General features: G+C 68.3%; 32 protein-coding genes and 2 pseudogenes (1 of these 34 only partly in view). 9 read left to right on the top strand and 25 right to left on the bottom strand.

The genetic code is table 11. From position 1 onward, the window contains the following. Positions 1-110: 110 nt before the first annotated feature. Complete coding sequence (locus tag ACZ7IB_RS34180; RefSeq protein ID WP_266357128.1) at positions 111-2,231, bottom strand: DNA gyrase/topoisomerase IV subunit B; 2,121 nt, start codon at positions 2,229-2,231, stop codon at positions 111-113. Positions 2,232-2,665: 434 nt separating this feature from the next. On the opposite strand from ACZ7IB_RS34180, the gene ACZ7IB_RS34175 reads away from it, so the two are divergent. Then, positions 2,666-2,899, top strand: a complete 234-nt coding sequence (locus ACZ7IB_RS34175) for a DUF7455 domain-containing protein (protein ID WP_470917915.1) — start codon at positions 2,666-2,668, stop codon at positions 2,897-2,899. 101 nt (positions 2,900-3,000) lie between these two features. Here the strand turns inward: ACZ7IB_RS34175 and ACZ7IB_RS34170 are convergent, their stop codons facing one another. The 6 genes from ACZ7IB_RS34170 to ACZ7IB_RS34145 all read right to left on the bottom strand — a co-directional run bounded on the left by ACZ7IB_RS34170 (position 3,001) and on the right by ACZ7IB_RS34145 (position 11,197). Beyond that, positions 3,001-3,831: a S1 family peptidase gene (locus tag ACZ7IB_RS34170; RefSeq protein ID WP_470917913.1), complete on the bottom strand. Its 831-nt coding sequence runs from the start codon at positions 3,829-3,831 to the stop codon at positions 3,001-3,003. Between the two features lie 130 nt (positions 3,832-3,961). Continuing rightward, positions 3,962-5,509, bottom strand: a complete 1,548-nt coding sequence (locus ACZ7IB_RS34165) for an RNA polymerase sigma factor (RefSeq protein ID WP_114249338.1) — start codon at positions 5,507-5,509, stop codon at positions 3,962-3,964. 324 nt (positions 5,510-5,833) lie between these two features. After that, entirely contained in the window at positions 5,834-6,721 is an 888-nt protein-coding gene (locus tag ACZ7IB_RS34160) for a FadR/GntR family transcriptional regulator (protein ID WP_470917911.1), read from the bottom strand. Between the two features lie 160 nt (positions 6,722-6,881). Then, positions 6,882-8,645, bottom strand: a complete 1,764-nt coding sequence (locus ACZ7IB_RS34155) for an ATP-binding cassette domain-containing protein (protein ID WP_470917909.1) — start codon at positions 8,643-8,645, stop codon at positions 6,882-6,884. Positions 8,646-8,757: 112 nt separating this feature from the next. Beyond that, positions 8,758-9,522: an NUDIX hydrolase gene (locus ACZ7IB_RS34150; protein ID WP_266357133.1), complete on the bottom strand. Its 765-nt coding sequence runs from the start codon at positions 9,520-9,522 to the stop codon at positions 8,758-8,760. Between the two features lie 376 nt (positions 9,523-9,898). Next, on the bottom strand, positions 9,899-11,197 hold the full coding sequence (locus ACZ7IB_RS34145) for a DUF4192 domain-containing protein (protein WP_470917907.1): 1,299 nt from the start codon (positions 11,195-11,197) through the stop codon (positions 9,899-9,901). A 110-nt stretch (positions 11,198-11,307) separates the two neighbouring features. On the opposite strand from ACZ7IB_RS34145, the gene ACZ7IB_RS34140 reads away from it, so the two are divergent. Beyond that, on the top strand, positions 11,308-13,479 hold the full coding sequence (locus tag ACZ7IB_RS34140) for a RecQ family ATP-dependent DNA helicase (RefSeq protein ID WP_470917906.1): 2,172 nt from the start codon (positions 11,308-11,310) through the stop codon (positions 13,477-13,479). A gap of 217 nt (positions 13,480-13,696) precedes the next feature. Further along, positions 13,697-14,335, top strand: a complete 639-nt coding sequence (locus ACZ7IB_RS34135; protein ID WP_470917905.1) for a hypothetical protein — start codon at positions 13,697-13,699, stop codon at positions 14,333-14,335. Positions 14,336-14,401: 66 nt separating this feature from the next. On the opposite strand, the gene ACZ7IB_RS34130 is transcribed toward ACZ7IB_RS34135, so the two are convergent. The 6 genes and pseudogenes from ACZ7IB_RS34130 to ACZ7IB_RS34105 all read right to left on the bottom strand — a co-directional run bounded on the left by ACZ7IB_RS34130 (position 14,402) and on the right by ACZ7IB_RS34105 (position 21,362). Next, positions 14,402-15,022, bottom strand: coding sequence for a hypothetical protein (locus ACZ7IB_RS34130; protein WP_470917903.1), 621 nt, complete (start codon positions 15,020-15,022; stop codon positions 14,402-14,404). Between the two features lie 60 nt (positions 15,023-15,082). Then, positions 15,083-15,793 (bottom strand): ribonuclease HII, encoded by a 711-nt coding sequence (locus ACZ7IB_RS34125; RefSeq protein WP_470917901.1) that lies wholly within the window; start codon positions 15,791-15,793, stop codon positions 15,083-15,085. Between the two features lie 395 nt (positions 15,794-16,188). After that, positions 16,189-17,918: pseudogene (locus tag ACZ7IB_RS34120) on the bottom strand (DUF4153 domain-containing protein). Positions 17,919-18,151: 233 nt separating this feature from the next. After that, entirely contained in the window at positions 18,152-19,054 is a 903-nt protein-coding gene (locus ACZ7IB_RS34115) for an ADP-ribosylglycohydrolase family protein (protein WP_470917899.1), read from the bottom strand. A 12-nt stretch (positions 19,055-19,066) separates the two neighbouring features. Further along, the gene (locus tag ACZ7IB_RS34110; protein WP_470917897.1) at positions 19,067-19,726 is read right to left on the bottom strand and encodes a histidine phosphatase family protein; all 660 of its coding nucleotides are present in this window, start codon (positions 19,724-19,726) and stop codon (positions 19,067-19,069) included. A gap of 25 nt (positions 19,727-19,751) precedes the next feature. Continuing rightward, entirely contained in the window at positions 19,752-21,362 is a 1,611-nt protein-coding gene (locus ACZ7IB_RS34105) for an ABC-F family ATP-binding cassette domain-containing protein (protein WP_470917896.1), read from the bottom strand. Positions 21,363-21,528: 166 nt separating this feature from the next. Between ACZ7IB_RS34105 and ACZ7IB_RS34100 the strand changes: the two genes are divergently transcribed. Beyond that, on the top strand, positions 21,529-22,221 hold the full coding sequence (locus tag ACZ7IB_RS34100) for a TetR/AcrR family transcriptional regulator (protein ID WP_470917894.1): 693 nt from the start codon (positions 21,529-21,531) through the stop codon (positions 22,219-22,221). A 58-nt stretch (positions 22,222-22,279) separates the two neighbouring features. Here ACZ7IB_RS34100 and ACZ7IB_RS34095 read toward each other — a convergent pair whose 3' ends face one another. Further along, positions 22,280-22,885 carry a YdbC family protein gene (locus tag ACZ7IB_RS34095; RefSeq protein WP_093898915.1) on the bottom strand — a complete coding sequence of 202 codons (606 nt, stop codon included), beginning with the start codon at positions 22,883-22,885 and terminating at the stop codon, positions 22,280-22,282. Between the two features lie 89 nt (positions 22,886-22,974). Between ACZ7IB_RS34095 and ACZ7IB_RS34090 the strand changes: the two genes are divergently transcribed. Both ACZ7IB_RS34090 and ACZ7IB_RS34085 read left to right on the top strand, forming a co-directional pair. Continuing rightward, on the top strand, positions 22,975-23,931 hold the full coding sequence (locus ACZ7IB_RS34090) for a DUF1152 domain-containing protein (RefSeq protein WP_470917892.1): 957 nt from the start codon (positions 22,975-22,977) through the stop codon (positions 23,929-23,931). Positions 23,932-24,064: 133 nt separating this feature from the next. Beyond that, a complete protein-coding gene (locus ACZ7IB_RS34085; RefSeq protein ID WP_470917890.1) occupies positions 24,065-24,601 on the top strand; it encodes a TerD family protein in 537 nt (178 codons plus the stop codon). A gap of 173 nt (positions 24,602-24,774) precedes the next feature. Here the strand turns inward: ACZ7IB_RS34085 and ACZ7IB_RS34080 are convergent, their stop codons facing one another. Continuing rightward, entirely contained in the window at positions 24,775-27,678 is a 2,904-nt protein-coding gene (locus ACZ7IB_RS34080; protein WP_470917888.1) for a vitamin B12-dependent ribonucleotide reductase, read from the bottom strand. A 162-nt stretch (positions 27,679-27,840) separates the two neighbouring features. Then, positions 27,841-28,353, bottom strand: a complete 513-nt coding sequence (nrdR, locus tag ACZ7IB_RS34075; protein WP_470917886.1) for a transcriptional regulator NrdR — start codon at positions 28,351-28,353, stop codon at positions 27,841-27,843. Positions 28,354-28,887: 534 nt separating this feature from the next. Here nrdR and lexA point away from each other — a divergent pair. After that, the gene (gene lexA / locus ACZ7IB_RS34070; RefSeq protein ID WP_093898912.1) at positions 28,888-29,682 is read left to right on the top strand and encodes a transcriptional repressor LexA; all 795 of its coding nucleotides are present in this window, start codon (positions 28,888-28,890) and stop codon (positions 29,680-29,682) included. An 83-nt stretch (positions 29,683-29,765) separates the two neighbouring features. On the opposite strand, the gene ACZ7IB_RS34065 is transcribed toward lexA, so the two are convergent. From ACZ7IB_RS34065 to ACZ7IB_RS34045, 5 genes are read right to left on the bottom strand one after another with little or no spacing between them, the layout of a single operon-like run. Then, positions 29,766-31,736, bottom strand: coding sequence for an ATP-dependent DNA helicase (locus tag ACZ7IB_RS34065; protein ID WP_405684042.1), 1,971 nt, complete (start codon positions 31,734-31,736; stop codon positions 29,766-29,768). A 50-nt stretch (positions 31,737-31,786) separates the two neighbouring features. Then, complete coding sequence (locus ACZ7IB_RS34060; RefSeq protein ID WP_470917884.1) at positions 31,787-33,691, bottom strand: IucA/IucC family protein; 1,905 nt, start codon at positions 33,689-33,691, stop codon at positions 31,787-31,789. A gap of 60 nt (positions 33,692-33,751) precedes the next feature. Next, entirely contained in the window at positions 33,752-34,558 is an 807-nt protein-coding gene (locus ACZ7IB_RS34055; protein WP_470917883.1) for a GNAT family N-acetyltransferase, read from the bottom strand. A gap of 44 nt (positions 34,559-34,602) precedes the next feature. Next, complete coding sequence (locus ACZ7IB_RS34050; protein ID WP_470917882.1) at positions 34,603-36,492, bottom strand: IucA/IucC family protein; 1,890 nt, start codon at positions 36,490-36,492, stop codon at positions 34,603-34,605. A 29-nt stretch (positions 36,493-36,521) separates the two neighbouring features. Beyond that, positions 36,522-37,901 carry a diaminobutyrate--2-oxoglutarate transaminase family protein gene (locus ACZ7IB_RS34045; protein WP_470917880.1) on the bottom strand — a complete coding sequence of 460 codons (1,380 nt, stop codon included), beginning with the start codon at positions 37,899-37,901 and terminating at the stop codon, positions 36,522-36,524. Between the two features lie 328 nt (positions 37,902-38,229). Between ACZ7IB_RS34045 and ACZ7IB_RS34040 the strand changes: the two genes are divergently transcribed. Both ACZ7IB_RS34040 and ACZ7IB_RS34035 read left to right on the top strand, forming a co-directional pair. Next, on the top strand, positions 38,230-39,450 hold the full coding sequence (locus tag ACZ7IB_RS34040; RefSeq protein ID WP_470917878.1) for a trypsin-like serine peptidase: 1,221 nt from the start codon (positions 38,230-38,232) through the stop codon (positions 39,448-39,450). A 256-nt stretch (positions 39,451-39,706) separates the two neighbouring features. Then, positions 39,707-40,711: pseudogene (locus ACZ7IB_RS34035) on the top strand (trypsin-like serine peptidase). Between the two features lie 79 nt (positions 40,712-40,790). Here ACZ7IB_RS34035 and hflX read toward each other — a convergent pair. From hflX to dapF, 4 genes are all read right to left on the bottom strand, one after another. Then, on the bottom strand, positions 40,791-42,311 hold the full coding sequence (hflX, locus tag ACZ7IB_RS34030; RefSeq protein ID WP_470917876.1) for a GTPase HflX: 1,521 nt from the start codon (positions 42,309-42,311) through the stop codon (positions 40,791-40,793). Between the two features lie 141 nt (positions 42,312-42,452). Then, positions 42,453-43,907, bottom strand: a complete 1,455-nt coding sequence (locus ACZ7IB_RS34025) for a M1 family metallopeptidase (protein ID WP_470917874.1) — start codon at positions 43,905-43,907, stop codon at positions 42,453-42,455. Between the two features lie 96 nt (positions 43,908-44,003). Next, positions 44,004-46,160, bottom strand: a complete 2,157-nt coding sequence (locus tag ACZ7IB_RS34020) for a RelA/SpoT family protein (RefSeq protein WP_470917872.1) — start codon at positions 46,158-46,160, stop codon at positions 44,004-44,006. 140 nt (positions 46,161-46,300) lie between these two features. Further along, a protein-coding gene (dapF, locus tag ACZ7IB_RS34015; RefSeq protein ID WP_470917870.1) for a diaminopimelate epimerase crosses the window boundary here: on the bottom strand, positions 46,301-46,892 show its 3' portion. The gene runs 281 nt beyond the window's last position; 592 of the gene's 873 nt are visible here — the last part of the coding sequence; the start codon falls outside the window, past its right edge; its stop codon occupies positions 46,301-46,303.

Here is a 46,892-nt window from a genome sequence, read left to right as displayed (position 1 = left end):
AGAGCTTCCACCTCCTCAAGAGGAGAACACACCGTTGTATTAGGAGCTGCCGGTGGTCGTCTCCTTTGTGCCTCATCCCTCCCCCCACCCCCCCGCCCCCCCCCCGACACTCAGGCGTCGATGCGTGAGCGGTCCAAGGTGGCGGCCGAGCTGGTGATGAACTCCTTGCGCGGCGCCACCTCATTGCCCATCAGCAGATCGAAAACCTGCTCGGACGATTCCAGGTCGCCGATGTTGATCCGCCGCAGTGTGCGGTACCGGGGGTCCATCGTGGTCTCCGCCAGCTGGTCGGCGTCCATCTCGCCCAGACCCTTGTAGCGCTGGATCGAGTCCTTGTACCGGATGTTCTTCCGCTGCAGTTCCAGCAGCCGCTGACGCAGCTCGCCGTCGGAGTACGTGTAGATGTACTTGTCCTGGCCCTTCTTGGGCTGGACAAGCTCGATCCGGTGCAGCGGGGGCACGGCGGCGAAGACCCGACCTGCCTCGACCATGGGCCGCATGTAGCGCTGGAACAGCGTCAGCAGCAAGATACGGATGTGCGCGCCGTCGACATCGGCGTCCACCAGCAGGACGATTTTCCCGTAGCGAGCGGCGTCGATATCGAAGGTTCGCCCCGACCCGGCTCCTATGACCTGGATGATCGCACCGCACTCGGCGTTCTTCAGCATGTCCGAGACTGACGCCTTCTGGACATTGAGGATCTTGCCCCGGATCGGCAGCAGTGCCTGGAACTCGCTGTTCCGGGCGAGCTTGGCCGTACCGAGCGCGGAGTCGCCCTCGACGATGAAGAGCTCGCTGCGGTCCACGTCGTCGCTGCGGCAGTCGGCGAGCTTCGCCGGCAGCGAGGAAGACTCCAGCGCTGTCTTGCGGCGCTGTGCGTCCTTGTGCTGACGGGCCGCGATGCGGGTGCGCGCGGCCGCCACGGCCTTGTCCAGGACCGCCCTCGCCTGGGCCTTGGCATCGCGCTTCGTCGAGGTCAGGAACGCCTTGAGTTCCTTGGCCACGACGTTGGCGACGATCCGGTTGGCCGCCGAGGTGCCGAGCACCTCCTTGGTCTGGCCCTCGAACTGCGGCTCCGCCAGTCTCACGGTGACGACCGCGGTGAGACCCTCCAGTGCGTCGTCCTTGACGATGTCGTCCTCGGCGACGCGGAGCAGCTTGGCGGAGCGCAGCGCCTCGTTGACCGTCTTGGTCACGGAGCGTTCAAATCCGGTCACATGGGTGCCGCCCTTGGGGGTGGCGATGATGTTGACGAAGGACTTGAGGTTGGTGTCGTATCCGGTGCCCCAGCGCAGGGCGATGTCGACGGCGAGTTCGCGGGTGACCTCGGTCGCCGTCATGTGTCCGCGCTCGTCCAGGACCGGCACGGTCTCCTTGAAAGTGCCCTGACCGGTCAGGCGCAGGACGTCGCAGACCGCCTTGTCCTGGGCGAGGTACTCGCAGAATTCACTGATACCGCCGTCGAAGCGGAAGGTCTCCTCGGTCTTGCCCTCACCGTCGAGAGCGCGCTCGTCACGGACGACGATCGTGAGGCCGGGGACGAGGAAGGCCGTCTGCCGTGCCCGCTGGTGGAGCGTCTCCAGGTTGAGTTTGGCGTCCTTGAGGAAGATCTGCCGGTCCGCCCAATAACGCACCCTGGTGCCGGTGCGCGCCTTCGGCACCCGCTTGCCCTTGAGCAGGCCGTTGGCCGGGTCGAACGGGCTGTCAGGTCCCTGCTCGGTGAAGATCCCCGGGACTCCGCGCCGGAAGCTGATCGAGTGGGTCGCGCTGTTGCGGTCGACCTCGACGTCCAGCCGGGCGGAGAGCGCGTTGACCACGGAGGCGCCGACGCCGTGCAGACCGCCCGACGCGGCGTACGAGCCGCCGCCGAACTTTCCACCGGCGTGCAGCTTGGTCATCACAACTTCGACGCCGGACAGGCCCGTCTTGGGCTCGACGTCGACGGGGATACCGCGCCCGTTGTCCCGAACCTCCACGGAATTGTCGTCGTGGAGGATGACCTCGATGTGATCGCAGTAGCCGCCAAGAGCCTCGTCGACCGAGTTGTCGATGATCTCCCAGAGGCAGTGCATGAGACCGCGGCTGTCGGTGGACCCGATGTACATACCGGGACGCTTGCGAACCGCTTCGAGCCCCTCGAGTACGAGCAGGTGCCGCGCGGTGTAGTTGGAACCGTCTCGGTCTGCTCCGGTCAGCAGCGCAGTGGACGGCACGGACGTATCGGCGGTCACGCGGTTCGCTCCTCGCTGAATTTCATTTGGGGCCCAGTCGGTGACGGGCTCGGCTTCGGTCGCCGCTGAGAGGGTACCGAGGCCTGGTAGAGCGGTTGTAACGCCACCCTCCGAGAACCCTCACACTAGTCCAGCCTCGCATACACGTTCGATCCCTCGTAGGAGTGACGTGAACATCACGTTCCCTTCCAGGCATGAACCATTTAGGCTCCGGGCACGTCCTCATGAACAAACCGGCAAGCCAGCCGGGAGGATCCACCAAGACAAGCAACGCGAAACCGTAGCGCTACGCAATACGGCACATTCGCCGCCAACCGGCAACAGACAGCCATCTTGAGAAGAAGTTTCGAAGAAAAGCCACGAGCGGGAACGTTTTCGGCCTGGTTGGATGTTGACCCTGGTACGACAGCTCGTCGAGCTAGAGAAGAGGCGACGTGACTACTGTTCTGACCCCCGCGAGCCCGCTGACCGCAGCAGACCGCTGTGACCGTTGCGGCGCCCAGGCATATCTGCGCGTCGTCCTGATCAGCGGCGGTGAACTGCTCTTCTGCGCCCACCACGGTCGCAAGTTCGAGCCGGAACTCAAGAAGATCGCCGCGGAAATACAGGATGAGACGGACCGGCTGACGGCCGTGCAGGCCCAAGCCGTCGAAGAGGAACAACACTGACACCTCGCATCCACGACGAGCCAGGGTCGGGTCCCAGACCTGACGGCGGGCGGCTTCCCGAATGGGGAAGCCGCCCGTTCTCGTACCCGCAGTGATGTCGTTCAGCCACCGCCCGGCATCCAGCCGATCGCAGCGGAGATCCGCGTGTACACGCCAGGGCTCCCGACCCGGGCGCAGCCGTTCCCCCAGGACACCAGCCCGATGAGCCGCCCACGGGCCACCAGCGGCCCGCCGCTGTCGCCCTGGCATGCGTCGTGCCCACCCAGCAGTTCGCCCGCGCAGAGCATCGCTGAGGCGTCGTACGTACCGTCTCCGCCGCCCGGGTAGGCCTGCCGGCACAGGGTGTCCGGCAGGACGCTCACTTCGGCGGAGCGGAGTGACGACGCATAGTCGCTGTTGCCGGTCGTGTCACCCCACCCGTAGACGACGGCGCCGGTACCCGGCTCGTATGCCGCGTCACCGGATTCAGCCATCGGGATCACGCTCTTGGCGGGCAGCTCGTCGGCCAGGGTGAGCACCGCCAGGTCCCCCGCGTTCGTGGTGGGGTCGAACCCCGGATTGCTCCACACCGCCTGTACCGGTGTCTCCTGCCCTCCAGTCCCGCGCAGGGCGTCGCGGCCGGAGATGACCCGCATATCGCGCACCTCGCCGACATCGACGCCGAGCGCCTCCCGGCTCAGGCAGTGCGCAGCGGTCAGTACCTTCTTCGGCGCCACCACGACACCGCCGCAGAACTGCCCGGCGCGCGTCTCTCCGAACCGGTCGCGGCTGGACAGTGCCACAACCCAGGGGCTGTCCTTGACGTGCGCGGGCTGGCCACCGATGACGATGCTGTCCGAAACAGCCGCAGCGGGGGATCCGAGCGCTGTCGCAGCCGTAGCGGCAACAAGGGCGAACACCCCGGCCATGGCGCGAAAAACCGTACGGGACATGCGCACTCCTGACTCTGTGGTGAACCATTCCCACCCAGAGTCATCCGACCCGTCGCCGACCGCACCCGCAGATAGGCCGAAGGCCCGGCTCCCACGGGATCCGGGCCCTCGGTCTGTGTGCTTCTGCGACCTAGTCGAGGTAGTCGCGCAGCACCTGCGAACGCGACGGATGGCGCAGCTTCGACATGGTCTTCGACTCGATCTGACGGATGCGCTCGCGCGTCACGCCGTAGACCTTGCCGATCTCGTCCAACGTCTTCGGCTGTCCGTCGGTGAGACCGAAGCGCATCGAGACCACGCCCGCCTCACGCTCGGAGAGCGTGTCGAGCACCGAGTGCAGCTGCTCCTGGAGGAGCGTGAAGCTGACCGCGTCGGCCGGGACGACCGCCTCGGAGTCCTCAATCAGGTCACCGAATTCACTGTCCCCGTCCTCACCCAGCGGGGTGTGGAGGGAGATCGGCTCACGACCGTACTTCTGGACCTCGATGACCTTCTCGGGGGTCATGTCGAGTTCCTTGGCCAGCTCCTCCGGAGTGGGCTCGCGGCCCAGGTCCTGGAGCATCTGACGCTGCACACGGGCGAGCTTGTTGATGACCTCGACCATGTGCACCGGGATGCGGATGGTGCGGGCCTGGTCGGCCATGGCGCGGGTGATCGCCTGACGGATCCACCAGGTGGCGTACGTCGAGAACTTGTAGCCCTTGGTGTAGTCGAACTTCTCGACCGCGCGGATCAGACCGAGGTTGCCCTCCTGGATGAGGTCCAGGAAGAGCATGCCGCGGCCGGTATAGCGCTTGGCCAGCGAAACCACGAGACGGAGGTTGGCCTCCAGCAGGTGGTTCTTGGCGCGGCGGCCATCCTCGGCGATGATCTCCAGTTCGCGCTTGAGCTTCGGCGCGAGTTTGTCGGAGTTCGCCAGCTTGTCCTCGGCGAACAGACCGGCCTCGATGCGCTTGGCGAGCTCGACCTCCTGCTCGGCGTTGAGGAGGGGAACCTTGCCGATCTGCTTCAGGTAGTCCTTGACCGGGTCAGCGGTGGCGCCGGCGACGGCGACCTGCTGCGCAGGTGCGTCGTCCTCGTCGTCGTCGGAGAGGACGAAGCCCTTGTTCTCGCCCTCGCCCTCCTCTTCCTCGCCCTTGCCGGCCTTTACTTCTTCGGCCGCCTCGTCGCCGTCGAGGAGCTCGTCATCCTGCTTTCCGGACTTCTTCGTTGCTGTCTTCTTGGCCGCCGTCTTCTTCACGGCGGTCTTCTTGGCAGCCGTCTTCTTGGCTGCCGCCTTCTTCGCAGGGCCGGCCGCGGCAGCGTCGTCAGCCACCACGTCCACGGTCTCTGCCGACGGGGCGGCAGTGGCCGCGACGGTCCTGGTCACGGTCGTCTTGGCCGCGACAGTCTTGGTGGCGGTGCGCTTGACCGGGCTCTTTGCTGCGACGCTCTTGCGGGCACGCTTTGACGGCTCCGCGGCACTGACCATCAGCGTCACACCCTCTTCCTCGAGGATCTGGTTGAGGCTGCGCAGAACATTCTTCCACTGGGTTGGCGGAATCTGGTCAGCCTCGAAGGCCCGACGCACGTCATCGCCGGCGATCTGCCCATCAGCCTTTCCCCGCTCGATGAGCGCCATCACAGACTCGGACTCGGCGATCTCCGGCGGGAGCGTACGGGATGTGCTGGCCGACACGAACAACCTCTCGGAACGATGGAAACGGCTTCCGGCCCGGCCCTGGAGAGGGCTGGAGCCGACGACCGTCGGGCTGGGAATGTACCGACGGCGCGGGTTTGGCCTCAGAACTGCACAGCGCACTGAATGGCTGCTGTATTCCTTCCGCGGCGGTCACCTCTTAAGTCATCGCACTGTTTCGAGGAGTGTTACGCCCAATCCGCGTGGCCCGAGTCACACCTCATTTGCGACGAACGTGACCAGAGGTACCATCCCCCCACAATTGCGCCGCCGGACCGCTGGGGCCCGGCGACACGTGGTTCGTACACCCTGGCCGTGTTGCGCTCAGTGCTCGCGGGGCGCGGGCACCACCCGCTCCACCTCGGGGTGGACGACGAGCAGTTGACGCATGGCAGCTTCGGCGCCCGCCGAGTCGCCGGATGCGAGGGCATCGACGATCCGGGCATGGTGGCCGAGGGATGTCTCGCCGGGGCGGTCACAGCCCGTGACTGGACCGCCCGAGACCTGCAGGGCCGCCGAGACGATGCCGGAGAGGTGCTCAAGCATGCGATTGCCCGCCGCCTGGATGAGCAGGGAGTGGAACTCCGCGTCGGCCCGGGAGCAGGTGATCCCGTCGCCCTGCCCGAGCGCGTGCCCCATGATCTCGACCATGTCACCGAGGCGCTGCTGAATGTCCTCACGGCCGTGACCTGCGGCGAGACGGGCAGCGAGCGGCTCGATCGTCCACCGGAGCTCCCCCAGCTCACGACGCTGATCCTCGCGCTGAGGGCCGAAGGCACGCCATTCGATGATGTCAGGGTCCAGCAGATTCCAGTCACTGACGGGGCGGACCCGGGTACCCACATTGGGCCGGGCGCTGACCAGGCCTTTGGCCTCAAGAACGCGCAGCGATTCACGTACGACGGTGCGGGAGACCTCGAAACGCTGACCGATCTCTTCCGGCACAAGGGGGCGGTCGGCGCCCAGATCACCGGAGACGATCATCTGGCCCAGCTGCTGAACGAGTTGGCCGTGGAGGCCACGGCCACGGCTGGCTGAGCCTCGCCGGCTCGCCCGGCCGAGCTCGGCATCGGGGCCGTCCCAGGAGCGAAGAGCGGCACGCTCGCCGGTCGGCGCCTCCGCATACGGGTAGCGGTCGAGTTCACCCGGGCCGGCGAGGCCGGAGTCGGCGGAGCGGGCGGCGGTCATCATGGTGTGCGCAAGGGTACTCACGCATCCTTTGTCGGCGCGGCCCAGCCGACCCTTGAGGTCTTTGGTGAAAAGCACACGAAAGGGTGATCGGCACCCACCCCCCAATTGACGCCTTATTGGTTGAAATCGGGCACCTTCAAGGAAGTTGTGAGGCTCGGAGAGATCCGCCACCGCCCTGCGATCACCAACGGACCCTGCCGCGAAGGCTGGTGAACAGATACGCACAGATCAGGACCGACAACGACAACGACAACGCAGCCCCCACCGGGTGTGCCACCACGCGCACGACAACTGCCACCCATCGATCCGTCTCCTGCGGCCAGCGCGGCCACACCAGCTCGCGGAGTCTGGCTGGAAGCCCGACGACCGGACGAGAGGCCGACCCCGTCAGCAAGCCCTGGACAATCGGCACGACGAGCACAGGGACGGCAAGTACCGCAGCGATACCGGCCGTCGTCACCCTGAAGACTCCGGCGGCCAGGAGGCCCGCCCAGGCGCAACCCACGGTCAGCCCCGCCCAACTCGCACTCAGATATACCGAATTCGAAGGGCCCTTGATCTCGTTGCCGTACACAAGGTGAAGGGCTTCGGCGGAGGCCAGCACGACAGTCAGAGCGAGCACCAGGGCGACGCCCGCTGACACCACGAGCTTGGCAAGAAGCAACCCCAGGCGGCGGGGAACGGCGCCTCGGCCCGCCGCCAACGCGGGGTAGCGGAACTCGTCGCCGAACGAGAGGGCACCGAGCAGTCCGGCCCCGACTGCTGCGGGCGGCAATGGCAGCAGCGACGGCCAGGCCGCCAACACCTTCGGCAGCTGAGCATGGCCGGAGCGGGCGAGTAGGACGGAAAGCCCGACCGAGGCGACCAGAACAGCACCCACGATCAAGGTTGTTGTCCTGACCCCGAAGAGGCGGCGCAGTTCGTATCGCAGCGGGTGGAGCGGGCCACGGGGCGGGCGGCGTCGGATCGGCGGCGGCAGTTCCGGGCCGGCTGCCCTCGCGGCCGGTCGTGGTTCGACTTGCCCTTCGCCTTCGCCGACAGCGGGGTCTGCGGCATCTGCAGGTTCTGTGGGACCGGTGTCGCCGACCTCGTCGGCGAGCCGGTGCACCGGAAGCCCGTGCCGGAATGCCGCGTCGCCGATCTCCGCACAGGTGGAGCCGTACACGGAGAGGAGGCTGCTCGCTTCGGTGACCACCTCGACCGAGCGCCTGGCCGCTCGGGCCTCGCGGCTGACGACGGCGGCAAGGCGGGCTGCGTGTGGGCTACGGACCGCGACCCGGGGCCGGAGTCGGGTCCGGGAGAAGTCCCTGATGCTCTGGTCGGCGACGAGACGTCCGCCGTCGATGGTGACCACATGGTCGGCTGCTCGCGCGGCCTCCTTGGGATCGGTCGTGGTGTACAGAACGGTCCCGCCCTGGGCGGCATGGGCCTGCAGCAGCCCGTGCAACCAGCACTCCTCACTCGGAGAGAGACCTTCGACGGGGTCGTCGAGGATGAGCGTGTGCGGGTCGCCGAGCAGCGCCGAAGCGAGGGCGAGCAGGCGGTCCATGCCGAGCGAGAGAGTACCGATGCGCTGGTCCCGGAGTCCGGCAAGACCGACGGTCTCGAGCAGTTCGTCGGCCCGGGACGCCGGTACGCCTGCGGCGGCGCAGAGCATGCGGAGTTGGCCGCGGGCGGTACGGGCGGGGTGACCCGGCACGTCCCCGAGGAGTACGCCCACCTCACGCGCGGGGTGCGGGATGCGGTGCAGCGGCCTGCCCCGGAAGTAGGTGACCCCCCGCCCCGAGTCGAGTTCGAGCATCAGGCGGAGGGCTGTGGTCTTGCCCGAGCCGGGGGCGCCCAGAAGTGCGGTGACGCGGCCGGGCTGAGCTTCGAAGGTGAGATCGTCCACGGCGGCCGGAAGGCCACGGCGGCGGGCGCTGGTGAGTCCGATGGCCTGGAGCATCGCTTCTCTCGCGGAAGGTGAGACCGCTCGGCGGCGGGGAGCGTACCGCAGCAAGATAACGCGACATATCCGACTTTTCGCGCAGCATCGACCTTGCGGGCGTTCCGCAAGGTCAGACTTCTGGCCTCAGCATCGGCGGGTTGAGCACCGTGGCCGCACCGGCCCGGAAGAGCTGGGCAGGGCGGCCGCCCTGCCGAGTGGTCGTCCCGCCTGCAGGCACCAGGAAGCCGGGCGTGCCTGTCACCTTGCGGTGAAAGTTCCGCGGGTCGAGAACCACGCCCCACACCGCCTCGTACACCCTCCGAAGCTCACCGACCGTGAAAGCCGGCGGGCAGAAAGCGGTGGCCAGGGAGGAGTACTCGATCTTGGAACGCGCCCGTTCGACGCCGTCGGCAAGGATCTGCGCGTGATCGAAAGCCAGTGGGGCCTGGTTTTCGCCCTCATGGCCGAAGCCACCCTCCGGTCCGAGCAGATCCTCGACAGGCGCCCAACGCGCACTGTTCGCATCGCCACCCGCCCGGGGGGCCGGAAGATCAGGGGCCAGAGCGAGGTGAGCAACGCTGACAACCCTCATCCGGGGGTCACGCCCGGGGTCGCCGTAGGTGGCGAGCTGTTCGAGATGGGCGCCGTTGCCGACCGCCGGGGCTGCGGGATCCTGGGCGCACAGGCCGGTCTCCTCGACGAGCTCACGCGCTGCTGCGGCTCCGAGATCCTCATCGGCTTTGACGAACCCGCCGGGCAGTGCCCATCGGCCCTGGAACGGCGGCTCACCGCGGCGTACCACCAGCGCGCAGAGCGCATGACGGCGCACCGTGAGCACGACCAGGTCGACGGTGACAGCGAAGGGCGGGAAGGTCGACGGGTCGTAGGGCGGCATGCGGTGATCATAGTCGTCTGCCTGACGATAAACACTCCCTTCGCCGTGCTCTTCGTCCGTCATGACGCCAGATTCCTCGCTGTGGCACCGGCCCGCTCACCGGCCGGGAATCTCCAGGGCGCCGGCCATGGACGCCCTGGAGATCACCGAATCCGCGCACCATGGCGCCTCCTGCCGGCCGCCCCCGCAGCTTGGGGGTCCAACCGGGGCCGGCCTTTGAGTCGGCACCGACTTCACCACAGTGGGCCGTGTACACCCTCAAGCCGGTGTCGTACGGAGCACCGGCCGCCCCCGCAGCCTCGGGCGACGGCCGTCGACGACGACCGCCCGGGCGCTGCCGGCCCCCGTCAGGGGTCGGAGCGACAAGGCACGAGGGTCATCGACCGCTCCTGGACCCGCGACGGCTGGGGGAGACTTGCCCTGGCCGGCGTCGGGTGGTCGCCGTTTCGGGGCGGGCGGAGCCGGATGGGGTCTTCCTGCGCCGTGGGGCGGTCGGGCGTGCCGTGCGGGACCGCGTGCTCCGGTCCGTACGGTGGCCGCGACGGCCCGTCCGAGCACTGCGCTCCCCCCGTAGACAGCGACGCAGCGTCTCCGGATCAAGGCCTTGGTTGCACGCCTCATGGAGAAGTTGAGCAAAGGTGTACCCGGGATCCACCCGCAGGGCGAGACCCAGCGCGACCCGTGCGCCCGGTTCATCGCCCGTCGACCAGGAGACCCACCCGGCCAGGGTCAGCGGCGCCGCGGCGTGCTCCTCGTACGGTGCAACGCAGCGACGGGACAGCGCCCGCCAGAGTCGCAACGCGGAATCGGCTTCAGGCCCTTCCATCCATTCGGCGGCCTTGTCACGGGTTTCCCGGTCCTGCAGACCGAAGATCACCGAAGCGGCCTCCTCATGGCTGATCAGCCGGTCGTCATTGATGTCCGACGCGGAGGGCACCGTAACCGGCGCCTCCCTGAGGCGTTTCATGAGCCTTCGGGCAAGCCCCAAGGTCTCTCGGGCCACGTCCTTGCGTCCCACCTCGTCGAGGATCTTCGGCACCAGTTCGACCCCGGCCGAGTCGAGTGCCCGTTGCTGTTCTGCAGCCACCGTCGTGCTCAGGGGTGCAAGCCTGGCCTCCATCTCCCGAAGCGTTCCGCGCACCTGAATGCCCGCGTATGCGGCGGCAGCCGCCATCACCGAGGTGCCGGGCAGAGCCAGCTGGTTTCCTTCGACCGGACAGCAACGCTCGTCCGGGCAGCAGTACGACCAGTACCGGCCGGCAGAGATACAGAGCGCTTCGAGTACGGGTACGTCGAACGCACCGCAGGCCGTACGCAGACGCTGGGCAAGGGGCTTCAGCCGCTCCATGATCTGACTGCCGCTCTCACCTTCGGCAGGATCCTGGCAGAGGAAGATGACGATCGCGTCAGGGCGCTCCCCGCGCCGCTCGCTCCCCTTGATCAGGCACTCGGCAAGCTGCTCGGCGACGGGTGGCCATTCTTGAGGTGACTGCGGGATGCCGAGCCTGAGCCGCCCGCCGAAACGGCCCCGGCCGCCGTGCAGGGCGACCATGACCACGCTGTCGTTCGGGTGGAACCCCATGAGATACGGGAGGGCATCGGCGAGTTCGGCAGGCCCCCGCAGAGTGATCTGCTGCTCATCGGCCGGACCGGTGGATTCGTGGTGCTGGTTCATGGCATGACCGTCCCGCGGGCGGCCAAATTCCGCGACCCCTGTGGATAACTTTATCCACAGGGCCGCGGGGCCGTTCGCGGTTTGTCGTAGCCATCGGGTTGCATGGGGGCATGACCAACGCAGACCGCGCAGAGCTCAGGGCTTCAGCCGATTCCGTACTTGCCCGACTCGTCGGGGACACCTCAGGCGCTGCACGACTGCGGGAGGACCAGTGGCGGGCCATCGAGGCTCTCGTCGCCGACAAGCGCAGAGCCCTGGTCGTCCAGCGAACCGGCTGGGGCAAGTCCGCCGTGTACTTCGTCGCGACGTCGCTGCTCCGCGCGCAGGGTGGTGGACCGACCGTGATCGTGTCGCCGCTGCTGGCGTTGATGCGTAACCAGGTCGCGGCAGCGGCTCGGGCCGGAATCAGCGCCCGCACGATCAATTCGTCCAACACCGAGGAGTGGGACACCGTTCAGGCCGAGGTGGCGGCCGGGGAGGTGGACGTGCTGCTGGTCAGCCCCGAGCGGCTCAACAATCCCGATTTCCGGGATCAGGTCCTGCCCCGGCTTGCCGCCGCGACCGGGCTGCTCGTGGTCGACGAGGCGCACTGCATTTCCGACTGGGGCCATGACTTCCGGCCCGACTACCGACGTCTGCGGACCATGTTGGCCGACCTGCCTGCCGGTGTACCCGTGCTGGCGACCACCGCCACCGCGAACGCACGGGTGACCGCGGATGTCGCTGAGCAACTGGGGACCGGCGCGGGTACGGATGCGCTCGTACTGCGTGGCCCGCTGGATCGGGAGAGCCTCAGCCTCAGCGTCCTTCAACTGCCCAATGCCGCGCATCGGCTGGCCTGGCTGGGCGATCATCTCAAGGAACTCCCCGGCTCGGGGATCATCTACACGCTGACGGTCGCGGCCGCCGAGGAGATCACCACATATCTGCGCCAGTGCGGGCACACGGTGGCGTCATACACCGGCCGCACCGAGAATGCCGACCGTCAGCAGGCCGAGGACGACCTCCTTGCCAACCGTGTCAAGGCCCTGGTGGCAACGTCCGCGCTGGGCATGGGATTCGACAAGCCCGACCTGGGTTTCGTCGTTCATCTCGGCTCGCCTTCCTCCCCCATCGCCTACTACCAGCAGGTGGGACGCGCGGGCCGCGGTGTCGAGCATGCGGAGGTGCTGCTGCTCCCGGGCAAGGAGGACGAGGCGATCTGGCAGTACTTCGCATCGGTTGCCTTCCCTCCCGAGGAGCAGGTCCGGCGGACGATCGATGCTCTCGCCCAGGCCGGCCGTCCACTTTCACTGCCGGCTCTGGAGCCGTTGGTCGACCTGAGACGCACCCGGCTGGAGACCATGCTCAAGGTGCTCGATGTCGATGGCGCGGTCAGGCGGGTCAAGGGCGGCTGGATCGCCACGGGTGAGTCTTGGGTGTACGACTCCGAGCGCTACGCCTGGGTGGCCCGCCAACGGGCTTCCGAGCAGCAGGCGATGCGCGATTACGCGACGACGACCGGCTGCCGGATGGAGTTCCTTCGCCGCCAGTTGGACGACGAGCAGGCAACCGTGTGCGGGCGCTGCGACAACTGCGCGGGAGCCCGCTTCGAAGACCACGTGTCCGATGCGGCCCTGGACGGTGCGCGGGGCGAACTCGCCAGGCCCGGCGTGGAGGTGGAGGCCCGCAAGATGTGGCCGACCGGTCTCGCCGCCGTGGGCATCGATCTCAAGGGCCGTATTCCTGCCGGAGAACTGTCGTTCACCGGCCGCGCACTGGGCCGGCTCTCCGACATCGGCTGGGGCAACCGGCTGCGCCCGATGCTGGCGGCGCAGACACCGGATGCCCCCGTGCCGGACGACGTGACCAACGCGGTGGTGAGCGTGCTGGCCGACTGGGCCAAGGGGCCCGGGGGCTGGGCATCCAAGGCCGAGGACGCCGCGCCCCGACCGGTCGGGGTGGTCACCATCGCCTCGCGCAGCAAGCCTCAGCTCATCCAGTCACTCGGCAGCCGCATCGCCGAGGTCGGCCGGATGCCCCTGCTCGGCAGCGTCGCCTACGCACCGACGGCCGCCGGGGTACGGATCTCGCAGACCAACAGCGCACAGCGGGTCCGGGCTCTGCACGAAGCACTGGTTGTAGAGCCCGAGCTGGCCGACACCTTGGCCGCGGCGGGCGGTCCCGTGCTGCTTGTGGACGATCTCTCGGACACCGGCTGGACACTGGCCGTGGCCGCACGGCTGCTGCGTCGGGCCGGGGCGCAGGGAGTGTTTCCGCTGGTCCTTGCCGTTCAGGCGTGACAGGAAGCGTCATCCAGGCAGAGCGTGGGCAGGGATATCAGAGTCATTCCGGCTGATTTCCGTCAGCTGCGCCAATTGCTCGTTGCCGCCTGCCGATACGCCAGCAAGAATTGGACTCGCTCCCCGCACGGCCCTTTCGCGGCCCAGAAGGGCTGTGCCGCGGTGCGCCCTCACCCGACCCTGCCCGCACCGTGGGCGCGTATGCGAAGGGAGGATCGTGACCTTCGGATTCGCTCCGTCCGCAGCCACTTCGATGTCGGCGTCCTCGGCATCTGCCGATTCCGTCAACCGCCTTGCCAGGATGCTCGAACCGGCCGAGTGGGCCGAAGCGGGCATACCGTTGCTGCGCAGCCCCCGCGAGGTTGTCAGCGGCCTGCACGCCCGGCACCGGCCGACCCCGGCGACGGCTGTCGTCGCCGTACTCGACCATGAGGAACGCCTCACGGCCAGTGCCTCGTTCGCCAGCCGCTCCATAGCCGCGGACGGCTGGGAGTTCCGCAACGCGTTGCTGGCGCATCTGCGGCGGGTCATCCCGCACGACCTGCGCCGCCGCACACCTGTCCGTACCGCAATACTGCTCTACTGCCGCGAGGGGGACCAGCGTTGGACGGAGGAGGATGGGGCGTGGATGTGGGGCCTGCGGGACGCCTGCACATTGCACGGCCTTCGGTGCGGCGCGTACATCACGCTGACCCGCGGCGGCTGGCAGGTGCTGGGCGAGGGCCGGGGTGGGCGTCGGCCCAGCTCGACATCACAACCGTCCGCTCTTGCCGACACATCGCTCGACCACGATCCGGTCCCACTGCGCACCGGCGGCGGTGCGGCTCAGGCGCTGCGACGCACCGCGGCACGCTGACCCGTGGTTGGTGACCCGGCCGCCCTGTCGGGCAGCCGGGTCACCACGGCCCTGTGTCCCTACGGATCAGACGTCGGCGCCGAGCACCGCGTTGATCCGCTGCGGGTCCCCGCACACGATCAGCAGGGCACCGGCGCGTTCCCGCGCACCGGACAGTGTGCCGGCAAGGGCGTCACCGCCGTCGCCGTTGACGGCGACGATCGCCACGGGGCGGGGCTTCACCCGCTCCGTGGCTGCGGCACCGGCGAAGAAGACGTCATCGCCGGCTTCGTGCTGCGCCCAGTAGGCGGCCTCGCCGAAGGAGAGTTCGTGCACTGCCCACGGGTGCTGCTCACCAGTGGTGAGCACCAGGATGTCGCCTGGTGCGCGTCCGGAGTCGAGCAGCAGGTCCACCGCCTCGTCGGCAGCGTCGAGTGCGCCGGCAGCTGAGGCGGGGATCAGCTGGATCTGCGGTGCGGAACGATCCTCCGGCCGGGCCGCCTGCGGCTGGCCGGAGGTGGAGTGCGGACGCTGCGCCGGGGGCGCGGGCCTCGCGGGGCCGGGTCCCGGGCGACCGGGGCGCGGCATGGCCGCTGAACGCGGACCGGGTACAGGACGGGGGGTCGACGCGGTGCGGCCTGCGGCCGGAGAGACGCGGGGACCCTGGACGCTCTCGTGAATCTGAGGCTCCTCGGGGATGAGAGGCATGGGTGGTTGTCTATCAAACGCCGACACTCAAGGCATCAGCGGGTGGGTACATGTGCGCGATCAGAAGTCGAAGCCGAGTTGGCCCCCGCTTTCCAGTGCAGCCGCCTCGGCGGAGAAGCGGACCTTCTTGAGGTGCTGCCACCTGGGCAGCGCGTCGAGGTAGGACCACGAGAGGCGGTGGTGGGGTGTGGGTCCCCACTCCTCCAGCGCGGCCCTGTGCACGGGCGACGGGTATCCGGCGTTGGCACCGAAGGCGAAGGCGGCGTACTCGCCGGAATCCGCGCCCAGTTCGGCCATCATCGTGTCCCGTCGGACCTTCGCGATCACCGAAGCAGCCGCGACCGCGATACAGGACTGGTCGCCCTTGATCACTGTGCGGACCTGCCACGGCCGTCCCAGGTAGTCGTGTTTGCCATCGAGTATCACCGCGTCGGGCCTCACCGGCAGGGCTTCGAGGGCGCGCGCAGCGGCGAGGCGCAGTGCAGCCGTCATCCCCAAGTCGTCGATCTCCTGCGCAGAGGCATCACCCAGACCGAACGCAGTGACCCAGCGCTCCAGCAACGGGGCCAGCTCGGCGCGGCGCTTGGGACTGATCAGCTTGGAGTCGGTGAGTCCGGCGGGAGGTCTGCGAAGGCCGGTGACGGCCGCACACACAGTGACCGGACCCGCCCACGCCCCGCGTCCGACCTCGTCGACACCGGCGACGGTCTTGGCACCAGTGGTAGCGCGCAGTGAGCGCTCGACGGTGTGCGTGGGTGGTTCGTACGGCATGGCGCCTGTCAGCGTACGCCGATGGGGACGCCGACAACACCCCGGGGCACCCGACGGCCACCCCGGCCGCACAACGAGCCGCAGAGCGGATTGCGGCATAGTCATGGGCCCCGGGGTTCAGTTTGCTGCGGTACATGCGCCCAAAGAGCTGTGCGTACGAAGGCGGTGCTCACGAAGTGTTGTGCCGACGCCAGGAAAACGCGATTGAGGATCACCAGCTGAGGTGCTCGGCAGTGACTGCATCACATTCGTGAAGCACGGAACGCAGCGCCGAGCCGGGGCTGCGGACCTCCTGCCTGTCGCACAGAGCATTGAGCACGCCGCCGCAGCCCACACACAGCAGGTGCAGGCCGCACCGCTGTCGCTCGGCCTGCACCTGTGCGGGTCAGCCCACGTCAGTACGGGTCGTAGGAGTCGTCTCCGTCACCGCCGCGATCACTGCCTCCGCCGCTCGTACGTGAAGCATTGCATGCCTGCGTCGGATCGTTCGAACCCCGCTTTCTCAGGATGTCCCGGGCCCGCGCCTCGCCCCAGCTCGTGGCGTACCAGGGATCGTCGGAGTCTCGCAGCGACCGTTCCATGTCCATGAGGGCACAGGAGCGGAGCGGCTCGGGCAGTGTGTTCAGGGCGGGTACGGCGTCGGCAGACAGGCCTCGGAGGTAGTCGATGTCGATCGAGTGGTCGTTGCGGTACCGCTGAACATTCTGCTCCGCGATCAGCCCGTCGGGCGAGATCAGTCCGAACGTGAACACGGCGACGGCTGCGCTCGCAGCCACGGCGCGCGGCAGCAGGCGGGCGCCGAACACTCCAGCCGCCATGATCAGGACGAGCACCACGCCCAGCCAGAGTTCCACCGCAGCCACGGATATCCGCAGCCGCGTCAGACCGTATGCATCGACGTACAGGTCCATGCGCCTCAGCGCGGACGCCACGACGATGAGGGTGAGCAGGCAGAGCACGCCGAGCACGCTCCGGACGAGAGTGCGGTCGCTCCCCCGTCCGCGAGGGGACCAGCGCAGGGCGAGTGCGATCACCAACAGCGTAAGGAGTGTGGCCCAGAGAAGCTGCCAGAAACCCTGCCGGGCGTACTGGGAGTAGCTGAGATCGGTCTCCGCCATCACCTTGTCGTATCCGCCGAGCAGCACAGCGACCTGGATGGCGATGAAGACAGCAAACAGCAGATTCAGCACGATGAGCGGCAGGGCCCATTCCAACCGCCCACGTGCCTTCCCCGGACGAATGACGATGCCGTCCCAGCGCACCGGGGCAGCTGCGGTGTACGCGGCGGCGAGCGCACCGATCAGGCCGACGACGAAGAGGAACAACCGCCAAGGGCTGCCGCCCACCGACACATCGGGTATCAGGTTGCCGAGCACATCGGCGAAGGCGGCATCGGCGCTTGCGAACAGTGCCCCGAACACGATGAGCAGGACGACCGCCACCGCAGTGGTGCGGATTACCACGCCCAACCGGCCTCAGGAGCCCGCCATCCGCTCGCGCACGCCTCGCCCGCCCCAGGCCAGACCGTCGGCGACGGAGCTGAACAGGCCCAGTGAGCCGAGAAACACCCCGAGCCAGTTGCGACTGCCGTGCAGGGCGAGTGAGCCCAGTGCGACGGCCGACACAGCGGCGAGGAAGGTGGGCCATCCGGCGTCCCGAAGGGCCGGGATGGCGAGGAGCGCCAAGCCACCGACCGCCCAGACAGCTGTCCATGGGCGGAGGCGGCGACCGGCCGTCTGTGCGGCGAAGAAGGCCGCGAGCGCTGCGGGGACCGCGACGATCAGCAGATTCAGGCCGAGGCCGTCACCCAGCAGCAGGGCGCTCAGTATCGCGGTGGTCAGGACGGAGTAGAGCGTCGCGCTCCGAATGATGGCGGGCCTGGCCGGGCGCAGCCGTGAGAGCGCCGGGGCCGGGGGTGGCCTGGCTGCCAGGGGTTGGGCGAATGCTGTTGCCCGCCCGGTTGCGCGTATGCCGGCAATTTCGGCGGCTCGGGAGCAGCTCCGCGAGGCTCCGGCAGCGGAGCCTTCGACAATGCGGTCGGCTCGGGTGTCCCGGACTGACCCGACGGCTCGGACCGCTCTGGGGCAGCTTCCTGCCGGGGCGTTTCTGACGTGTGATCGGACATGGGACCCCTCCCCCACCGGGGTCTGCACGCACCGCCGCTGGGCAGCGCGGGGGCACCCCGGCGTCTCATTTCGGTGCACACCCGTCAGGATGATCACCGAGGGCGGCGTGGCCGAAAGAGTAGCTTCCCCTTACTGTCTCCAACCGCCTGAGGAAGGGCTGTGGCAGTACCGTGACAGTCGGGTGGCCCGGCTGACGCGGCCGCACGTGGGCGGCGCTGTCGTCGCCTTCGGACTATTGCGGGAGCCAGTCCGGCAGCTCTTCCGTCTGTGCCGACCAGTCGGCAGGCGGTGCGCCCGCCTTGCCCGCTGCGACGATCCCTCCGACGATCGCACAGGTCGTGTCGACGTCGCCGCCCGCTTGGGCCGTCAGCCAGAAAGCCTGCTCGAAATCGCCCAGGCTCCGCGCCGCCGACCAGAGGGCGAACGGAACGGTGTCATGCGCACTGGTACGTCGGCCGTTGCCGAGGACCGCGGCGACTGTCCCGGCATCGCCGTAGTCGAGCATGTCGCGTGCCCGGCGCAGTCCGGCACCGACCGCGCTGCGCGGTACGAGTGCGATCACGCCGTCGAGGAGCTCTGTCGGAGTGGGTGGTCCCGCGGTCGCCGCCGCCAGAGAGGCTGCGGCCGCAACCGCCATCGCGCCCACGACCGCCTCGCGATGCTGGTGCGTGGGGTACGAGGAGATCTCGGCCTGGTGTGTGGCCTGCTCCGGATCGTCCGCGTACCAGGCGCCGAGCGGCGCAATGCGCATCGCCGAGCCGTTGCCCCAGGAGCCCTGGCCCTTGAACAGCGCCGACGCCAGCTCCCTCCAGTCGCCGCCTTCCCGTACCAGCCTGAGCAGCCGGTTCACGGCCGGGCCGTATCCCCGGTCGAAGTCATGATGCTCGGCGAAGGAACGCGCGAGCGCGTCCTGGTCGATTCGCTCGTGACCCACCAGCACGGCCAGCACCGACGAGGCCATCTCGGTGTCGTCCGTCCACTGCCAGGGGCCGGGGGGAAGTTCGCGCTGCTTCAGCAGCGGATAGTTGGCGGGCACAAAGAACTGGGAACCCAGTGCGTCCCCCACGGACAGCCCTCGCAGGCTGGCCAGGGCGCGTTCGAAACGTTGGTCGGAAGCAGAGTCAGCGGTTGTCATCGCCCCTCCACTCTATCCGGTGATGCCGTACGGCTCAGGGGTACGCCAGCGCTCGAACGGCCGGTCAAGGGTGTAGCGCCCGTCCTCTCCGAGTATGAGCGTCCGGGTCTCCCCATTGCCCGGATTGGACAGTGCCTCGAACTCCGCCACCGACCAGTGGAACCAGCGCATGCAGAACAAACGCATGGTCAGTCCGTGCGTGACCAGCAGAACATTCGGCGGGTGATCGGGGGCTTCGAAGCTGCGGTGCAGACTCTCCAGAAAGGCCCCGACCCTGTCGTACACATCGGCCCCGGACTCTCCCTGCGCGAAGCGGTAGAAGAAGTGACCGTACGCATCCCGGTATGCCTTCTGCAGCCTCACGTCGTCCCGGTCCTGCCAGTTCCCCCAGTCCTGCTCCCGCAGCCGCGGCTCCTCCCTCACACGCACCCGCTCAAGGTCCAGCCCGAAGGACCTGAACGTCTCGTGCGTGCGGCGATAGGGCGAGACATACACGCTGACCCGCTCGCCGTCGAACAGCTCGCGCAGCCGCACGCCCGTCTCCCTGGCCTGCCGCAGCCCTGTGGCGGTGAGCCTCAGCGCATGATCCGGCTCACGCTCGTACACCGTGTCATCGGCGTTGCCCTCTGACTCCCCGTGCCGGACGAGGACAATGCGTTGCGGTCGTGCCATGTAGTGACCCTAGATCGACTGCGGCTCATTCGAGCAGTTGTCCGGACTCCATCCGACGGATGTCGCCGGTGAAGCGGCGGCGCAGCAGCCGGTCGTGGGAGACCACCACCAGTGCGCCCTGCCAGAGGGTCAGAGCTTCTTCCAGCTCCTGCACGAGTCCGAGTGCCAGATGATTCGCGGGCTCGTCGAGCAGCAGCAGGTCCGCGGGCCGGGCCAGCAGACGGGCGAGGGCGAGCCGTCTGCGCTGCCCCGCGGAAAGCGATCCGACCGGCACCTGGAGATCCCGGGAGCGGAACAGTCCGTACGAGAGCAGCAGTTCCGCCTGTTCTTCGTCGGTGAGCGCCAGTCCTCGGCCGAATGCCGCGAGCACAGGCTCCGCTGGGCGGTGCATGGGTATTTCCTGCGCGAGATAGCCGATTCCACCCCGCCGGACCACTCGGCCCGCGTCCGGTTCGAGTACGCCCGCCATGACGCGGAGCAGAGTGGATTTCCCTGCTCCATTGCCGCCGTGAATCAGCAGTCTGTCGCCTGCCGCCACGCAGAGCCGGTCGACTGCGAGCCGATCACCGACCCGTATGTCCGTCAGGGACACCAGCTCCCCTTCGGTCGCGCCGGCCGTGGGCCGAGCGGTGAAGCGCAACGGGTCCGGCGGCCTGGGGACAGGCTCCTCCCTCAGACGCACCAGACGCTTGCGAGCGTTGCGGATCCGCCCGGACACCGAGGCCTGCACCCGGCCCGCAGCCCGGTCGTACGCCATCTTGTTGTTGTCCTTGATGGTGCGGCCGGCCGCGACACCGTGAGCCGTGGTCGCCGTGTACTCCTCCAGTTGCGCCATCTCCTCGCACCACTGCGCATAGGACTGCTCCCAGCGCCGCCGCGCTGCGTTCTGCTCCGTCCGGAATCCCGCATATCCACCGCCGTAACGCACAACCGTCCGGCGGTCGGAGTCGACCTCCAGGACTGCTGTGGCCACGCGTTCCAAGAAGATCCGGTCGTGGGACACGGCGATCACCGTGCCGGGATGGGACAGCAGGGCACCCTCCAGCCATTCGAGAGCGGCTCCGTCCAAGTGATTGGTGGGTTCGTCGAGCAGCACCACCTCGGGGGACGCCGCTATCAGGCAGGCGATGCCGAGCCGTGCCTGCTCACCACCGGAGAGACTGCCGAGCCTCCTGACCGGCTGTATGTGTGCCAGGCCGAGGCCGTGCATCGCCTTTTCGACGCGCGCGTCCGCTTCATATCCCCCGCGCAGCTCGAACGCCGTGAGCAAGTCTCCGTAAGCAGCCAGCGCGGCGCTGTCGGCCGTGCCGAGCTCCGCCTCGGCCTCCCGCAACTTCCGCTCCATGGCGCGCAGTTCCGCCAGGGCGTCGTCGATCGCGTCCTGGACGGTACTGTCGGGCGGCAGCCGTGGAGTCTGGGCCAGCAGACCCGTGCCGCGGCCGGCGGCGGTGAACGCACGACCGGAAGCGGGCGGTTCGAGGCCTGCGAGCAGGCGAAGCAACGTCGTCTTCCCCGCGCCGTTCTCCCCCACGATGCCGATCCGCTCACCTGGGCGCACAGCCAGCGAGACATCGTCGAGCAACAGCCTTTCACCGCGGGACACGGTCACGGCGCGCAGAGAGATCTGTGTGGGCAAGGGTGCCTCCGGACGCGGACAACCAACAGGCAACGGAAACAGCGGCGACCGGGGGGAACGACTGGGAAAAGCCCCACTCCGCCCCGCGGCCGCGAATAAGCGCAATCAATGTCGCATTAAGGGGAGTGTGGCAGACTGGGACACACTAACGCAACAGGAGTAGCAATTGACTGGACAGAGAGCCGTCGGGGAGGCCAAGCAGGAAGCCGCCCCGGAGACCGACGTTCCGGCAGCCCCGCTCGCCCCAGGCACCCGCCGCCCGGGCGGTCGCACCGCTCGCACCCGCGCGGCGGTCCGGGATGCCGTCCTCACCGGCCTGGTCGAGCACGGCTACCCAGGCCTCACCGTCGAATACGTCGCGGAGCATTCCGGCGTCCACAGGACCACCCTCTACCGCCGCTGGGGAAACCTCGAAGGGCTCGTCGTGGACGCCCTGGACCTGGCTGGAGAGGACAGCTGGACACCGCCCGATACCGGAAGCCTGGAAGGAGATCTGCGCGCCCTGGCGCACACGACAACCGACGCCTTCACGGACCCTGCCGCAGCGGCCGCACCGACCGCGTTCATCGCCGCGGCCTTCCAGTCCCAGCGCGCTGCCGAAGCGCTGAGCGCCTTCTACTCGGAGCGGTTCGCCCGCTGCGAGGTGATCGTCGCGCGCGCCGTCGCTCGCAACGAACTGGACCGGCACACGGACGCGGGAACGCTGGTCAGGGCCGTAGCCTCGCCCTTGTTCTTCAGGCTGTTCATCACCCGCGAGCCCATCGACGAGACGCTGGCCGACCGGGCTGCCGACGCAGCCCTGGCAGCTGCCCGAGCGGGCGTCTTCAGCACTCCGCCCAACTCGGCCGAACCTGCATGATCAGCAGCCGAATCGCCCCCGGCGCACTGTCCCCGCCGCACCGATCCGTGTCGGCCGATCACACCGTCCAGGACGGCTCAAGCTGCACGACGTCTCCTGCCACCGCCGCCACATCGTCCTCGGTCCGCGCCCGTTGAGTCAGCCGCTCAATGCTCCCCGCCCGATACTTGCCACGCTCGGCGCTCGACTGCCACATGGACAACACGAGGAACTCGTGCCCCGGCGCCTCCCCGAACACCCCTCGCAGCATGCCCGGTGATCCGGCCATTGCCGGATTCCACACCCGCTCCTGCATCAATGCGAAGTGCTCGACCCGGTCCTCGTGCACCTTACTGTGTGCCACCCTGACAACATCCGCATCGGTGAAGCGGGGCTCAAAGCCGGTCTTCACATCGAAGCGGTACTCGAACAGCTTGACCTGGATGCTGCTGTACGTGCCGGACTGCTCGGCAGCCAGTCGGTCGTGCGCGCGCGCCATGAACGAGTCGTAGAAGACGCGGTTCTCCCAAAAAGTAAAGACGTGGGCCACTTCCGGACGCCCTCGACTCCACCCGCCGCCCTGTCCCCTGAACCCCGGCTCACCCAGCAGCCCCGCCCACTTTCGCTGTCCCCGCTCAAAACCTCGACGGTCCACCACGGTGCAACGAATCCACTTGACCAGCACTGCGCCATCGTACGGTGCCGAACGTGGCACGGGTCACGCTCTGCTGGACTACGCCCGAATCAATGGCCGTGAATCGCAGAATGATCTCCATGGCCTCGTTGCACACCAACTCCCTGTTCTCCCGACTCGAATCCGCAGAACGCATCCTCGTCGCAGGGGCAGGCGGCGGCTTCGACATCTATGCGGGGCTCCCCATCGCGCTCTCCCTGCTCCACCAGGGCAGGCATGTCCAGCTCGCCAATCTGTCGTTCAGTGCTCTCGAAGGGCTGCCCGTCGACGCCTGGCTCGCGCCGGACGTCGCCGTCATCACCCCCGAAACGGCCCTCCACCAGGCCTACTTCCCGGAACGCACCCTCGCCCAGTGGCTCGCCCTGCACGGCTACCCGAGCAGTGTGCACGCCCTCTCCCGAGTGGGCGTGCAACCGCTGCGTGCCGCCTACCGGGCATTGATCGAGAAATACGACATCGATGCGGTCGTCCTGGTCGACGGCGGTACGGACATCCTGATGCGCGGCAACGAATCCGGCCTCGGCACACCGGAGGAGGACCTGACCAGCGTCGCGGCACTCGCCGCAATCGACGTACCGGAACGCCTGGTTGTGTCCATCGGCTTCGGTATCGACGCCTATCACGGGGTGAGCCACGGCCTCGTACTGGAGAACATCGCCACCCTCGAACGCGACGGTTCCTTCCTCGGCGCATTCTCCATATCCCGTACGACACGCGAAGGCGCCCTCTTCGTCGATGCGGTGGCACACGCTCAGCACCACACTCCTGACCACCCCAGCATCGTCAACGGGTCGATTGCCGCAGCAGTCCAGGGAGCCTTCGGAGACGCCCAGTTCACCTCGCGCACCCGTGGCAGCGAACTCTTCATCAACCCGCTGATGACGCTCTGCTTCGCCTTCGAGCTGGACGGAGTGGCCCGCAACTGCCTCTATCTCGACCGCATCGAGCACACCCACCTCATCCGACAGGTCAGCAGCGCCATCGAGCTCTTCCGAGAAGAGGTCCGCCAGAGACCACCGCGCCGGATTCCGCACTGAACCGCCCAACCGGCAATGGCCCGATTCCGTCGCCGACGGCCAAGCCGGTTGGATCCACGGCCGGTTACGGACATGATCGGGTGGTGTGAACAGCCCGACGACGGCCCAGCGGCAAGCCAGGGAGGCAAGTCCGATGAGCACGCCCAACAAGGACATAGAGAAGGTCGAAGTCAGGCTCAAATGGGATCCCAGCCCTCCGGGTGCCCCGGCCCATGACCTCGACATCATCGCGGCGACCTACCTCGCCGAGGCGCCGTACGGCAGCCCTGCATATCTCGTGCACTTCGACAGCCGCTCCCCGGACGGCACCATCACCCTCAACCGCGACAGCAGGACCGGCCAGGGCCTCGGTTTCGACGAGGTCATGACTCTGGAACTGGACCGGTTGTCGACCACGTACACCCGGGTCGTCGTCGGAGTCGCCATTCAGCAGCGCGACGACCGCAGGACATTCGCCGAAATAGCGAACACCGGCGTTCAGATTCGGGAGGGCTACACGAACCTCGCGGAGGACGACTTCTCCGCGGTCGGCGCCGCCACCGCGGCAACCGTCGCCGAGTTCATCCGCGGTGCCTCCGGCGGCTGGGAGTTCCACGGATCGGTCCGGGGCTTCGACGGGGACCCCGATTCGTTCGCCGGAATGATGGGAAGCCGTACGCCCGGAACGTGACACGTCACAGGGCGCGGTCCACGCAGCACACGTCCCGTCCCTGCCCAGGAGCTGCGGCACGACGAAGGGGACCGGCCATAGGTCGGTCCCCTTCGTACGAGCTGCTGATCAGCTAGGCGCGCGGGCTACGTCCGACGTTGTGTCCCACGCAATGGCGCCCGGCGTACTGGGAGTCAGCTGCAACCGCTGGTCGAGCCGCAGCCCTCGCAGATGTAGCAGGATCCGGCGCGCTGCATCTTCGTACCGCAGGAGAAACAGAGCGGCGCGTCCGCGCTGATGCCCAGCTGCATCTCGACGAGCTCCGCCGAGGTGTGCGCCGTCTTCGGGGCCGGCTTCTCGGCCTCCTGCACGGCGGCCACCGCCTTCAGGGGCTCCGTCCGCACCGGGGCGGACTGGGCCAGGCCTTCGACGTCCAGCTCGTCGTCCTCCAGGGAGGGCTCGTACGAACCGGTGTCGAGGTGCCGCTGCCGCTCCTCGGCCGAGTGGATGCCGAGTGCCGAGCGGGTTTCGAAGGGCAGGAAGTCCAGCGCGAGGCGACGGAAGATGTAATCGACGATCGACTGCGCCATCCGCACATCCGGGTCGTCCGTCATACCGGCCGGCTCGAAGCGCATGTTGGTGAACTTCGAGACGTACGTCTCCAGCGGGACGCCGTACTGCAGACCGACCGAGACTGCGATGGAGAAGGCGTCCATCATGCCCGCGAGGGTGGAGCCCTGCTTGGACATCTTCAGGAAGACCTCGCCGAGACCGTCGTCCGGGTAGGAATTGGCGGTCATGTAGCCCTCGGCACCGCCCACAGTGAAGGAGGTGGTGATGCCGGGACGGCCCTTGGGGAGACGCTTACGGACCGGGCGGTACTCGACGACCTTCTCGACCGCGGTACGGATGGTCTCCTCAGCCTTGGCCGTGACTGCGTCCGCTGCGGACTTTTCCTTCTCCTTGGTCTTCGCGGAGAGGGGCTGGCCGACCTTGCAGTTGTCGCGGTAGATCGCGAGCGCCTTGACGCCCATCTTCCACGCCTCGAAGTAGACCTCTTCGACGTCCTCGACGGTGGCCGTCTCCGGCAGGTTCACCGTCTTGGAGAGCGCACCGGAGATCCACGGCTGGATCGCGGCCATCATGCGCACGTGGCCCATCGCGGAGATGGAACGCTCGCCCATCGCGCAGTCGAAGACCTCGTAGTGCTCGGTCTTCAGACCGGGGGCGTCGATCACATTGCCGTGCTCGGCGATGTGGGCGACGATCGCCTCGATCTGCTCCTCCTGGTAGCCCAGGCGGCGCAGGGCCTGCGGGACGGTGCCGTTGACGATCTGCATCGAGCCGCCGCCGACCAGCTTCTTGAACTTGACCAGGGCGAGGTCGGGCTCGAGGCCGGTGGTGTCGCAGGACATCGCGAGACCGATGGTGCCGGTGGGGGCGATGACCGAGGCCTGCGCGTTGCGGAAACCGTTCTTCGCGCCGAGGCGGATCACGTCCTGCCAGGCCTCCGTCGCGGCGGCCCAGATCGGGTTGTCCAGGTCGTCCATGTGGACGGCCGCGGCGTTGGCGTCGGCGTGCTGCTTCATGACGCGCTGGTGCGGCTCGGCGTTGCGGGCGTAGCCGTCGTACGGACCGACGACCGCGGCGAGCTCGGCGGAGCGCTTGTACGAGGTGCTGGTCATCAGCGAGGTGATGGCCCCTGCGAGGGCGCGGCCGCCGTCGCTGTCGTACGCGTGGCCGGTCGCCATCAGCAGGGCGCCGAGGTTGGCGTAACCGATACCGAGCTGACGGAAGGCGCGGGTGTTCTCCCCGATCTTCTGGGTCGGGAAGTCGGCGAAGCAGATGGAGATGTCCATCGCGGTGATGACCAGCTCGACGACCTTGGCGAAGCGCTCGGACTCGAAGGACTGGTTGCCCTTGCCGTCGTCCTTGAGGAACTTCATCAGGTTCAGCGAGGCCAGGTTGCACGAGGTGTTGTCCAGGTGCATGTACTCGCTGCAGGGGTTCGAGCCGTTGATCCGGCCGGACTCCGGGCAGGTGTGCCACTGGTTGATCGTGTCGTCGTACTGGATGCCCGGGTCGGCACAGGCCCAGGCCGCCTCGGCCATCTTGCGGAAGAGGGACTTGGCCTCGACCTCTTCGATGACGTCACCGGTCATCCGGGCGCGCAGCCCGAACTTGCCGCCGGACTCGACAGCCTTCATGAACTCGTCGTTCACACGGACCGAGTTGTTGGCGTTCTGGTACTGGACGGACGTGATGTCGTCGCCGCCCAGGTCCATGTCGAAGCCCGCGTCGCGCAGAGCGCGGATCTTCTCCTCTTCCTTCACCTTGGTCTCGATGAAGTTCTCGATGTCGGGGTGGTCGACGTCGAGAATGACCATCTTGGCCGCGCGTCGGGTGGCGCCACCGGACTTGATCGTTCCGGCGGAGGCGTCGGCACCCCGCATGAAGGAGACCGGGCCGGAGGCGTTGCCCCCGGAGGACAGCAATTCCTTGGAGGAGCGGATACGGGAGAGGTTCAGGCCGGCGCCGGAACCGCCCTTGAAGATCATGCCCTCTTCCTTGTACCAGTCGAGGATCGACTCCATGGAGTCGTCGACGGCCAGGATGAAGCAGGCGGAGACCTGCTGCGGCTGGGGCGTTCCGACGTTGAACCAGACTGGCGAGTTGAAGCTGAAGATCTGGTGCAGGAGGGCGTATGCCAGCTCGTGCTCGAAGATCTCGGCGTCCGCGGGAGAGGCGAAGTAGCCGTGGTCCTCGCCGGCCTTGCGGTACGTCTTCACGATCCGGTCGATGAGCTGTCGCAGACCGGTCTCGCGCTGCGGGGTACCGACGGCCCCGCGGAAGTACTTGCTGGTGACGATGTTGACCGCGTTCACCGACCAGAAGTCGGGGAACTCGACGCCACGCTGCTCGAAGTTGATCGAGCCGTCGCGCCAGTTGGTCATGACGACGTCACGGCGCTCCCACGCCACCTCGTCGTACGGATGTACGCCGGGGGTGGTGTGGATGCGCTCGATACGCAGACCCTTGCTCGACTTGGATCCCTTGGCTCGGGAACCTCGTGCCGGGCCGCTCGCCGTCTCTGTCATGCCGCCTCCCATATGTGGGCAAAAACGCCCTGAAGTGCCCAGAACTTCCCGGGGCACAGTCTGTCTCTGATGCTTCGGGTGCCACGCACAGCACCCGGAGCGGGTCTATATACAGCCGCCCTGTCGCCGATCCACGGACCTGTGCCGATCGGCCGGTGTCGCTCAGTCTGCGGCGACGGCGGGAACGGGGACCTCAACGGTCTCGCCCCTCCCGCGCTCCTCCACGGGAGGCCGCCCATCGCGGAGCTCCGCGATGGCGGCCTCGAAGTCTTCAAGTGTGTCGAACGCCCGGTACACGGACGCGAAACGCAGGTACGCGACGAGGTCGAGTTCCCGCAGGGGGCCGAGGATCGCCAGACCCACGTCATGGGTGGTCAGCTCGGCGCTGCCGGTGGCACGCACGGCCTCCTCGACCCGCTGGCCGAGCTTGGCGAGGGCGTCCTCGGTGACCGGCCGCCCCTGGCATGCCTTGCGCACACCGGAGATGACCTTGGTACGGCTGAAGGGTTCGGTCACACCGCTACGCTTCACAACCATCAGCGAGCAGGTCTCCACCGTCGTGAAACGGCGGGAGCAGTCGGGGCACTGACGGCGACGGCGGATCGACGTGCCGTCATCGGTGGTGCGACTGTCGACGACCCGGCTGTCGGGGTGCCTGCAGAAGGGGCAGTGCATGGCTCCCAACCCTCCTTCACAGCACGACTGAATAGCCTCTTCAGGGCCCGCCAGGGCCCCTCGAAGCAGTCACAAGCATAGGCGATGGCCGCACCCCCGGCGGACCAGGGACCACAACTTCTGGGCGGCTGAAACAATCCAACCACTAGATCTTGGGTTTGGCCGCCCATTCAGCCCTAGCGCGTGTCGCGCATCACGGGTGGACCGCAGGCAGCGTACGGCCGAGCACGAGGTTACGGGAACCGCGCGGCTGCCAGGATTACGGGGCTCTCGCTGTCAGACTCGGACAACGACGCAGAGGCCACCCCGCGTGGCGACGCCGCACCGGCGAACGCTACCGTAATAGTCCGAATTGCCGGTCGGTCCGCGAGGTCGACCCAAGCAGGGTCCCGGTCGCTCCAGCCATTGCGCATACACCCAGCAGTGAACACACGACAGACTTTTATTCGTTTTTCACTCGAACGTGTGTTTGGCGCAACCTTTCGAAAGCTACTACCGTTGTCCAGCTAGGGAGACCATTCGAGAGGGGCCGACGTGACCACCACCGCAGACAGTGCCACCATCACTGCCCAAGACCGCTCCCAGAGCCGACTCGAGCCGGTGCATGCCATGAATGACTCAGTCACGAACACGGAGGGGCCAGAGCCCGTGCGCCCGGCGCGCTCGCTGCCCGGCCGACCTCCAGGTATCCGGGCGGACAGCTCGGGGCTCACGGACCGGCAGCGGCGAGTGATCGAGGTGATCCGGGACTCCGTGCAGCGGCGTGGCTACCCGCCCTCGATGCGGGAGATCGGTCAGGCGGTGGGCCTGTCCAGCACGTCCTCCGTCGCCCATCAGCTGATGGCCCTGGAGCGCAAGGGTTTCCTGCGTCGCGACCCACATCGCCCGCGGGCGTACGAGGTCCGCGGTTCGGACCAGCCCAGCTCGCAGCCCACCGATACAACGGGAAAGCCCGCGGCGTCGTATGTGCCGCTGGTCGGCCGGATCGCAGCCGGTGGCCCGATCCTCGCCGAGGAATCGGTCGAGGACGTCTTCCCGCTCCCCCGCCAGCTGGTCGGTGACGGCGAGCTGTTCGTCCTCAAGGTCGTCGGTGACTCGATGATCGAGGCGGCGATCTGTGACGGCGACTGGGTCACCGTGCGCCGCCAGCCGGTCGCGGAGAACGGCGACATCGTGGCAGCCATGCTGGACGGCGAGGCCACGGTCAAGCGCTTCAAGCGGGAGGACGGCCATGTGTGGCTGCTCCCGCACAACTCCGCGTACCAGCCGATCCCGGGCGACGAGGCGACAATTCTCGGCAAGGTGGTGGCGGTGCTGCGGCGGGTGTGAAGACTCGCCGGTTACGACCGGGCCCCGGGATCCACTGTGCCGATCCCGGGGCCTTGCCTGTGCCGCCGGGCACCCGGGGCGGGCTACTGGTCGTTGGCCTTGGCTGCCGCGTCGATAGCCGCGAGTGAGCGGCGCGCCTGGTTGCGGTCGGTGGTGTACCAGAAATCGGGCAGCGAGGCGCGCAGATAGCTGCCGTACCGGGCGTTGGCCAGCCGCGGATCGAGCACCGCGACCACTCCCTTGTCGCCCGTGGCCCGTACGAGCCGGCCGGCGCCCTGAGCCATCAGCAGCGCGGCATGCGTAGCCGCGACAGCCATGAATCCATTGCCTCCAGCCTCCTCAACCGCCTTCTGGCGTGCGCTCATCAGCGGGTCGTCGGGGCGTGGGAACGGAATCCTGTCCATGACCACCAGCTGGCAGCTGGCCCCGGGCACATCCACGCCCTGCCAGAGCGACAGCGTGCCGAAGAGGCAGGTCTCGGGATCGGCTGCGAAGTTCTTGATCAGCTCTCCGAGTGTCTCCTCGCCCTGCAGCAGGATCGGCTTGTCGAGTCGGCCGCGCAGTTCCTCGGCGGCGGCCTGGGCCGCCCGCATGGACGAGAACAGCCCGAGGGTGCGCCCGCCCGCCGCCTCCACCAGTTCGGCAAGCTCATCCAGCATGTCGGTGCGAGAGCCCTCCCGACCGGGCGTGGCCAGATGCCTGGCGACGTACAGGATTCCCTGCTTCGGGTAGTCGAACGGCGACCCGACGTCGAGTCCCTTCCACTGCGGAATGTCGTCGCCCGCAGTGCCTTCGGGAGCGAGTCCGAGCGACGCCCCCACCCCGTTGAAATCCCCGCCGAGCTTGAGCGTGGCCGAGGTGAGGACGACGGACCGCTCGGCGAAGAGCTTCTCGCGCAGTAGTCCGGATACGGAGAGCGGGGCGACCCGCACAGATGCGCCGAAACGGTCATGACGCTCGTACCAGACGACGTCGTACTCCGAGCCTTGGGTGATGCGCTCGGCGACGCCGTGAATCGTCTCCACCGATGCGAGTGCCTGCTTGCGGACGGCGTCCTCGTCCTGGACGGACTTGTCCCGGGTGGCGCCCAGGGCCGAGATCACCGTACGCGCGGCGTCACGAAGCGCCAGCAGTGCGTACCCAAGGTCCTCGGGGACCTCTTCGAGGCGACCGGGGAGCGCCAGCTCCATCACTCGCTCGAAGCCCTCCGACGCGGTCTGCAGGGCGTCAGCGGCCTTCTCGTTGACCAGCTTCGCCGCTCGGCGCACCGCGCGGTTGACCTGGCCGGGAGTGAGCTCGCCGGTGGCCACTCCGGTGACCCTGGAGACCAGCTCATGGGCCTCGTCGACGATCAGTACCTCATGCTGCGGAAGCACGGGGGCGCCCTCGATGGCATCGATGGCGAGGAGGGCGTGATTGGTGACGACAACATCAGCGAGCTTGGCACGCTCACGGGCCTGCTCCGCGAAACACTCCGCGCCGTACGCGCACTTGCTGGCGCCCAGGCATTCGCGGGAGGAGACGGAGACCTGCGCCCAGGCACGGTCGGATACGCCCGGGGTGAGGTCGTCGCGATCGCCGGTCTCGGTCTCGTCCGACCAGTCCCGCAGCCGAAGCAGATCCTGACCGAGCTTGCTCGACGGGGCCGCTGCCTCGAACTGATCGAACAGCCCCTCCTCCTCGTCCTGGGGCACTCCTTCATGGAGCCGGTGCAGGCAGAGATAGTTCGAGCGGCCCTTCAGCATGGCGAACTGGGGACGGCGGCGCAGCAACGGATGCAGGGCGTCGACCGTGCGCGGGAGGTCGCGCTCCACGAGCTGGCGCTGCAGTGCCAGGGTCGCCGTCGCCACCACGACGCGCTCCCCGTGTGCCAGTGCGGGCACCAGATAGCCGAGGGATTTGCCCGTGCCGGTGCCGGCCTGGACGAGCAGATGGGCATTGTCGTCGACAGCCTCGGCAACGGCCTCGGCCATGGCGGCCTGGCCGGGCCGTTCCGTACCGCCGACGGCGGTCACTGCGGCGTGGAGGAGCTCGGGGAGGGATGGCTTTGTCATAGCCCGCCCAGCCTACGGGGCACCACTGACAACGGCGATCACTCCCGGACTCAGACGGAGGGGTGGAGCGGGTTGGGCACGGTCCCGTGAATGGCGGCGTGCGGGCGCCGGGGGCGGTCCCGGTAACCGTCCACGTGCAGGCGGTTGCGGTTCAGACAGAGACGTTCGATGCGGGGCGTCAGCATGTCGAACATCTCAAATCGCTCCTTGAGCTCGGGGAAGCGGGCGTGGTGCCGCAGAATCTCGGCCCGCACGAGTGACCAGAAATCGGCCTCCGGAACTCCCAGCTGTTCCTCGCACAGTGGGGACAGGAAGCGAAAGACACCGATGAACAGTCCGGAGTGGATGAACTGGGTGAGGAAGGAGGGCTCCTCGGTGAGCAGGATGCGGCGTACGTCCTGTGGCATCGACTCATGCTCCGGCAGCGGCTGGGCGCTGATGTTCACATCGTCCACGAAGTCCTTGATCGCCAGGCGCACCGGTACGTCCTGGTTGTCGAAGACGACGATGGCGTTCTCGCCGTGCGGGGAGAACACGGTGCCGTAGCGGTAGAGGAAGTGCAGCAGCGGCGGAAGCAGCGCGGCGAAGAGCCGGGTCAGCCAGGTGGTGGGCGTGAGCCCCGAGCGGGCGACGAGCTCGGCCGTGAAGGCGCGGCCCTGTGGATCGGTGTGGAGCAGCGAGGCGAGGGTCCGGGCCCGTTCGCCCGGCGCGAGCCGGGGCTGGAGGGGTTCTCGCCAGATCGCGCCGAGGATCTCCTTGAACTGGTACGGGGCCTCCGGGAGGTGGTCGTAGAGCGGATGCTCGACGGTCACGGAGGCCACCTCGCCGAGCAGGATGACCTGGCAGGTGTCACGCAGAAAGTCGTCCCGGTCGCGCAGGCCCTGGACCCAGGTGGTGACGGCGGGGGCCGCGAGGGTGCGTTCGGTCGGCAGTCCTCGCCAGACCAGCGTGTTGAGGATCGACAGGGGCAGTTTCACGGTGTGCCGGTCGGGGCGGGCCACGTTGGTGAACGTGCGGATGGACTGCTGAGGCAGCCGGAGATCGGCGTCGGTGTGGAGCGGAACGATCTCGCCTGCGGCGATGGCCGGGGCGAAGACCGGAACGATCCATTCGTCCCACTGCCAGGGGTGCACGGGAAGGCACAGATACCTGCCGGGATCGACGCCGCGCGCGCGGAGCACGGCGGCGAAGGAGTCGCGGACCGACGGGTCGAGTTCCTGCACATACAGCTGCTCGGGTGTGGCCAGGCCGGTCACGCCGCGGTAGGCGGCGATCCTGGTGGAGACGGCGATCCACGGCAGCCTGACCGGCGTGCGGGCCTCCGGTGTGTAACGGGAGGCGTCGGTGGCGGAGAAGCCGAGGCGTCCCTTGTTGGCGACGAGCCAGGGGTGTCCTGTCTGGTGCCCTTCCAGCTCGGCGTAGTCGAGATCGGCCAGCCGGTCGACGGAGAGCGCGGTGTGGTCGAGCCGGGCGTCCGCGGCGAGGGTGGTGGTGATCTCGCGGATGAGGTGGCCGAGGGTGGCGCCGTCGATCCCGAGGATGTGGCGGGCGCGGGCGAGGAACTGCAGCGGGTCGCGGAAGGGGACGGTGTCGGTGTTCCGGCCCCGCAGTGACTCGGCAGGCGCGCCCCGGCCGCTGTCCCGCATCGAGTCCGCCGACGACTCCCGGGCGCTCCCGAACGTCTCCAGAACCGAATCGGGGGCGATGTGCCAACTGCCGTACACGCCCCGCCGGGCGCTGAAGCTCAGGGTTGCACCGTCATCGAGCCCGAGGGCGTACGTATCGCCCCCGTCGTCCTGCCGGACCGGCGCGATGACTTCCTCGTAGGCGAATTGACCGAGCATCTTCGCGAGCAGTCGGGCAGCGGCTCCGTCCCAGACCGACCGGTTCAGTTCTGGCGTGCTGAGCAGGTCGGCAGACTCCGCTGAATCATGGCTCGCAGGATATTTCGGCACGGGGACTCCTCGGGATGAAACCGATGGGGTTCGAGCGGTGTATGCAAAGCGGCAGACCGTTCATAGCTGGGCACGGTGGGTTCGGTCGCGGACCATCAGGGCGGCTCGTTTGTCGGGGAGTTCGACTTCTGCGGAGAAGCGGAAGCCTGCGCTGAGAAAAGCGGAAACGGAAGGGGTGTTACGCAGGTCGGGCTCTGCCACAACACGTGCGCACAGGGGACGGTTGTCGAGTACGAGGTCGGAGACGGCCCGGAGCAGGGTGGTACCGACCCCGCGCCCGCGGTCGTTCACACCGCCGATGAGGAGGTGGATTCCGGTGTCGTGCGGTCGAGCGGGGTAGTGGCGCGCCAGCGGATCGAGATCCGCGCGGTAGATCTCCCAGTAGCTCATGGGAACGCCTGCCAGTACGCCGAGGCACGGAACACTGCGTCCGTCACCGTCGAGTTGAGGGCGCAGATGGTCGGCTGTGACGGATTCGGATCCGGCGAGTTCCCAGAATGCGGCGACTGCGGGGTCGTTCATCCAGCGGCTGATCACGGCGAGATCGCGTTCCACTCGCACGGGGACGAGTTGGAACACTCCGGCCGGGGTGGTGACCGGTCCCCAGTCGGCAGGGTGGTCGAGCAGATCCGAGGCGGCCGGCCTGCTCATGGTTGCCTGCGTGCCTGTGGCCGGGCCCGCGTCGTCCGGTTCGGATGACGCGGACGCGTTCGGCGGCTGGGGGCGTGCCGCGGTGGCAGGTGCGTCCTCGCCGAACAGGGCGAGGAGTTCTTCGGAGAGCGGCAGGTCCAGGGTGTCCTCGGCACCTGTGTCGGCCTGTGGGGCGCGGCCGGTACCGGCGTCGGTGTGCGCATCGGTGGGAGCCACGGTGTCGCTCTCCTCTCGGCGGTTCAGGCGGTGGTCATGTTCCCTCAGGGACATAGGGGGTTGACAATGGTGACGTAGACGGACTGGGTGTCGACAGGCCCGACGAGTTCGTCGAGGCCGTGCAGCCGGGTCAGCAGGTTGGCCTTGCACCGCAGGTGGGAGTTTTCCAGCAGATGTGCGGGCAGCGGGGAGCCCAGTGCGGCGGCCGAGCCGAGGAATCGACGGAACGCTGCGATGAGTACGTGTTCGCCGGCGAGGTGCTGGGCACCGAAGGCTCCGATCAGGCCGAACACATTGTTGATGCCGAGGTAATAGGCAAAGCGCTCGTCGGTGACCGCGTCGGAGACGAAGGTGTCGCTGACCGATCCGATGCCGGGGAGCCGGTGCTCCAGTGCCGCACGGTGGGACTCACGGAAGTAGTAGCCCTGATTGTCGCGGTACCGGCCGCCGACGGGCCAGCCGTGGGGATCGAGCAGCACCAGGGTGTTCTGCTGGTGGGCTTCGAGGGCCACGCCTGCGTGGGCGTCGAGCCAGAGCACGGGGCGTACGACACGGTCGAGGTATCGCAGGAACCACTCGGTGGCGACGGCACCTACGGCTCTTCCGGTGGCAGCGGCCAGGGAGATCACGATCTCGGCGAGGCGTGAGTGCATGCCCGTGCGGCCCGGCCAGGGGCGTGGGGCGGTGAGCGCGGCGATGCAGACTGCGTCGTCGTACGGACCGAACGGGTTGTGGCGCAGCATCACGTCGAGGCCTGCGACAGGCTCGCCATCCGGGCCGTCGACTGCGAGCCAGGCGGGGTCGCGGACGATGTCGAAGCCCGGGTGGACGGCGTGCCACTGCGCGGCGAGCCCGCTGCGGAGCAGCCGGTGGACCTCCACTCCACGGTGGAGTTCCTTGCGGAGATTCTCTCGACGGGAGTTGGTGATGCGAACGCCGAGGGAGAGCTTGAGCATGAGCTCGGCACCGGGCCGATGCACGGTGCGGACGGATGAGGTGGGGTACCAGTGCTTCCCGTGCGGTCCGAGGTCATGCAGGAGTCCGGCGTCGAGCAGGGCGGCGGCTGCGGGCCGGTGTCCGAGTTCGCGAGCCTGCCACGGGTGGAGCGGAATCGGTGTGGTGTTGTCGGGGAGTTGCAGTCCTTCGGCATGGGAGGTGATCAGTTCCGTGGCGGATACGGGACGGCCTCCGTCGGTCCAGGCCGAGTCGGTGGCCAGCACGGACCGGTCGACAGCCATCCAGTGCAGCGGGAAGGAGCCGTACAACTCGGGTGAGTAGAGGCGGGATTCGGAGTCCGAGAGGCCTTCGCGGCTCTTGGGGGTGGGGTGGAGCGGATGTCCGAGGAGAAGTGACTGCTCGGCGGTGAGGAAGAGGTCCGCTTCGGCCGGAGCGCCGGGGGTGCGGCGCCGCTCGGCGATGAAGCCGGCCGTCCGCTGTACGGAGTCGGCGACCCGGGCCACCATGTCGGCGCCTTCGTGGCGGTCGGCCTCGCGACCCAGGAGAGCGGCGACCGTGACGGCGTCGGCGCGCGGTGCTCCTTCGGGTACCCCCTCCAGGGCGGGCATGCCGAAGCGGTGCCAGCCCGTGGCGGACCAGTAGAGGACGGGGACGAGCAGAGCGGTTCCGCTGGCGGGGAGCGGGATTCGGAGCGTTTCCCCGTCCGGCCGGGGCAGGTCGCTCTCCCGGACCCAGCAGCGGAGCAGATTCTCGACACCCGCCGTGTCGGCGGCCCTCAGCGGGTCCGGATGGTCGAGGAGGTCGGCCGGTGCCGCACAGGTGAACGAGGCCGTCGGGGCGTACCGCTCGTCGTGCAGTGCCGCCATCTGACGGGGCACTGTGGTCTGGTCGACGACGAGGTTGCCGGTGAGTCCGGCCTGTCCTCGCTGCTGGGTGGGGGGAGGGCCGTCGGCCTGGGGTGCGGTGGTGGGGTTCACGGCGGTCTTTCTTGTGATGGTGTCCGGGATCAGCGGATCGACCCGGTCGTGGTCCGGCGGTGCGGCAGGCGCTCGGCGGCCGCCAGGGCGTCGGCGAGGCGGTCCACGACCGCTGTTGCCTGTTCGTCGGTGACGGTGAGGGGCGGGAGGAGGCGTACGACGGTGGAGTGGCGTCCGCCGAGTTCGACGATGAGCCCGCGACGCAGGCACTCCTGTTGGACGGCTGCGGCAAGGACCGGGGCCGGCGGGGGCTCAGGGCTGCCGCCCCGCGCAGCGGCCTCGGGGTCGACGAGTTCCACCCCGATCATCAGGCCCCGTCCGCGGACGTCTCCGATGGACGGGTGGTCCGTGGCCAGTGCCTGGAGGCGTGCGACCATCCGGGCGCCGAGTGTCGCGGCGCGCTCGGCGAGGCGGTGCTCCCGCACGAAGGCAAGGGTGGCCGTGCCCGCCGCCATCGCGAGCTGGTTGCCCCGGAAGGTGCCGGCGTGGGCGCCCGGCTGCCAGGTGTCGAGTTCGGAGCGGTAGACGATCACTGCGAGCGGGAGGGAGCCGCCGATGGCCTTGGAGAGCACCATCACATCGGGCACGATCCCGCTGTGCTCAACCGCCCAGAAGGCACCGGTGCGGCCGACGCCTGTCTGGACCTCGTCGGCGATCAGGGGGACGGACCGGGTCTCGGTGATCTCGCGCATCCGGCGCATCCAGCTGTCGGGGGCGGGGTTCACACCGCCCTCCCCCTGCACCGGTTCGAGGATCATCCCGGCCGGCGCGGGCGCGCCTCCCTTGGGGTCGTCCAGGAGATTCTCGGTCCACCGGGCGGCGATCTCCGCGCCGCGCTCACCACCGATACCGAAGGGGCAACGGTAGTTCTGCGGGAAGGGCAGACGCGTCACCCGTACGTCCTCGGCACCGCCCGAGGCGGCAAGGGCTCCTGCCGTCATCCCGTGGTAGGCGCCGGTGAAGGCGAGGAGTCCGCTGCGGCCGGTCGCGGCACGGACCAGTTTGAACGCTGCCTCGACGGCGTCCGTACCGGCAGGTCCGCAGAACTGGATCCGGGCGTTGTCGGCGAACTGCCGCGGCAGGGTGGCGAACAGCTCCGTGGTGAAGGCGTCCTTTACGGGGGTGGCGAGGTCGAGCACATGCAGCGGTGCGCCCGAGTCGATCACCTTCCTGATCGCCTCCAGAACCACCGGATGGTTGTGCCCGAGTGCCAGGGTGCCGGCTCCGGAGAGACAGTCGAGGTATCGCCGCCCGTCCGCGCCTTCGATGGTCATCCCACGGGCGCGTACCGGCACGATCGGCAGTGAACGCGCATAGGTACGGGCGGCGGATTCGCGCAGCGACTGGCGGCGCAGGATCCCCTCGTGCACCGCCGGTGCTGCCACCGGGGCTGGTTCGGTCACGGCCACGGCTGTTGGTCCTCCCGCTGTAACAGTTGCGTTGCACGTCAGTACGTCGGCGCACGGACGGACTGCGGGGATGAACGCTGTCCTCGAGTCCCTCGTACGTACCAACGACGCCGGGCGCAGGGGATCACGGGTAAATCCGAAGATCCTTGCGGGGCGGAACCATGGCCCTGCTGCGTACCGTCCCCATCGGCACCGGCATAGTGGGGGCCGCACGGAGGGCTCGGGCAGATTTCCGAGGGTCCGCAGGGCGTTCGGAGCAGGTGGCTCGGAGCAGTACCGAAGTGCAGTACAGAAGTGTTGAGTTACGAAGTCCCAGGGGGATCACCACATGCGACTCATTCGACCAGTTCTCACCGCACGTCAGGGGAGCGCACGTCGCACGCGCCCCTCGGTGCTCGCCGTGGCCGCGGTCACTGCGGTCCTCGCGCTCACCGCCACTGCCTGCGGTCCGAGCGAGGACAACGCCAGTGACAAGCCGAGCGATTCCGCCGGCCAGTCCTCGGACGGCAAGATCACCATTCCGGACGATCTGAAGGACCGGCTCAAGGAACACGGGATCGACCTCGACCAGTGGAAGAACGGCGAGTGGAAGAACTGGGACAAGGACAAGTGGCTGCGCGAGGCCAAGGACTTCGTCAACCCGATCATCGAGGGCCTCTGGGACCCGGACCGGATGCGGGATGCCGACAAGTCGCCGGAGAAGCCGGTCGACAATGACATCTCGGGTGACGTGGGCGTGACGGACCCGACGCCCGCGCCGGTCCAGGCCGCCGGCGTCCGGACGCCGTACCACGCCAATGCCGCGGAGTCCGGGAAGCTGCTCTTCGACAGCCCCGAGGGCTCCATGGTCTGCTCCGCGACCGTGGTGAAGGACCCGGCCCACCCCGGAAAGTCCAACCTGGTGTGGACCGCGGGGCACTGTGTGCACGCGGGCAAGAAGGGCGGCTGGTACCGCAACATCGCGTTCGTGCCGTCGTACAACAACAGCGGTCTGTCGACGGCCGAGCTGCAGAAGGCGACCAAGCAGGAGATCGCGCCCTACGGCGTGTGGTGGGGCCAGTGGGCACAGACGTCCGACCAGTGGATCTCTCAGGGTTCCTCGATCGGCGGGCAGGGCGCCCCGTACGACTTCGCGGTGCTGCATGTCACGCCGGAGAAGGGCTCGACGGGTAAGTCCCTGGAGGAAACGGTCGGCTCCGCACTGCCTGTCGAGTTCAATGCCCCGGCCGTGCCGAACATCGACAGCATGACCGCCACCGGCTTCCCGGCCGCTCCGCCCTACGACGGCCAGAAGGCCTTCAAGTGCGCGGACAAGCCGGGTCGGCTCTCGCTGACCGCGCAGGACCCCACGATGTACCGCATCGGCTGCACCATGACGGGCGGTGCCTCCGGTGGTGGCTGGGTCGCGGCGGGTCAGGACGGCAAGCCCGCCCTCGTCTCGAACACCTCCATCGGCCCGGTGACGGCCGGCTGGCTGGCCGGACCGCGCTTCGGCAAGGAAGCCAAGGGCGTCTACGAGTCGGTCAGCAAGAAGTACGCAGGGCAGTGACGACGGACCGTCACCCGGCCAGGCTCGGGTGACGGTGACGGCACATCAGGGACCCCGGTGCGGCTGTTGCCCGCCGGGGCCTTTGCTGTCGCGCTACGGCCCCGAGTGGCCCGCACCATGCGGGTTGTGTCTCTGTGACAGAGAGCACGGTCCGCACCGTCATAGGGTGGGCCTGCATCGTCGGTGGCCGTTGGTCCGGCCACCGTTCCACATGACAAGTTCATGGCAATTCGGAGATTTCAGGGGAATCTTTTCCATGCGATCCATACGTCCGCTGCTCGCCGCGACCAGCCTCGTCGCGGCGCTCGCGCTGACGGTCACGGCCTGTGGTCCGAGCGAGGACAACGCAGCCGACAAACCCGCCGCCGCCGACTCCCCGGGTGGCAAGGACTCCGGCTCCCTGTCCGACGGTCTGGCCGCGACGCTGAAGAAGCATGGCGTCGACCCGGGGAAGTGGAAAAAACGGCGAGTGGAAGAACTGGGACAAGGACAAGGACAAGTGGCTGCGTGAGGCGAAGGACTTCGTCAACCCGGTCGTCGAGGGGCTGTGGAAGCCCGACCGGATGAGGTCGGCCAAGGATCCGGCGAAGACCATGGCGGCCGGCGACCTCTCCGGCAACCAGGGCGTCACCGACCCGGAGCCCGCCCCGGTCAAGGCCGAGCGCGAGAAGACTCCGTAACACGACTACGCGGCCCCGGTCGGCAAGGTGCTCTTCGACTCCCCCGAGGGCACCATGGTCTGCTCGGGCACCGTCGTCGAGGACCCGGAGAACCCGGGCGGGTCCAATCTGGTATGGACCGCCGGACACTGTGTGCACGCCGGCTCGAAGGGCGGCTGGTACCGCAACATCGTGTTCGTGCCCGCGTACAACGACAAGGGCGAGTCAGTCGCCGCGCTGGAGAACGCGCAGCCGCAGGAGCACGCCCCGTACGGCGCGTACTGGGCCGACTGGGCCACGACATCCGGTGAATGGCTCGCCGACGGCGGTCCCACCGGAGGCGAAGGCGCGCCCTATGACTACGCGGTGCTGCATGTGAAGCCGGAGAAGGGCAACAAGTCCCTGGAGGAGACCGTGGGCAACGCCCTGCCGGTCAACTTCGATGCCGCCGAGATCTCGAAGATCAGCGCGATGGGCAGCTCGCGCTGGTCTCCAACACCTCCATCGGCCGGGTGACTTCGGGCTGGCTCGCCGGCCCTCACCTGGGCAAGGACACACAGGACGTCTTCACCGCGATGAGCGAGAAGTTCGGCAGCCGGTAGCAGCCGCGCGTACGCCCGAAGGCCCGCTCCTGACGAGGGAGCGGGCCTTCGGTCCGTTCTGAGCCGTACCGCGCTGCGGTCAGTGCGCCACGGGGACGAACGAGGAGAGGACTGCTGCCAGTTCCTCATGCACCCGCGCCTTGATCAGGGTGCCCTCCGACGTGTGCTCCTCGGAGATCACCTCGCCCTCGGCGTGCACCCTGGAGACGAGCCCGCCCTGGGTGTACGGGACGAGCGTCTCGATCTCGACCGAGGGCCGAGGCAGTTCGGTGTCGATGAGTGCGAGCAGCTCGTCGATACCGGCGCCGGTACGCGCCGAGACGGCGATCGCATGCTTCTCGATGCGCAGCAGCCGCTGCAGCACCAGCGGATCGGCCGCATCCGCCTTGTTGATCACCACGACCTCGGGCACGTCCACCGCGCCCACTTCGCGGATCACCTCGCGCACCGCGGCGAGCTGTTCCTCCGGCACCGGGTGGGAGCCGTCCACCACATGCAGGATCAGATCGGATTCACCGACCTCCTCCATGGTGGAGCGGAACGCCTCGACGAGGTGGTGCGGCAGATGCCGTACGAACCCGACGGTGTCGGCCAGGGTGTAGATCCGGCCGCTCGGCGTCTCGGCCCGGCGCACGGTCGGGTCCAGGGTGGCGAACAGCGCGTTCTCCACCAGGACGCCCGCACCGGTCAGCCGGTTGAGCAACGAGGACTTGCCCGCGTTGGTGTAGCCGGCGATGGCGACCGACGGCACCTTGTTGCGCTTGCGCTCCTGGCGCTTGATCTCGCGTCCGGTCTTCATCTCCGCGATTTCCCGGCGCATCTTCGCCATCTTCTCGCGGATCCGACGTCGGTCCGTCTCGATCTTGGTCTCACCGGGACCACGGGTTGCCATGCCGCCACCGCCGCTGGAACCGCCGCCGCCCATCTGACGGGAGAGCGACTGACCCCAGCCGCGAAGCCGCGGCAGCATGTACTGCATCTGTGCCAGCGAGACCTGCGCCTTGCCCTCTCGGGACTTGGCGTGCTGGGCGAAGATGTCGAGGATCAGAGCGGTCCGGTCGACCACCTTGACCTTGACGACGTCTTCCAGATGGATCAGCTGGCCGGGGCTGAGCTCACCGTCGCAGACGACGGTGTCGGCCCCTGATTCGAGGACGATGTCGCGCAGCTCCAGCGCCTTGCCCGAACCGATGTAGGTGGCCGGGTCGGGCTTGTCGCGGCGCTGGAAGACAGCGTCGAGCACCATGGCGCCTGCTGTCTCCGCAAGTGCGGCCAGCTCCGCGAGGGAATTCTCCGCGTCCTGCACGGTCCCCGAGGTCCAGACACCGACCAGCACCACGCGCTCCAGGCGCAGCTGTCGGTACTCGACCTCGGTGACGTCCTCGAGCTCGGTCGAGAGTCCTGCCACACGCCGCAGTGCGGCGCGCTCGGAGCGGTCGAACTGCTCGCCGTCCCGCTCTCCGTCGATCTCGTGGCTCCAGGCGACGTCCTCTTCCATCAGGGCGTCGGCCCGAAGGCTCTCGGTGAGGCTCTCGGTGACATTCTCCGTAGCGCTCTGCGCGTCCTGCGCGTCCTGGGGAAGGGAAGAAGAGGAGGTCATTGGATCCTTACGTCGATGGAAGTCCGTTACATCAGTCACAACGCGTGACCTCTCCCGATGATTCCCGCTGTCGGGAATCCGGTCCGGCCGCCGCGGCGACCCGTCGATAGTGGCATGGTCCGCCGGGCCCGTCACCCGGGTTTATCGCTGTCCGTCGGGCTTGGCACTGTGCCAGTCCGGGTGCCCCGGCATCGGCGGGGTCTTCTCGCCGTACAGCCAGCCGTCGAAGAACGAGGTCAGGTCGCGGCCCGCGGTCTGTGACGCCAGCCGGACGAACTCCGCGGTGGCGGCGTTGGAGTCCCGGTGCTTCTTCACCCAGCTCCGCTCCAGCCGGTCGAATGCGTCCTCGCCGATCTCCTGGCGCAGCGCGTAGAGGATCAGTGCGCTGCCGTCGTACACGACCGGCCGGAACAGGCTGAGCTTCTGTCCGGGCGCCGGAACCTCTGGGCGGGCCGGGGGGCCGCCCGCGGAGCGCCAGCCGTCGGACCTGATGTAGGCGTCGTGCATCCGGCTTTCCAGTGGCTTGTCGGCGTGCTCCTCGGCGTAGCGGGCCTCGTACCAGCTGGCATGTCCCTCGTTGAGCCAAAGATCGGACCATGCCTGTGGGGAGACGCTGTCACCGAACCATTGGTGGGCGAGCTCGTGCACCATGATCGATTCGACATACCACTTGGGGTAGGCGGTCTGGGTGAACAGGGACCGTTCGAAGAGCGAGAGTGTCTGGGTCTCCAGCTCGAAGCCGGTGTCGGTGGCGGCGACCAGCAGCCCGTATGTCTCGAAGGGGTAGGGGCCGACCTGCTGTTCCATCCATTCCAGCTGTCCGGGTGTCTTGCTGAGCCAGGGTTCCAGCAGCTTGCGGTCGGCGCTCGGCACCACGTCGCGTACCGGCAGTCCGTGCGGCCCGGTCCGTTTCAGGACGGTGGAACGGCCGATGGTGACCTGGGCCAGTTCGGTGGCCATGGGGTGTTCGGTCCGGTAGGTCCAGGTGGTCTCGGCACCGTTGCGGGCCGTGCCTGCGGGCAGGCCGTTGGCGACCACCGTGAGGTCCTTGGGTGCGGTGATCCGGAAAGTGAAGTACGCCTTGTCGGCGGGGTGGTCGTTGCTCGGGAAGACCCGGTGCGCGGCGTCGGCCTGATTGGCCATGGCCAGACCGTCGGCGGTGCGCAGCCAGCCGCCGCTGTCCTGGCCGCCGTTCGGGTCGCTGGTGTGCCGGACGGTGATGTGCAGCGGCGCTCCGGCCGGGAGCCGGCCGGGGGGCTGGATGACCAAGTCCTCGTCCGCCGCGGCGAAGTCGGCGCGCAGACCGTTGATTTCGACCGTACGGACAGTGCCCTGGGCGAAGTCGAGGTTGATCCGGTCCAGCGGCTCGGTGGTCCGCGCTTCGATCGTGGTAACGGCGTCCAGCGGCTTGCTGTTGCTGCCGTGGTAGGTCAGTCCGATGTCGTACGAGAGGACGTCGTACCCGGGATTGCCGAGGTGCGGGAAGAGCGGATCGCCAATTCCGAGCGGCACGGGTGAGGGGAGCGCGGCGGCAACGAGGGCGGCCGATGCGGTGGCCAGCAGAGCGGCCCGCAGACGGCGGGAGATGATCGGCATGGACTACCGCTACCAGCGACTCCCACCTGGGCAGGCGCGGCACGCGCCACGCCACTCGAACGAGACCGCTGTGGCAGATGGCGCTGCGCGGCGGGGTCAGACGGTGGCGGCGGGGTGCTGGGCGCGGCTCACGTCGTACACCCCGGGTACGTCGCGCATCGCGCGCATCAGCGCCGGCAGTCCGGCGGCATCGGGGAGCTGCAATGTGTAGGTGTGCCGGACGCGCTGTTCGCTGGGCGGTTCGACGGTGGCGGAGATGATCGCCGCGTCCGCCGTCGCGATCGCCTCGGTGAGATCGGCGAGCAGCCGGGGCCGTCCGAAGGACTCGGCAACCAGGGTGACCCGGCAACCGGCCGCGTCGCCCCAGCTCACCGAGACCGGCGCCCGGCCGACGGACTGCATCCGGGCCACTGCGGGGCACTCCAGCCGATGCACGGTGACGGCGCCGCCGCGCACGACGAATCCTGTGACGGCGTCGGGTGGTACGGGGGTGCAGCAGCCCGCGAGTCGTACGGTGGCATCCGGCCGGTCCACCACAACGCTCGCGGTGCGGCTGTCGGACCTGGGGTGCCCGGGGTCGTTGTATTCCTGGGGCTGTGGTTCGGGCCTGGGCTCCGCGGGCCTGCTGCTGTGCGGGCCCTGGGCATCCTCGGGATGGGCGTCCAGCCAGCCGGTGATGGCGATGCGGGCGGCTGGGGTTCGGGCGTGGTCGAGCCAGTCGGGCGAGGGGCCGGAGGCAGCGTCCTCGGCAAGCAGCAGCTGCACGGTGTCGCCGTCGCTCAGTACGGTGCCGAGGGTGGCCAGCCGGCCGTTGACCCGGGCGCCGATGCAGCTGTGCGCCTCGTCCCCGTACTGCGCGTAGGCGGCGTCGACGCAGCTGGCTCCGGCGGGCAGTCCGAGCGTGCCGCCATCGGTGCGGAAGACCGTGATCTCCCGGTCCTGGGCGAGGTCGGCGCGGAGTGTGGTCCAGAAGGTGTCGGGGTCCGGGGCGGACTGCTGCCATTCCAGGAGCCTGGAGAGCCAGCCGGGCCGGGTCGGGTCGGCGCGCTCTCCGTCCGCGGGTTCGGCGGACTGCGCCGCGGAGCCGCTGTCCGCGGCGTACGGATTACCGAGGGCGATGACGCCTGCCTCGGCAACCTTGTGCATCCGGTGTGTACGGATGAGGACTTCGGCGACCGCCCCGTCGGGGCCGACGACCGCGGTGTGCAGTGACTGGTACAGGTTGAATTTGGGGGCGGCGATGAAGTCCTTGAACTCGGAGATCACCGGGGTGAAACAGGTGTGCAGTTCACCGAGCACGGCATAGCAGTCGGCGTCCTCGCCGACGAGAACCAGCAGCCGGCCGAAGTCGGTGCCGCGTAGTTCGCCGCGTTTGATCCTGACGCGGTGTACGGAGACGTAGTGGCGCGGCCTGATGAGGACTTCTGCGGGGATGCCGGCCTCCCGCAGCACCGCTGCGACGTTCTCGGCGATGGCGGCGAGCGGGTCCGGGGTGGCCGCGGCGCCGGAGGCGTCCGGTTGCGCCGACGCGGCGGCGATCAGTGCGCGGGTGTGTTCGTACTCCTCGGGGCGGAGGATCGCGAAGACGAGATCCTCCAGCTCGGTCTTGAGGGCCTGTACGCCGAGCCGCTCGGCCAGCGGGATGAGCACGTCGCGGGTGACCTTGGCGATCCTGGCCTGTTTCTCGGGACGCATCACGCCCAGGGTTCGCATGTTGTGCAGCCGGTCGGCGAGCTTGATCGACATCACCCGGACGTCGTCCCCGGTGGCGACCAGCATCTTGCGGAAGGTCTCGGGTTCGGCCGCCGCTCCGTAGTCGACCTTTTCGAGCTTGGTGACGCCGTCGACGAGGTAGCAGACCTCCTTGCCGAATTGTTCCCGCACCTGATCGAGGGTCACTTCGGTGTCCTCGACGGTGTCGTGGAGCAGTGAGGCCGTGAGTGTCGTGGTCTCGGCGCCGAGCTCGGCGAGGATCAGCGTGACGGCGAGCGGGTGCGTGATGTACGGCTCGCCGCTCTTGCGCATCTGTCCGCGGTGCGAGGACTCCGCGAGTACGTAGGCCCTGTGCAGGATGGAGAGGTCGGCATCCGGGTGGTGCGCGCGGTGGGCCTCGGCGACGTGGCCGATCGCGTCGGGCAGCCGGTCGCGGGAGACGGGGCCGAGCAGCGCGACGCGGCCGAGCCTGCGGAGATCGATCCGGGGACGGCTCCGCCTGCGGATGGGAGCACCTGGGTTGGTGGCCTCTGCACTCATGGGGCACCTCCGGCGACGTCGACCGGCGGTGGGGAGGTGCGGACGCGCCTCCGGGCCGGTGCTTGATGCTACCGAGCCCACCACGTGGCGGAGTCCGGCTCTCGCTCAGCGTGAAACGGATCACCCATTCGAGCGAAGCTCTAGCCGATCGCCGTTTCGAGCCAGGCGGAGTCGATCAAGCCCTCGGCGACGATCACGGCGGCTCCCGTCATCTCGATCTCGCCGTCCGGCCGCTCGGTGATCACGAGGGTGCCGCCGGGCAGATCCACCGTGTACGTGACCGGGGTGCCGGTCTCCGTGGGGTCGGCGCCGTCCCTGCGGGCCGCGGCGACGGCTACGGCGCAGGCGCCCGTCCCGCAGGAGCGGGTCTCGCCCGAACCGCGCTCATGGACCCGCATCGCGACATGGCGCGGTCCGCGGTCCACGACGAATTCGATGTTGACGCCGTCGGGGTAGACGGCCGCGGGGCTGAACGGCGGTACGGAGAACAGATCGCCGGCGTGCGCCAGATCGTCGACGAAGGCGACCGCGTGCGGATTGCCCATGTTCACATTGCGGGCGTCCCAGCTGCGGCCCGCCAGGCTGACCGTGACGCCGTCCTCGGGAAGGAGCGCACGCCCCATGGAGACCGTGACGTCGCCGCCCTTGGCGATGTGCACCTTCTTCACGCCGCCCCGGGTCGCGATGGCGAGGTCGCCCTCCTCGACGTGTCCGGCATGCTGCAGATAGCGG

It is taken from the genome of Streptomyces sp. NPDC037301, assembly GCF_055602785.1.
This window is presented reverse-complemented; position numbering and strand designations above follow the sequence as displayed.

Bases quoted from the DNA above. Each gene is read 5' to 3' on its own strand.
- ACZ7IB_RS34170 (WP_470917913.1), bottom strand. From the start codon at position 3,831: ATGTCCCGTACGGTTTTTCGCGCCATGGCCGGGGTGTTCGCCCTTGTT.
- ACZ7IB_RS34155 (WP_470917909.1), bottom strand. From the start codon at position 8,645: ATGCTCCAGGCCATCGGACTCACCAGCGCCCGCCGCCGTGGCCTTCCG.
- ACZ7IB_RS34150 (WP_266357133.1), bottom strand. From the start codon at position 9,522: ATGCCGCCCTACGACCCGTCGACCTTCCCGCCCTTCGCTGTCACCGTC.
- ACZ7IB_RS34145 (WP_470917907.1), bottom strand. From the start codon at position 11,197: ATGAACCAGCACCACGAATCCACCGGTCCGGCCGATGAGCAGCAGATC.
- ACZ7IB_RS34140 (WP_470917906.1), top strand. From the start codon at position 11,308: ATGACCAACGCAGACCGCGCAGAGCTCAGGGCTTCAGCCGATTCCGTA.
- ACZ7IB_RS34130 (WP_470917903.1), bottom strand. From the start codon at position 15,022: ATGCCTCTCATCCCCGAGGAGCCTCAGATTCACGAGAGCGTCCAGGGT.
- ACZ7IB_RS34125 (WP_470917901.1), bottom strand. From the start codon at position 15,793: ATGCCGTACGAACCACCCACGCACACCGTCGAGCGCTCACTGCGCGCT.
- ACZ7IB_RS34115 (WP_470917899.1), bottom strand. From the start codon at position 19,054: ATGACAACCGCTGACTCTGCTTCCGACCAACGTTTCGAACGCGCCCTG.
- ACZ7IB_RS34110 (WP_470917897.1), bottom strand. From the start codon at position 19,726: ATGGCACGACCGCAACGCATTGTCCTCGTCCGGCACGGGGAGTCAGAG.
- ACZ7IB_RS34090 (WP_470917892.1), top strand. From the start codon at position 22,975: ATGGCCTCGTTGCACACCAACTCCCTGTTCTCCCGACTCGAATCCGCA.
- ACZ7IB_RS34085 (WP_470917890.1), top strand. From the start codon at position 24,065: ATGAGCACGCCCAACAAGGACATAGAGAAGGTCGAAGTCAGGCTCAAA.
- ACZ7IB_RS34080 (WP_470917888.1), bottom strand. From the start codon at position 27,678: ATGACAGAGACGGCGAGCGGCCCGGCACGAGGTTCCCGAGCCAAGGGA.
- nrdR (WP_470917886.1), bottom strand. From the start codon at position 28,353: ATGCACTGCCCCTTCTGCAGGCACCCCGACAGCCGGGTCGTCGACAGT.
- ACZ7IB_RS34065 (WP_405684042.1), bottom strand. From the start codon at position 31,736: ATGACAAAGCCATCCCTCCCCGAGCTCCTCCACGCCGCAGTGACCGCC.
- ACZ7IB_RS34040 (WP_470917878.1), top strand. From the start codon at position 38,230: ATGCGACTCATTCGACCAGTTCTCACCGCACGTCAGGGGAGCGCACGT.
- hflX (WP_470917876.1), bottom strand. From the start codon at position 42,311: ATGACCTCCTCTTCTTCCCTTCCCCAGGACGCGCAGGACGCGCAGAGC.
- ACZ7IB_RS34025 (WP_470917874.1), bottom strand. From the start codon at position 43,907: ATGCCGATCATCTCCCGCCGTCTGCGGGCCGCTCTGCTGGCCACCGCA.
- ACZ7IB_RS34020 (WP_470917872.1), bottom strand. From the start codon at position 46,160: ATGAGTGCAGAGGCCACCAACCCAGGTGCTCCCATCCGCAGGCGGAGC.